Annotated in this window: 51 protein-coding genes and 1 riboswitch (2 of these 52 cut by a window edge); of the genes, 26 read left to right on the top strand and 25 right to left on the bottom strand. The window is 71.9% G+C overall.

What is annotated here, in order from left to right; all coding sequences use genetic code 11:
* A protein-coding gene (locus tag BLV96_RS07635; protein WP_086684030.1) for a hypothetical protein crosses the window boundary here: on the top strand, positions 1–28 show its final stretch. It extends 1640 nt beyond the left edge of the window; the window shows 28 of its 1668 coding nt (coding positions 1641–1668); its start codon lies beyond the left edge, outside the window; its stop codon occupies positions 26–28.
* Positions 28–369 carry a hypothetical protein gene (locus BLV96_RS07630; RefSeq protein ID WP_086684033.1) on the top strand — a complete coding sequence of 114 codons (342 nt, stop codon included), beginning with the start codon at positions 28–30 and terminating at the stop codon, positions 367–369. The genes BLV96_RS07635 and BLV96_RS07630 overlap by 1 nt, the downstream gene beginning before the upstream one ends.
* A 6-nt stretch (positions 370–375) precedes the next feature.
* On the opposite strand, the gene BLV96_RS07625 is transcribed toward BLV96_RS07630, so the two are convergent.
* Positions 376–1209 (bottom strand): alpha/beta fold hydrolase, encoded by an 834-nt coding sequence (locus BLV96_RS07625; protein ID WP_086684036.1) that lies wholly within the window; start codon positions 1207–1209, stop codon positions 376–378.
* A gap of 74 nt (positions 1210–1283) precedes the next feature.
* Here BLV96_RS07625 and BLV96_RS07620 point away from each other — a divergent pair, with 74 nt between their 5' ends.
* Entirely contained in the window at positions 1284–2063 is a 780-nt protein-coding gene (locus tag BLV96_RS07620; protein WP_167379559.1) for an enoyl-CoA hydratase/isomerase family protein, read from the top strand.
* Here BLV96_RS07620 and BLV96_RS07615 read toward each other — a convergent pair.
* The 5 genes from BLV96_RS07615 to BLV96_RS07595 all read right to left on the bottom strand — a co-directional run bounded on the left by BLV96_RS07615 (position 2050) and on the right by BLV96_RS07595 (position 7070).
* The gene (locus tag BLV96_RS07615; RefSeq protein WP_208608171.1) at positions 2050–3843 is read right to left on the bottom strand and encodes a glycoside hydrolase family 97 protein; all 1794 of its coding nucleotides are present in this window, start codon (positions 3841–3843) and stop codon (positions 2050–2052) included. The genes BLV96_RS07620 and BLV96_RS07615 overlap by 14 nt on opposite strands.
* Before the next feature lie 78 nt (positions 3844–3921).
* Entirely contained in the window at positions 3922–4485 is a 564-nt protein-coding gene (locus BLV96_RS07610; protein ID WP_086684042.1) for a P-loop NTPase family protein, read from the bottom strand.
* 65 nt (positions 4486–4550) lie between these two features.
* Positions 4551–5330: a LysM peptidoglycan-binding domain-containing protein gene (locus BLV96_RS07605; RefSeq protein ID WP_091388923.1), complete on the bottom strand. Its 780-nt coding sequence runs from the start codon at positions 5328–5330 to the stop codon at positions 4551–4553.
* Between the two features lie 88 nt (positions 5331–5418).
* Positions 5419–6198 (bottom strand): aminotransferase class IV, encoded by a 780-nt coding sequence (locus BLV96_RS07600; RefSeq protein WP_091388920.1) that lies wholly within the window; start codon positions 6196–6198, stop codon positions 5419–5421.
* Positions 6198–7070 carry a peptidylprolyl isomerase gene (locus BLV96_RS07595; RefSeq protein WP_086678159.1) on the bottom strand — a complete coding sequence of 291 codons (873 nt, stop codon included), beginning with the start codon at positions 7068–7070 and terminating at the stop codon, positions 6198–6200. The genes BLV96_RS07600 and BLV96_RS07595 overlap by 1 nt, the downstream gene beginning before the upstream one ends.
* Before the next feature lie 147 nt (positions 7071–7217).
* On the opposite strand from BLV96_RS07595, the gene BLV96_RS07590 reads away from it, so the two are divergent.
* Both BLV96_RS07590 and BLV96_RS07585 read left to right on the top strand, forming a co-directional pair.
* The gene (locus BLV96_RS07590; protein WP_086678160.1) at positions 7218–7784 is read left to right on the top strand and encodes an MBL fold metallo-hydrolase; all 567 of its coding nucleotides are present in this window, start codon (positions 7218–7220) and stop codon (positions 7782–7784) included.
* A 2-nt stretch (positions 7785–7786) separates the two neighbouring features.
* Positions 7787–8428, top strand: coding sequence for a hypothetical protein (locus BLV96_RS07585; RefSeq protein WP_086678161.1), 642 nt, complete (start codon positions 7787–7789; stop codon positions 8426–8428).
* Here BLV96_RS07585 and BLV96_RS07580 read toward each other — a convergent pair.
* The 3 genes from BLV96_RS07580 to BLV96_RS07570 all read right to left on the bottom strand — a co-directional run bounded on the left by BLV96_RS07580 (position 8400) and on the right by BLV96_RS07570 (position 11295).
* Positions 8400–8645: a hypothetical protein gene (locus tag BLV96_RS07580; protein WP_086678162.1), complete on the bottom strand. Its 246-nt coding sequence runs from the start codon at positions 8643–8645 to the stop codon at positions 8400–8402. The two genes, BLV96_RS07585 and BLV96_RS07580, sit on opposite strands and share 29 nt — an antisense overlap.
* A 74-nt stretch (positions 8646–8719) precedes the next feature.
* On the bottom strand, positions 8720–10270 hold the full coding sequence (locus tag BLV96_RS07575; RefSeq protein WP_086678163.1) for a YibE/F family protein: 1551 nt from the start codon (positions 10268–10270) through the stop codon (positions 8720–8722).
* Between the two features lie 47 nt (positions 10271–10317).
* On the bottom strand, positions 10318–11295 hold the full coding sequence (locus BLV96_RS07570; protein WP_086678164.1) for a GlxA family transcriptional regulator: 978 nt from the start codon (positions 11293–11295) through the stop codon (positions 10318–10320).
* 98 nt (positions 11296–11393) lie between these two features.
* On the opposite strand from BLV96_RS07570, the gene BLV96_RS07565 reads away from it, so the two are divergent.
* From BLV96_RS07565 to BLV96_RS07545, 5 genes are all read left to right on the top strand, one after another.
* Positions 11394–12098, top strand: coding sequence for a DJ-1/PfpI family protein (locus tag BLV96_RS07565; RefSeq protein WP_086678165.1), 705 nt, complete (start codon positions 11394–11396; stop codon positions 12096–12098).
* A gap of 101 nt (positions 12099–12199) precedes the next feature.
* Entirely contained in the window at positions 12200–15196 is a 2997-nt protein-coding gene (locus BLV96_RS07560) for an AfsR/SARP family transcriptional regulator (RefSeq protein ID WP_086678166.1), read from the top strand.
* Between the two features lie 100 nt (positions 15197–15296).
* On the top strand, positions 15297–15806 hold the full coding sequence (locus BLV96_RS07555; protein ID WP_086678167.1) for a hypothetical protein: 510 nt from the start codon (positions 15297–15299) through the stop codon (positions 15804–15806).
* A 98-nt stretch (positions 15807–15904) separates the two neighbouring features.
* Positions 15905–16282: an SPW repeat protein gene (locus BLV96_RS07550; protein ID WP_086678168.1), complete on the top strand. Its 378-nt coding sequence runs from the start codon at positions 15905–15907 to the stop codon at positions 16280–16282.
* A gap of 53 nt (positions 16283–16335) precedes the next feature.
* Positions 16336–17772, top strand: a complete 1437-nt coding sequence (locus BLV96_RS07545; RefSeq protein ID WP_086678169.1) for an MFS transporter — start codon at positions 16336–16338, stop codon at positions 17770–17772.
* A 4-nt stretch (positions 17773–17776) separates the two neighbouring features.
* On the opposite strand, the gene BLV96_RS07540 is transcribed toward BLV96_RS07545, so the two are convergent.
* From BLV96_RS07540 to BLV96_RS07525, 4 genes are read right to left on the bottom strand one after another with little or no spacing between them, the layout of a single operon-like run.
* Complete coding sequence (locus BLV96_RS07540) at positions 17777–18841, bottom strand: DNA polymerase ligase N-terminal domain-containing protein (protein ID WP_086678170.1); 1065 nt, start codon at positions 18839–18841, stop codon at positions 17777–17779.
* A 54-nt stretch (positions 18842–18895) separates the two neighbouring features.
* Positions 18896–20902: an ABC transporter ATP-binding protein gene (locus BLV96_RS07535; RefSeq protein ID WP_086678171.1), complete on the bottom strand. Its 2007-nt coding sequence runs from the start codon at positions 20900–20902 to the stop codon at positions 18896–18898.
* Positions 20899–22632, bottom strand: a complete 1734-nt coding sequence (locus BLV96_RS07530) for an ABC transporter ATP-binding protein (RefSeq protein ID WP_086678172.1) — start codon at positions 22630–22632, stop codon at positions 20899–20901. The genes BLV96_RS07535 and BLV96_RS07530 overlap by 4 nt, the downstream gene beginning before the upstream one ends.
* Complete coding sequence (locus BLV96_RS07525) at positions 22626–23294, bottom strand: TetR/AcrR family transcriptional regulator (RefSeq protein ID WP_086678173.1); 669 nt, start codon at positions 23292–23294, stop codon at positions 22626–22628. Before BLV96_RS07525 ends, BLV96_RS07530 begins: the two co-directional genes overlap by 7 nt.
* A 350-nt stretch (positions 23295–23644) precedes the next feature.
* Here BLV96_RS07525 and BLV96_RS07520 point away from each other — a divergent pair, with 350 nt between their 5' ends.
* From BLV96_RS07520 to cmtR, 7 genes are all read left to right on the top strand, one after another.
* On the top strand, positions 23645–24886 hold the full coding sequence (locus tag BLV96_RS07520; protein ID WP_086678174.1) for a sensor histidine kinase: 1242 nt from the start codon (positions 23645–23647) through the stop codon (positions 24884–24886).
* Positions 24883–25320 carry a roadblock/LC7 domain-containing protein gene (locus tag BLV96_RS07515; RefSeq protein WP_086678175.1) on the top strand — a complete coding sequence of 146 codons (438 nt, stop codon included), beginning with the start codon at positions 24883–24885 and terminating at the stop codon, positions 25318–25320. The genes BLV96_RS07520 and BLV96_RS07515 overlap by 4 nt, the downstream gene beginning before the upstream one ends.
* On the top strand, positions 25320–25718 hold the full coding sequence (locus BLV96_RS07510; RefSeq protein WP_208608170.1) for a DUF742 domain-containing protein: 399 nt from the start codon (positions 25320–25322) through the stop codon (positions 25716–25718). Before BLV96_RS07515 ends, BLV96_RS07510 begins: the two co-directional genes overlap by 1 nt.
* Positions 25693–26319 (top strand): GTP-binding protein, encoded by a 627-nt coding sequence (locus BLV96_RS07505; protein ID WP_086678177.1) that lies wholly within the window; start codon positions 25693–25695, stop codon positions 26317–26319. The genes BLV96_RS07510 and BLV96_RS07505 overlap by 26 nt, the downstream gene beginning before the upstream one ends.
* Positions 26320–26338: 19 nt before the next feature.
* Positions 26339–27565: a styrene monooxygenase/indole monooxygenase family protein gene (locus BLV96_RS07500; RefSeq protein WP_086678178.1), complete on the top strand. Its 1227-nt coding sequence runs from the start codon at positions 26339–26341 to the stop codon at positions 27563–27565.
* Positions 27566–27640: 75 nt separating this feature from the next.
* Positions 27641–28516 (top strand): non-homologous end joining protein Ku, encoded by an 876-nt coding sequence (gene ku, locus BLV96_RS07495; protein ID WP_086678179.1) that lies wholly within the window; start codon positions 27641–27643, stop codon positions 28514–28516.
* Positions 28517–29029: 513 nt separating this feature from the next.
* On the top strand, positions 29030–29347 hold the full coding sequence (gene cmtR / locus BLV96_RS07485) for a Cd(II)/Pb(II)-sensing metalloregulatory transcriptional regulator CmtR (protein WP_086678181.1): 318 nt from the start codon (positions 29030–29032) through the stop codon (positions 29345–29347).
* 282 nt (positions 29348–29629) lie between these two features.
* On the opposite strand, the gene BLV96_RS07480 is transcribed toward cmtR, so the two are convergent.
* The 4 genes from BLV96_RS07480 to BLV96_RS07465 form a co-directional block, all read right to left on the bottom strand.
* Positions 29630–29785, bottom strand: a complete 156-nt coding sequence (locus BLV96_RS07480) for a hypothetical protein (protein WP_086678182.1) — start codon at positions 29783–29785, stop codon at positions 29630–29632.
* Positions 29786–29904: 119 nt separating this feature from the next.
* A complete protein-coding gene (gene ahcY, locus BLV96_RS07475; protein WP_086678183.1) occupies positions 29905–31365 on the bottom strand; it encodes an adenosylhomocysteinase in 1461 nt (486 codons plus the stop codon).
* A gap of 84 nt (positions 31366–31449) precedes the next feature.
* Positions 31450–31526: riboswitch (S-adenosyl-L-homocysteine riboswitch) on the bottom strand.
* 31 nt (positions 31527–31557) lie between these two features.
* On the bottom strand, positions 31558–32043 hold the full coding sequence (locus tag BLV96_RS07470) for a GNAT family N-acetyltransferase (protein ID WP_086678184.1): 486 nt from the start codon (positions 32041–32043) through the stop codon (positions 31558–31560).
* A gap of 48 nt (positions 32044–32091) precedes the next feature.
* Positions 32092–32982 (bottom strand): AurF N-oxygenase family protein, encoded by an 891-nt coding sequence (locus BLV96_RS07465; RefSeq protein ID WP_091388917.1) that lies wholly within the window; start codon positions 32980–32982, stop codon positions 32092–32094.
* Positions 32983–33068: 86 nt separating this feature from the next.
* On the opposite strand from BLV96_RS07465, the gene BLV96_RS07460 reads away from it, so the two are divergent.
* On the top strand, positions 33069–33716 hold the full coding sequence (locus BLV96_RS07460) for a TetR/AcrR family transcriptional regulator (protein WP_086684469.1): 648 nt from the start codon (positions 33069–33071) through the stop codon (positions 33714–33716).
* Positions 33717–33752: 36 nt separating this feature from the next.
* Here BLV96_RS07460 and BLV96_RS07455 read toward each other — a convergent pair whose 3' ends face one another.
* The 3 genes from BLV96_RS07455 to BLV96_RS07445 form a co-directional block, all read right to left on the bottom strand.
* Complete coding sequence (locus tag BLV96_RS07455; protein ID WP_086684466.1) at positions 33753–34961, bottom strand: hypothetical protein; 1209 nt, start codon at positions 34959–34961, stop codon at positions 33753–33755.
* A 72-nt stretch (positions 34962–35033) separates the two neighbouring features.
* Positions 35034–36059: a DNA polymerase IV gene (locus BLV96_RS07450; RefSeq protein ID WP_086684464.1), complete on the bottom strand. Its 1026-nt coding sequence runs from the start codon at positions 36057–36059 to the stop codon at positions 35034–35036.
* Positions 36060–36075: 16 nt separating this feature from the next.
* Positions 36076–36339, bottom strand: a complete 264-nt coding sequence (locus tag BLV96_RS07445; protein WP_086684461.1) for a DUF3040 domain-containing protein — start codon at positions 36337–36339, stop codon at positions 36076–36078.
* 229 nt (positions 36340–36568) lie between these two features.
* Between BLV96_RS07445 and BLV96_RS07440 the strand changes: the two genes are divergently transcribed.
* On the top strand, positions 36569–37627 hold the full coding sequence (locus tag BLV96_RS07440; RefSeq protein ID WP_086684475.1) for a cobalamin-independent methionine synthase II family protein: 1059 nt from the start codon (positions 36569–36571) through the stop codon (positions 37625–37627).
* A 27-nt stretch (positions 37628–37654) separates the two neighbouring features.
* Here BLV96_RS07440 and BLV96_RS07435 read toward each other — a convergent pair whose 3' ends face one another.
* Complete coding sequence (locus BLV96_RS07435) at positions 37655–38287, bottom strand: LysE family translocator (protein WP_086684458.1); 633 nt, start codon at positions 38285–38287, stop codon at positions 37655–37657.
* Between the two features lie 177 nt (positions 38288–38464).
* Here BLV96_RS07435 and BLV96_RS07430 point away from each other — a divergent pair, with 177 nt between their 5' ends.
* The gene (locus BLV96_RS07430; RefSeq protein WP_086684454.1) at positions 38465–39070 is read left to right on the top strand and encodes a GTP cyclohydrolase II; all 606 of its coding nucleotides are present in this window, start codon (positions 38465–38467) and stop codon (positions 39068–39070) included.
* On the opposite strand, the gene BLV96_RS07425 is transcribed toward BLV96_RS07430, so the two are convergent.
* Positions 39067–39600, bottom strand: coding sequence for a MarR family winged helix-turn-helix transcriptional regulator (locus BLV96_RS07425; protein WP_086684451.1), 534 nt, complete (start codon positions 39598–39600; stop codon positions 39067–39069). The genes BLV96_RS07430 and BLV96_RS07425 overlap by 4 nt on opposite strands.
* A 96-nt stretch (positions 39601–39696) precedes the next feature.
* Here BLV96_RS07425 and BLV96_RS07420 point away from each other — a divergent pair, with 96 nt between their 5' ends.
* Both BLV96_RS07420 and BLV96_RS07415 read left to right on the top strand, forming a co-directional pair.
* Positions 39697–40659 carry an MBL fold metallo-hydrolase gene (locus tag BLV96_RS07420; RefSeq protein WP_086684447.1) on the top strand — a complete coding sequence of 321 codons (963 nt, stop codon included), beginning with the start codon at positions 39697–39699 and terminating at the stop codon, positions 40657–40659.
* Positions 40656–42191 carry an FAD-dependent monooxygenase gene (locus BLV96_RS07415; RefSeq protein ID WP_091388914.1) on the top strand — a complete coding sequence of 512 codons (1536 nt, stop codon included), beginning with the start codon at positions 40656–40658 and terminating at the stop codon, positions 42189–42191. The genes BLV96_RS07420 and BLV96_RS07415 overlap by 4 nt, the downstream gene beginning before the upstream one ends.
* Here BLV96_RS07415 and BLV96_RS07410 read toward each other — a convergent pair.
* Positions 42093–44306, bottom strand: a complete 2214-nt coding sequence (locus BLV96_RS07410; protein WP_086683241.1) for a discoidin domain-containing protein — start codon at positions 44304–44306, stop codon at positions 42093–42095. The genes BLV96_RS07415 and BLV96_RS07410 overlap by 99 nt on opposite strands.
* A gap of 473 nt (positions 44307–44779) precedes the next feature.
* Between BLV96_RS07410 and BLV96_RS07405 the strand changes: the two genes are divergently transcribed.
* A complete protein-coding gene (locus BLV96_RS07405) occupies positions 44780–46480 on the top strand; it encodes a discoidin domain-containing protein (RefSeq protein ID WP_086683239.1) in 1701 nt (566 codons plus the stop codon).
* Positions 46477–49398, top strand: coding sequence for a glycoside hydrolase family 3 C-terminal domain-containing protein (locus BLV96_RS07400; protein WP_086683237.1), 2922 nt, complete (start codon positions 46477–46479; stop codon positions 49396–49398). Before BLV96_RS07405 ends, BLV96_RS07400 begins: the two co-directional genes overlap by 4 nt.
* Here BLV96_RS07400 and BLV96_RS07395 read toward each other — a convergent pair.
* Positions 49341–50387: a LacI family DNA-binding transcriptional regulator gene (locus BLV96_RS07395; protein WP_086683235.1), complete on the bottom strand. Its 1047-nt coding sequence runs from the start codon at positions 50385–50387 to the stop codon at positions 49341–49343. The two genes, BLV96_RS07400 and BLV96_RS07395, sit on opposite strands and share 58 nt — an antisense overlap.
* A 70-nt stretch (positions 50388–50457) precedes the next feature.
* The gene (locus tag BLV96_RS07390) at positions 50458–53472 is read right to left on the bottom strand and encodes a discoidin domain-containing protein (protein WP_091388911.1); all 3015 of its coding nucleotides are present in this window, start codon (positions 53470–53472) and stop codon (positions 50458–50460) included.
* 1098 nt (positions 53473–54570) lie between these two features.
* On the opposite strand from BLV96_RS07390, the gene BLV96_RS07380 reads away from it, so the two are divergent.
* Both BLV96_RS07380 and BLV96_RS07375 read left to right on the top strand, forming a co-directional pair.
* Positions 54571–55323 carry a sulfite exporter TauE/SafE family protein gene (locus tag BLV96_RS07380; protein WP_091388906.1) on the top strand — a complete coding sequence of 251 codons (753 nt, stop codon included), beginning with the start codon at positions 54571–54573 and terminating at the stop codon, positions 55321–55323.
* A 43-nt stretch (positions 55324–55366) separates the two neighbouring features.
* Positions 55367–56676: the 5' portion of a xanthine dehydrogenase family protein molybdopterin-binding subunit gene (locus BLV96_RS07375; protein ID WP_086676480.1), read on the top strand. It continues 946 nt past the right edge of the window; 1310 of the gene's 2256 nt are visible here — the first part of the coding sequence; its start codon is at positions 55367–55369; its stop codon lies beyond the right edge, outside the window.

Genomic DNA, 56676 nt, shown 5'->3' with positions numbered 1-56676 from the left:
CGGCCGGAACGCCGGAACGGAGGCCTGATGGGACACCGGATCACGAACAAGGTCAGCATCGGCGGCGACAACTCGGGCCGGATCACCCAGACCGGCATCGAAGGCGGCGGCGCCGACGAGACGGTTTCCTCGCTGCTGCAGCTGGTCGAGCGATTGACGGCCGAGGTGCGCGGGAAGGACCTCGCGAAGCAGGAGGTGCTGGAGGACACGCTCACCGACCTGGCGGATGACCTGCGCGCGGGCGAAGCCGCCGAGCCCGCGGTGGTGCGCAGCCGCTGGAAGAAGATCAAGGGGCTGCTGGGCGGGCTGGCGCAGTTCTCCGAGCTCGTCGCGAAGATCTCCGACCAGGTGCAGAAGATCTTCACCTGAGCGGGATCAGAGGATCTTGCGCAGCAGCGTGTTGACCTCCTCCGGCCGTTCCATGGCCGGGAGGTGGCCGGTGGCGGGGAGTTCGACGAGCTCGGCGTCCGGCAGCGACGCCGCAAGGTGCTGTGACAGCTCGACCAGGCCGGGTGCGTCCGCCGTCCCGATCACCACCAGGGCCGGGGTCGTGATCTCGCCGAGCCGGTGCCGCGTGTCCGGGATCGTCTCCGTCCACTGTGGAGCGGTCCATTCGGTGCGGTAGACCTGCTCGCACATCTCCCGCACCAGCGCGACCATTTCCGGCGGCAGGACCGAAACGTCCCGCTCCGGACCGGCGACCATGTAGCGGAGGTTCGCCTCGGCCATCGCGCGCACATCGGCCTCGTCGACGTCGATCTCGCGGGCGGCGTACCGCTCGAGCCGCCCGGCGGGGAGCAGTTCCGCGGCGAGCCGCGCGATGTCCCGTTGCATGTGGTCCGGCCAGGTGTGCCCGGTCAGGCCCGAGCCCAGCAGCGCGAGCCGGGTGATCCGCTCCGGCGCGGCCAGGGCGGCGTCCAGCGCGCACGCCCCGCCCATCGACGCCCCGACCAGCGCGGCCCGCTCGATCCCCCGGGCGTCGAGCAGGGCCAGCAGGTCCTCGAAGTGGGCGTACTCGCCGGGGCGGGCGGCGGTTTCGCCGAAGCCGCGGCGATCGTAGCGGATCACCCGGTGCGTGGCGGCGAGCGCGGTGAACTGGGCGTCCCACATCCGGCGGTCGCCGACCGCGGCGTGCAGCAGGACGACCGCGGGCCCCTCTCCCGCTTCGTCGTAGCCGAACGCCGTCCCGTTCACTTCGATCGTCGCCATGAGCCACAAGCTAGCCACTCGACCGTGTCACACGCCGCACTTTTCGCTCAGGGCGAGCAGTTAAGGTGCGAACCATGACCGACGGATTCGACCTCACGCGCGACGGCGAAGTCGCCCGGCTCACGCTGACCCGCCCGGAGAAGATGAACGCCATCACCTACGGCATGTGGTCGGCGCTCCCGGACGTCGTGGCCGAGGTCGACGCCGATCCCGCGGTCAAGGTGCTGGTGATCGCGGGGGCTGGGAAGCACTTCTCGGCGGGCGCGGACATCAGCGAGTTCGGCGAGCTGCGCACCACCGCGGACGGCGCGGCGAGCTACGACAAGGCGGTCGAGAGCGCGGTGGCGGCGCTGACCGCGCTGCGCAAGCCGTCGGTGGCGATGATCCAGGGCAACTGCATCGGCGGCGGTTGCCAGGTGTCGGTCGCCTGCGACTTCCGGTTCGCCGCCGAAGGCTCCCGGTTCGGCATCACGCCGGCGAAGCTCGGTATCGTCTACCACTTCGACTCGACGCGCCAGCTCGTGTCCCTGGTCGGCCCGGCGCACGCGAAGTACTTCCTGCTGTCGGGTGAGCTGATCACCGCCGGCCGCGCCCGCGAAATCGGCCTGCTCAACGACGTCTTCCCGGCCGCGTCGTTGGAGGCCTCGACGCAGCAGTTCGTCGCGACGCTCTGCTCGCGCTCGCAGGCGTCGATCCGTGGGATGAACCGGATCATCGAGAAGATCGTCGCCGGCCAGGAGACGTCCGACGCCGAGGTCGAGGACCTCCGCTCCGAGGCCCTGCACGGCGTCGACTACGCCGAGGGCGTCGCCGCTTTCCTGGAGCGCCGCCCGCCGCGGTTCACCTTCCGCTGAGGATCGTCACGAACCCGCCGTTCTCGGCGATCGGCACGTGCAGCCGCTCGCCCGCGGTGACCGTCGAGGTCTCCCGGAGCAACCCCGACGGCCCGTCGCGCAGGGTGTCGGCGACCCAGTGGCCCGGCCCCAGGAAGTCCAGTGGTTCGGTCACCGTCGTGGCCGGGCCGGCGAAGATGCCGCCGACGAACCAGCGGTCGCCCGAGCGGCGCGCGAACACGGCCGCGCGGCCGGGCCGGCCGGACAGCAGCCGGGTTTCGTCCCAGACGGTCGGCAGCTCGTCGAGGGTGCGCAGGGCTTCCGGCCGGGCTTCGTAGTTCTCGGGTTTGTCCGCGCCGTGCTGCCAGCCGGACTCGTAGACGAAGAACGTCGCCACCTCGTGCGCGTCCGTGGTGTCCCGATCGGACACGACGAACGCGGTCGGCGTGTAGTCCATGCTGCCGACGACGTTGCGGGTGAACGGGAACATCGTGTTGGTCGAGGCACGCGTCTTGAGCTGTTCGGCGCCGCGAACGGCCTCGAAGCTCAGCACGTGCGGCCAGGTGCGTTGGAACCCGCGCGGGACGGTCGCGCCGTGGAAGTTGAGCATCAGCTTCTGCCGGGCGGTCGCCCGCGCGATGTCGTCGTAGAAGCCGAGCCGCGCCCGGGTGTCGGAGTCCATGAAGTCGACCTTGATCCCGGCGACGCCCCACGACTTGACCAGCGGCAGCCACCGCGCGCGTTCGGCCGGTGTGTCGAGGTCGTCCCAGCGGAACCACAGGAGCACTTCGACACCGCGGGCGCGCGCGTAGCGGATGACATCCGGCGCCCAGGAAGCGTCCCAGCCCTCGTCGACGAGCAGGTACGGCCAGCCGTGGCGGGCGGCGAAGTCGGCGAACTGCTTCTGCCGCACGGGATCGCGCGGACTGTCGTGTTCGGACAGCCACGACCACGCGACCTTGCCCGGCCGCACCCAGGACGTGTCGTCCAGTTCGGACGGTGACGCGAGGTCGTCGACCAAAGTGGACTCGGTGACCGTCGCCAGGTCGCCGGTGATCGCCACCCGCCACGGCGTGGCGAACGGCCCGCGTCCGGTGACGGCGGCGTCGGCCAGCTTGATTCCGTAGTCCGTCGTGCCGGCCTCGTGAACCAGCCGGGCGCCGGAATAGCGTCCGTCCACATCGGACTCGGTCAGCAGGGTGTAGCCGTCGCGGGTGGCGAACAGCGACGGGAAGCCGTAGTCGCCCGCCGGCGCGCCGCCCGCGGTGGTCTCGACGCGGACCTTCTCGTAGTTGGGGGAGTAGGGCAGCAGCCACGCCGGCGCCGTGGCGGGCAGCGTGAAGGCCGAGGCCTCGCCGGTCACCGTGCCGCCGGCGGGCAGCACGTACCGGTAGGCGGCGCCGTCGGCGGCCGCGCGCACGACGACGTCCAGCCGGGTGCCGAAGGTACCCAGGAAGGACAACGTCGTCTCCGCGGCCCGCGCGTGCCGCCGCAGGCGCTTGCCGGTGGTCATCGTGTAGTGCTCGTCGACGACCCGGTCGACGCGGCGGAGGAACCTCAGGTCCCGGGTCAGATCGGCGGCTCGCGTCCGCAGGCCCACGGGAGCGGGCGCGAGCACGGTCGTGCCGTCGCGGGTGACCGCGAAGGTCAGGCCGCCGGCACCGGTGCGCGCGACGACGGCGGTCACGGCGCCGGTGAGGCTCACGGTCCAGCGGCCGGCGGCGCCGGCGGGCGCGCTCGTCACGACCGTGGCCGCCACGGCCAGGGCGACGGCGAGCGCCGTCCTTCTCCCGAACCCCAAGGAAGCTCCTTCACCACGCGGAATGGCTTGTCGAGCACCGATCTTGGGCGCTCGACGCGGATTCCGCCAACGGGAGCCTCAGGCATCCAGGTAGGCGTGGAAGTGGTCGGCGACGACGTCGGTCACCCCGGCGGGGTCGAGCCGGCCGTCGATTTCGATGACGCGGATACCGAGCTCCCGCGCCGAGCGCACGGCCTGCGCGGCGAGCATCCGGTCGCGCGTCAGCCGGGTCCGCTGCCGCGGGATGGCGGGCTCGTCCGACTGGTGCCGCAGCTGGTGCTGGCGGAACAGCTCGGTCGGCACCAGCACGACCATCCGGCTCGGCGAGTCCACGAGCGGCGCGACCAGTTCCGGGCGCAGGCCCCGGCCTTCGGCGACGATCGGCCGCGGCGAGGTCAGCGCGCGCAGGTCGGCCAGCGCGCATTCGAACCGCTGCCGGAACTCGGCCAGCAGCGCGGCCAGCTGGTCACCGGCCGGGGCGTCCTCGACCGGCCCGGCGCCGGGCCGGGCCCGGTCGTCGTGGTGGTAGGTCGTCAGCCCGTGCCGGGCGGCCAGCAGCCGTGCGACGGTCGACTTGCCCGTCCACGGGGCCCCACCGATCCAGAGCGTCGTGCGCAGCGTCCCGAACGGATCCGAGGTCATCGTTCGACTATTGCGGCACCGGCGCCCCGAAGGCCAGAGTTCGGGCGCCGGTTGATCCGTTCAGCTCAGGGCTCGCTCTCGCCGTCGACGACCAGCACGGTGGAGCCGTCGGCGAAATCGGGCTTCCCGCCGAGCCGGAAGTGGAACCGCGAACCGGGCCGGACGGCGGCGACCACCTGGGTTTCGGCCGTGTCGAGCACGATGATCGCGAGTTCGGTGGTGGGCGGCTCCGGCCGCAGGACTTCGGGCACGATCGGGATCGGCAGGACTCCGCTGACCGAGCCGGAGCCGTCGTCGCTTTCTTCGACGGGTTCGACCGGCGGGACGAGCCGCGGCCGGCGCCGCCACCAGAGCCCGGCGATCAGGCCGGTGAGGAGCCCGCCGGTACCGCTGACGGCGGAAGCGAGCCCGACGCCGAGCCCGGAGGGTTCTTCGGCGGGTGCGGCTTCGGGGGCGGCTTTGGGGGCGGCGACCGGGGGAGCGGTGGGCAGCGGGCCGTACCGCACGGCGGGATCCCGGGCGTCCTCGGGCAACTGCAGCACCTGGCCGGGTTCGATGACGGTCGGGTCGGTGAAGGGCGTCCCGTCGGGTCTCGGGCGGCCCTGGTTGAGCTTGAAGATCTCGGGGAAGCGGTTTCCGTCCCCGAGGGCTCGTTCGGCGATCTTGAACAGCGTGATGTCGTCGGGGTTGTCGGCGTGCGGGACGATGTAGTACTTGACGGCCGGCGGAGGCGGCTGGGTCTGCGCGAGCGCGGGCCCCCCGGCGAGCACGGCGAAGAGGACACCGGCGGCCCCGGCCTGCCCGGCCCGCCCGAGCACGCGGCGCACCGCGGGGTTTGCGACCATGGTCGGCACCTCTCCCCGGTGACCCCGGCGGGTCCCGGTGTTGCCCCTCTACACGGGGGCGGAGCGGGTGCGGTTCAGATCTTGCGGGTCAGATCTCGTCCCACGGCACGGTTTCGTACGCCTTCGCGAGCAGCTCCACCGCACGATCCGCGGCCGGCAGCGCGAGGTCGTCGACGGAAGCGACCGCGCGCCCCGGCGTTTCCGAATTCGTCACGAACATCGCGTCGAAGTCACGCAGGTCCGCGGGCCGGACCTCGCGCGTCTCCTGCGGGACACTCAAGCGGCGCAACGCTTCCTTCTGCACAAGCATCGTGATCCCCGGCAGCACCGCGGCTTCCGGCCACACGACCGTGTCGCCGGCCAGGAAACCGGCGTTCCACACTGACGCTTCGCTGATCCGGCCGGCCGGGTCGATGAACAGCGCGTCGTCGTAGCCGGCCAGCTCGGCCTGGCGGGAGTGGTAGATCAGCCCGAACGTGCCCAGGTGCTTCACCTGCGGCAGATCTCGCTGGTAGCGCACCGTCCCGAGGCGCAACGGCGCCGGCTCGGGCGGGTGCGGCGGGAGCGTCCGGACGAGGATCTCCGGTACGAGCGGCTCCTCGAAAGAACGCGTGACCACCATGACCCGCACCGAAAGCGCCGGTTCGCCGGCGATCGCCTGGCGGACGTACGAGCGCACGCGGTCGACGTCGAGGTCGGTGCCGAACAGCAGCCGGGTGCTCGTCGCGAGCCGCTCCAGGTGGAACGCGAGCCCGCGGACCCGCCCGTCCCGGACCTGCATCGCGGTGAAATGGCCGTAGGAGGTCATTCCCGCGACGAAGGCGCCCGGGCCGAGCGGATCCCCGTTCAGCTCGATGCGCGCCGCCACTACTGGACGGTCACGCCCGTGAACTTCACCTGCTTCGTCGGCGCCCCGGTGCCGTCCTGCGGGTTCGGGTTCGCGATGCCGGCCTTGGCGACGGCGTCGAGGACCTTCAGGCCCTCGTCGCTGATGCTGCCGAACACCGAGTAGTCCGCCGGGAGGCCTTCGGCGTTGCCGTAGACCATGAAGAACTGGCTGCCACCGGAGTTCGGGGCCGACGTCTTCGCCATCGCGAGGATGCCGCGGCCGTACTTGATCTCCGGGAACGCCTCGTCCGGCATCGTGTAGCCGGGGCCGCCCTGACCGTCCTGGGTCGGGTCGCCGGTGGCCGAGGGGTCACCGCACTGCAGCATCTGCAGGCCCTCGGTGCCGAGCCGGTGGCACATGGTGTCGTTGTAGAAGCTCTGCTTCGCCAGGCTGACGAAGCTCTGCACCGCGCACGGCGCGAGCGCCCGGTCGAGCGTCAGCGGGATGTCGCCCGCGGTGCTCTTCAGCGTCACGTTCACCGTGCCGGTCGACGGGACGTTCTTGCCGTCGGGCAGGTTGACCTTCTTCGGCGCCTTGCCCGTCGTGTCGGCCTTGAAGTCGCACGTCGTCGGGTTCGGCAGCGCCGTGGTCCGCTTCGGCAGCGCCGCGCGCTGCGTCGGGATCTGGAGATCGGTCGGCGGCGGAGCGGCCGAAGACGACGCCGCCGTGTCGGTGGCGTCACCGCCGTTGGCGCTCACGATCCACACCACCACGCCCGCCACGACGAGCACAGCCACGCCGACGACACCAGCGCCGATCCTCCTGCGTCGCTTCTGCTGCTCCTGCCGGCGCTCGAGCTGCCTCTCGAGCTTGCGCTTCGCAGCTTCGCGGCGCTGCTGGTTGGTCGCCACCCCGTACCCTCCAGGTTTCCGCTCGTGTCACACGTCTGAGGTAGCGGCAGTGTATGGGCACAGCCTGTGAGGACCATGTACAGGGCCCGCTAGTCTCAACCCGATCGTGATCGGCGCCATCCGGCGCGGATGTCCGGGAGGCGTTCGGTGCTCGTCGTCGGGTTCGGCAGCGGCCCGCTGCAGGCCAACTGCTACCTGCTGGCGGAGGCCGCCGGCGGGCCGTGCGTGGTCGTGGATCCGGGCCAGGAGGTGGCCGGTCCGCTGGCCGCCGCGCTCGCCGGGCACCGGCTGGTCCCGGCGGCGCTGGTGGCCACCCACGGGCACGCGGACCACGTGTCGTCGGCCGCGGAGCTGTCGGCCGAGCACGGCGTCCCGCTGCACCTGCACGCCGCCGACGCCGGCCTGTACGACGGCGACAGCGTCCCGCTCGAGCCGGGCACGTTCGCCGGGCTGGACATCGATGTCCGCCACGTGCCGGGGCACACACCGGGCTCGGTGGTGCTGGGCCTGCGGACGGCCGAGGGCGGTGGGCTCGCGCTCACCGGCGACACGCTGTTCGCCGGCTCGGTCGGCCGCGGTGCCGACGCGGACGTGGTGCGCGACCTGCTGACGAGCCTGCCGGACGACACGGTGGTGCTGCCGGGCCACGGACCGGCGACGACGATCGGCCGGGAACGCGCGGGCAACCCGTTCCTCGCCGGGACGGGGGCCTGAGCATGGCGGAAGAGACGACCGAGCGGCTCGCGCTGTTCGAGGAGGACCCGCGCGGACGCCGCCGCCGCGGCATCTCGGGCCTGATCGGCGTGGTGATCGTCGCGGCCGCGTTCGGCGGGGTCGCGGGCCTCATCGGCGGCACCCTGATCGGGCTGGTCGTGGCGCTGGTGATCGCGCTGCCGCTGCTGTACGTGATGGCCGTCAGCATCCGCCGCCGCGTCTGGCTGGAGGGTTCGACGCTGCTCGTGCGCACCTGGGGCCTGCGCCGCGTCGACCTGGTCACCGCCACGCGGCTGGACCTGGTGATCGGCGACGTCCGCGGCTCCCGCACGGTGAGCCTGCTGGTCAACGCCGGGCAGCGCGGCAAGGTCGGGAAGGTCGACCTCGCGGTGTTCTCCGGCACCGGCGGCCGCGAACTGGGCGTCCTGCAGCTGCGGAAGCTGGCGAACGCGCTGATGAACAACACCGAAGCCAACGGCCTGGTGTTCGGGGAGCTGCTGGTCGCGGAGCTGAAGGCCGAAGCGCGCGGCTCCGGCGTGGCGGACCGCCCGCTCTACCGGCTGGCGTCGGTGGCGCCGTCGGGCAAGTACGTGCAGCGGTTCACGATGGAGGCCGTCAGCCGGTTCGTGGCGACTCTCGACTGAGCTCCTCGTCCGCCTCGCGCAGCTGCTCCAGCTGGTAGACGAGCTCCGGGACCTCTTGGGCGATGTACGCGGCGAGGCGCTCGACCTGGTGCAGGGTGGCCCGGACGTCCTCCAGGGCGGCCGCGATGCGCGGCAGGGACTCGACGGCCTGGACGGTCGCCGTGACCACGCGCAGGGCGCCCCGCACGACCTGCCGCGGGCCGATCAGCACGAACATGGCGTCTCCCCGGGTCGGCTGAGGCCCTTCCTACCGCGTTCTCGCTGGTCCGGCTCGGTCGGGGTGCCCGGGTGTTACGGGTGGGACGGAACGGCCTTCGTGGTGCTGCTGAGGTACGCGGCGGGCTCGCGGGAGGCGATCAGCGCGGCCAGGATCGTCGTCACCGGGACGGCCGCGACGATGCCGACGCTGCCGGCGAGCGTCCGGATGATCTCCTGCGCGATCTCTTCACTGCCGAGCAGCGCGCCCAAGCCGACCCCGGAGATCGACGAGTACAGCAGCACCGGCAGCGCTGCCCCCGCGTAGGCCATCACGAGCGTGTTGACCGCCGAGCCGACGTGGTCGCGGCCGATCCGCAGGCCCGAGCGGTACAGCTCCTGCCAGCTCAGGTCCGGGTTGGCGCGGCGCAGCTCCCAGACCGCGCTGGTCTGGGTCACGGTGACGTCGTCGAGCACGCCGAGCGCGCCGATCACCACGCCGGCCAGCAGGAGCCCTCGCGAGTCGATGCCGTGGCCGAGCGACCCGATCAGCGTCGACGTGCTGTCGTCGAGCCCGGTCAGCGAGGCCGCCGCGGAGAAGATCGCCGAGAGGACGCCGATGAGGGCCAGGCTGACGAGCGTGCCGAGGACGGCCGCGGACGTTCTCGCCGACAGCCCGTGGGTCAGGTAGAGCGCGATGAACATGATCGCGCCCGACCCCGCGATGGCCACGACCAGCGGGTTTTCCCCGGCGAGGATGGCCGGGAGGATGAACAGCGCGATCACGAGGAACGACAGGCCGAGCGCGACGAGCGCGGCCAGGCCCTGCCAGCGGCCGAGCACCAGCACCGCGACCGCGAAGAGCGCGGCCAGCACGAGCAGCGGGGTGCCGCGCTGGAAGTCCACGAGCTGGAAGCTGGCCGGATCGCCGGCGTTGCCGCCGTTGTAGGCGAGCACGACGGCGTCGCCGGCGGCGAACCGCGGCGTGCTCGGCTCGATCGGGACGGTCAGCTTCAGCTGCTTCCCGTTCGCCGGGCCGTCGGTCATGGTGAGGTCGACCGTCAGGCACGGCTTGGCGTTCGGGTCGGTCTGGTCGCCGACCTGGACCTGGCCCTGCGCGAGGCAGGGACCGGTGGCGGTGGTCGTGATGTTCGCTGCGACGGGCGTGCCCTGCGGGACGACGCTCGTCGGGTCCGGTTTGCCCCACGGGTAGAGCACGATCATGGCGACGACGGTCGCCAGCGCGAGCGGGGCCAGCAGCCAGATCAGCAGGAGCTTCACGCGCTTCGACGCCGGGGCGGCCGGTCCGTGGCCGTGCCCGTGGCCGTGGCCGGTTTCGGGCTCGGGTTTCTTCGGGGGCCGCGGCTTCGTCCCTGGCATTGCCTGCGGCCCGGTGTCGCCGCGGCGCGCGGCTCGCTGCGGGCCGGTGTCGGCACGCTTGTCGCCGGGAACCCGCTGCGGCCCGGTGTCGGCGCGCCGGCGACCGGGATCGGCAGCGCGGCGCGCGCCCTCCGGTGGGGTCCTGCGCACCGGTTTCCGGGGCGCACCGGACGTTCCGGATGCACCTCGCGCCGGCGAAGGGGACACCTCGTCCGTGATCCGGCGAATCGGGCCGGTTGCGTCGTCGTCGAGGTCGGGGCGGTCCACGCGCACATCCTGACAGCGGGTTCGCGCGGCCCGGACGAGGGGCCGGTTCAGCCGTAGGCCTGGCGGACGTGGACGCGCCGGTACGCCGACGGCGGGGTGTCGAAGTGGTCGAGGAAGGCCTGGCGCAACGTCTCCGTCGAGCCGAAGCCGCAGCGGCGGGCGATCGTCGCCAGCGGGAGGTCCGTGCCCGACAGCATCCGCGCCGCGTGCTCGGTGCGGACCGTGCGGACGTACTTGCCCGGCGTCGTGCCGAGGTGCGCGTCGAAGAGGCGGGTCAGCTGGCGGGTGCTCAGGCCCGCCCGGGTGGCCAGCGCCGGGGTGCCGAGGTCGGCGTCGAGGTGCTCGGCGATGTACGCGGTCAGGTCGCGGACCTCGCGGTGCTCCGGTGGCGGGCCGGCCAGGAACAGGCTGACCTGGGCCTGGTTGCCGGGCCGCTGCAGGTACGTCACCAGCGACCGGGCCACCTCGCGGGCCAGCGTCGGCCCGTGATCGGCCTCGACGAGCGCCATCGTCAGGTCGAGCCCGCTGGTCACCCCGGCCGCGGTGTAGACGTTGCCGTGCTGGATGTAGAGCGGCACCGGATCGACCGTGACCGCGGGGTAGGCGTCGGCCAGCTTCGCCGCCCAGCGCCAGTGGGTCGTCGCGCGGCGGCCGTTGAGCAGGCCCGCCGCGGCGAGCACCTCCGCGCCGGTGCAGACCGACGCCACCCGCCTGCTGGTCTGGGCCAGCCGCCGGATGTGGGCGAGCACCCGCTCGTCGGACGCCGCCGTCGTGCTGCCCCAGCCGCCCGCGACGACCAGCGTGTCGAGGTCGGGCGCCACCTGGTCGAGCCGCAGGTGCGGCTGCAGGACCAGCCCGGAGCACGTGCGGATGGCCTGGCCGTCGATGGTGGCGAGCCGGATCTCGTACGGCGGGCGGGCGCCGTGGCGGTTGGCGGCGTCGAGGACGTCGGCCGGGCAGGCGACGTCCAGCAGCTCGACGTCGGGGAATCCGACGATCGTGACCCGTCTGGGTGAAGCTGCCATGATCGCACGCTAGCAGCCGGACCGGCGTTCGGACGCGGTTCGCAGGATTTCGGACATCCGCGTCCGGCGCGCCGGCGGACCCCGCCAGGGTGAGGGCCATGACCGCTGAGCAGAAGACCCTCGCCTTCGTCGTCTACCCGGGCCTGACACCGCTGGACCTGGTGGGCCCGCTCCAGGTGCTGAGCGCCCTGGCGCAGCTGGATCCCGGCTACCGGACCGTCGTCGTGGGTGCCACGAAGGACACCGTCGGCACCGACACGCCGCTGAGCGTCGCGCCGAGCCACACGTTCGACGAAGTGCCGTCGCCGTACGCGGTGCTGGTGCCCGGCGGCACGGTGCCGACGCTGCGCGCGATGGCCGACGAGCGCCTGCTCGCCTGGCTGCGCGCCGCGGCCGCCGGTGCCGAGCTGGTGACGTCGGTCTGCACCGGCTCGATGGTCCTCGGCGCGGCCGGGCTCCTGGAAGGCAAGCGGGCGACGACGCACTGGATGTTCCGCGACCTGCTGGCCGGCCTCGGCGCGACGCCGGTCGCGCAGCGCTGGGTCGAAGACGGCCGGGTGATCACCGCGGCCGGCGTCTCGGCCGGCATCGACCTCGCGCTGCACCTCGTGGAACGGCTCGCCGGCCGGCAGGTCGCGACGAACATCCAGTTCGTCATCGAGTACGACCCCGAGCCGCCGCAGGGCCGCCTGGACTGGGCGAACCAGCCCTACGGCGACCTCAAGCCGCTGCGCGAGCACACGCTGCGGGCCGGGCTGGCCGACCACCCGGAGCTGCTGGGCAAACTATTGGCAAACGCCTGAACCAACGGCGTCGGCCATCCGGGTGATCGAGGGAAAAGCCCAGCCCCGGACGGCTAGATTCAGCTCGCTCGATCAGGTGATCTCGCGGGTGGGGTGTAGCCGTGCGGTTCGAGGTCCTCGGTCCGATGACCGCCACCGTCGGGCTGCCGTCGGCGGCCCAGCCGCGGCGGCTGCTCGCCGTGCTGCTCGCGCGCGCCGGCCAGTTCGTCGGCCGCGACACGCTGGTCGACGAGCTGTGGCCGGACGGCGCGCCGCCGAGCGCCGCGGCCATCGTGCAGGTCACCGTGTCGAAGCTGCGCAAGACGCTCTCGCCCGGCCTCGGGGCCGCCGAGGCCGGGCAGCGCCTGCGGTCCGGGCCGCGGGGCTACGCGCTGTCCGTCGAGCCGGGGGAGCTGGACGCCGACGACTTCCTGACGCTGCTCGCCGCGGGCGCCGACGACCGCGCGCAACGCCGCCGCGCACTCGAACGGGCGCTGGCGTGCTGGCGGGGTGACGCGTTCGCCGACGTCGCCGGCGGGCCGCTGCTGGAGGCGCACAAGCTGTGGCTGGAGGACCGGCGGTCGGCGGCGTTGCTGCAGCTGGTCGAGCTGGAGCTCGCCGACGGCGACGGCCGCGCGGTCGTCGAGCGGCTCGACCCGGTGGTCGCGGCCCGGCCCGCCGACGAGCGCTTCGCCGCCCGGCTCGCGTCCGCGCTCGGTGTCGTCGGCCACCGCGAATCGGCGTTGGAGGTGCTCCGCCGGACGCGGCGGGCGCTGTGGGAAGAGGCGGGCGTGTGGCCCGGTGACGACCTCGTCGCGGTGTACCGCCGGATCGCCGGCACCGAGTGGACGACCCCGGGGCCGCCGGCCCAGCTCCCGCCGGCGGTGCCCGACTTCACCGGCCGCGCGACCGGGCTGGCCGACGTCGGCCGGGCGCTGCGCGGCCCCGGACCGGTCGTGCTGCACGGGCCCGCCGGGGCGGGGAAGTCGGCGCTGGCCGTGCAGGCGGCCTGGCGGGCGCGCCGCCGCTTCCCCGACGGCCAGCTGACGGCGTCGCTGCGGGGCGCCGAGCCGGCGACCGTCCTCACCGGGTTCCTGCGCCAGCTCGGCGCGACGCCGGCCGAGCTGGCCGACCGCGCCGGCCTGACCGGGCTGTGGCGCGGCTACACCGCGGACCGCCGGCTGCTGGTGCTGCTGGAGGACGTCACGACGGAGGCGCAGGTGCGGGCGCTGCTGCCGAGCGGGCCAGGCTGCGCGACGCTGGTGACCACGCGCCGCGAGCTGCCCGGCCTGTGCGGGGCGCGGCCGGTCCCGGTCGGCGAACTGTCCACAGAGGACGCCTGGGCGTTGCTGGCGGCGATCGCGGGGGAGGCACGCCTGCGCGCGGAACCTTCGGCGGCGCAACGGGTTCTCGAGTGCTGCGCCGGGCTCGCGCTGGCGGTCCGGATAGCGGGGGCGAAGCTCGCGGCCCGGCCGAGCCGGCGGGTGGCCGAGCTGGCGGCCCGCTTGGCCGACGACCGTCGCCGGCTCGACGAGCTGGCCACGGGCGACCTTTCGGTCCGGGCGGCGGTGACCTCCGCGCTGCGCGAGCGGCCGCCGGCGGACCGGTCGTTGCTGAGGTCGCTGGCGGCGTTCGAGGGCCCGGTGCCGGACTGGTGCGCGGCGGCGATGGTGGCCGGTCCGGCGGACGACGCGCGTGATCGGCTCGAAGCGCTGGCAGCAGCGCATTTGGTGCAGCCGGCCGGACCGGAACCCGTTGCCGAAGAAGAGTCTTACGACCAGCTCGAGCCGGTCTCCCGGAGAGCACCACGCTGGGCCGTCCCGCCGTTCACCAGGCTCGTCCTGACCGAAACCCCGGAAACTGACCCCGCCGCCCTCCGCCGCGCCTGCGAAGTCACCCTCGCCCTCGCCGAACACGCCCGGGGCCGCCCGCCGGTCGAACTCCCGAAACCCGATCCCGCCGCCGTCCGCCGGGTCGCCGCCGATCCCGGGGCTTGGGCCGCCGAAGAAACCGCCCACCTCGCCGCGGCCGCGCGGCTCGCCGGGGCGCACGGCTGGCACGACCTCACCGGACGGCTCGCCGACGCCTGCACCGCCCTGGCCGGCACACCGTGGCTCGGCCGGAACGCCCGGGCCGTGTCGGTGCTCGGCCTCGCCGCCGCCCGCCGGCGGCGAGACCCGCGCGCCGAAGCCGAGAAGCTCTACAACCTCGGCTCCGTGCACTGGCAGCACGGCCACGGCCGGCAGGCCCGCAACTACTTCGCCATGGCCGAGACCCGCTTCCGGGAGCTCGACGACCCGCAGGGCACCGGCGCGGTGCTGGCCGCGCTCGCCGACGTCCACCTCGATGGAGGTGACCCGCGGGCCGCCGAGGCCGAGCTGGTCGAAGCCCTCGGCCTGCTGCGCGCGTGCGGCGACCGCCACGGGCAGGCGGCCGCGGCCGCGCAGCTGGGATCGCTGGCCGAGGACGTCGGGGACGTGCGGCGCGCGGTCGAGAGCTTCGAAGTCAGCATGCTGCTCGCGAGCGAGTGCGACGACGGGCGCGGGCACGACCAGGCCGCCAAGCGCTACGCCGACGTCCTGCGCCGCCACGGTGGCTACGACCGGGCCGCCGACCTGCTCACCGGCGCGCTCGGCGGCGCCGTCCGCACCCGCGAACGGCACTGGGAGGCGCACGTCCTGCGCAGCCTGGGTGACCTGCACACCGAGGCCGGCGAGCCCGGCGACGGCGAACGCTTCCTGACGCGGTCGCTCACCCTGTTCGACCAGATCGGCCACCGGCACGCCGCCGCCTACACCCACCGCTGCCTCGCCGAAGCACGCCGCCGCGCGGGCGATCCGGCGGGCGCGCGGTGGCACCTGCGCGTCGCGATGGGCGTGTTCCGCGAGCTGCGGGACCGCCGCGGCGCCGGCTACACCCTGCTCAGCCTCGGCCGGACCCACGCGGACGAGGGCGCGCCGGCGGAGGCCGCGCGGCTCCTGCACACCTCGGCCGGTCTCTTCCGCGAGCTCGGGTTCCCGCTGTGGGAACTGCGCGCGCTGCGGGAGCTGACCGCCGTCACCAGTGAATCCCCGGCCCGGGACCGGACTCGTGAAGTCTTGACGAAGATCAGCACCTGACGCCGTCGCCGCCGGTCCCGCGGCGCGGGCGTTTGGCGAAGTTATGGGCCTCCCGATTTGGCTGCCGGGCGTTCGGATCGTCGTACCGAGGAGGCAAGGCATGCCGGGACAACGGATGCTGGCGCGCGTGGCCGTGGGACTGACCGCTTCGGCCGCGACGGTGGTCTTCGCGACCATCGGCACCGCGTCGGCGAGCGTCGAGGTCACCAAGCTCACCCAGGCGCAGGCGGCGTTGCAGCTGTCCGCCGCCGGCGTGACGCACTCGTCGAGCGGGGGCTGCACCACGCGGTCGAACTCGACCTGCACGTCCTACGAGCAGATCAACCAGACCACGGTCACCGGCGTCATCACGCTGAAGCGGGCCAGCGGCTGCGCGATCAACATCACCGGCGGGACCGAGGTCGGCCACGCGTCGGGCACCTACAGCCACTACAACGGCTACAAGGTGGACATCTCGCACAACAGCTGCATCGACTCCTACATCAAGAACAGCTTCGGCTACATCGGGCTGCGCGGTGACGGCTACCCGCAGTGGAAGGCCGGCTCCGGCAACCTCTACTGCGACGAAGGCAACCACTGGGACATCACGTACTACACCTGCGGCTGCTGACTTTCCCCGGCCGGGGACCTGCCCGTTTCGAGGGCTGCGGGCAGGCCCCGGTTACCGGCCGCTACCACGGGGTACCTCTCCGGGGTGGAGGTGAGGAGATGACTTCGCACAGCACCCCGGCCGGCAAGCAGCGGACCGCCGTCATCGGCGCCGCCGCGGGCTTCGTCCTGCTCGCCGGTCTCTACCTCGTGCTCGCCCCCTGGGTCACCGGCTTCGGCGGGGCGGGCGTGCTCGCGTTGAGCAACACCGTCGTCGGCCTGGTCCTGGTCGCGTTGGCGATCGCCCGCACCGCGACGCGGCGCCTGCGGTTCCTCGGCTGGGTCGTCCCGGTGCTCGGCGCGTGGGCGGCGCTTTCGCCGTGGCTGCTGCGCTCCACAGCGGAGACACAGCCGTCGACGGCCGCCCTCGTCGGCAACGTGGTCGCCGGCGCGGTGGTCGTCGTGGCGGGCGTGGTCGTGCTGGTCCGCGGCGACTGACCGCGCAGCGGGGGAGATGAGCCCACCGCGCCGGTGTTCGTACGGTCGATCGCATGACCCTCGCGGAATCGGCGCGGCCGGACTCCGTCGCCCGGCAGGCGGACCCCCGCCGCCTGGCGGCGCTCGTCCTGCTCTGCGCGGCCAACTTCATGGTGATCCTGGACGCCCAGAGCGTGATCATGGGCGTGCCGGTGATCGCGGCCGACCTCGGGCTCTCCCCGGTCGAGGCCCAGTGGATCCTTTCGGGCAACCTGCTGACGTTCGGCGGCCTGCTGCTGCTCGGCGGCCGGGCCGCGGACCTGCTCGGCCGCCGCCGGCTCTTCATGGCCGGCACCGCGCTCTTCCTGGTGGTGTCGCTGCTTTCGGCGCTCGCCACCGCCGGTCCGCTGCTGCTCGCCGCCCGGGCGCTGCACGGGGTGTCCGCGGCGCTGATGGCCCCGACGGCGCTGGCGATCCTCACCGACACGTTCCCGGAGGGCCGTGCGCGCAACCGGGCGCTCGCCGTCTGGTCGGGGATTGCCGCGCTGGGCGCCACGATCGGCCTGCTGCTCGGCGGCGCGCTGCTCGACTGGTTCGGCTGGCAGAGCCTCTTCTACGTCAACGTCCCGGTCGCCGTGCTGATGCTGGTGCTGAGCCCGGTGCTGCTGCGGGAGAGCCGGGACGCCTCGGCGCACCGCACCTTCGACGTCGCGGGCGCGGTCCTCAGCACCGTGGCCCTGGGCCTGCTGGTGTACGTGCTGGTCGAGGCACCCGAGCGAGGCTGGACCAGCTTCTCCACCCTCGGCCTCGCCGTCGTCTTCCTCGCGCTGACCGCGGCGACGATCGTCGTCGAGCGGCGGTCGGCGGCCCCGCTGCTGCCCGCCCGGCTGTTCCGTTCGGCGACCGTGCTCGGCGGCAACGTGCTGACGGTGCTGGTCGCGATGCTCGCCTTCGGCATGTCGGTCGTGCTTTCGCAGTACTCGCTGGGCGTCCTCGGCTACACGCCGATCGTGTTCGGGCTGAGCCAGTCCGCGATGCCGATCGCGTCGGTCATCGGCGCGTACGCCGCCCAGGCCGCGCTGGCCCGCCGGGGCGTCCGGCCGGTCGCCGTGACGGCGTTGCTGCTGCTGGCCGTCGGCAGCGTCCTGCTGACCGGCCTCTCGCCGGAAGGCAGCTACCTGACGACCGTGCTGCCCGGGCTGCTCGTGTTCGGGCTGGGCCTGGGCATCGGTCCGGTCGCCCTGGTGGCCGCGGCGCTGACCGGCGTCACCCCGGCCGACGCGGGCATCGCCTCGGGGATCAACGTGGCGGCCTTCCAGGTGGGCGGCGCGCTCGGGGTGGCGGTCGTGTCGACGGTCCTCGCGTCGAACGCGGCAGCCGGCCCGCTCGCCGGGTTCCACGCGGGGATGTACGCCTGCGGCGGGATCGGCGCGGCCGGCGTGCTGGTCGCGTTCTTCCTGCTGCGGGGTGCCCGCCGCGGGCGGCTGACCGCCGTGCCCCGGGTGCACTGAGCTTTCAGTTCCCGACGAACACCCAGTCGCCGGCTCCGGGCCGGTAGGGGCCGGCGGCCCGCTTGGCGACGACACCGGGCAGGCCGTGCTGGCGGCTGGCGCCGAGGACGTCCTCGCCGCCGCCGGCGAAGTAGCGGGGGACCTGCCAGTGGCGATCGGTCACGGGCAGGTCCGCCAGCAGCTCGCGGCGTTCGGTGTAGGGCAGGTCCAGGGTCGGCCGGCCGTCGAGGTGCAGGACGTCGGAGGCGAAGTAGAACACCGGGCAGTGTGCCTTGAGCCGCTTCGCCGCGGCGCCGTCGGCCCGGCGGCGCTCCTCGAGGCCCTGGGCGTGGGGCTTGCCGTCCTTGATCACGACGACTTCGCCGTCCAGCAGCACTTCCGTCGACCCGAGCTCTTCGCCCAGCTTGTGGAGGTCCGGGTAGCGGCCGGTGACGTCGGCGCCGGTGTCGTCGTGCGCGGTGACGCGGCCGCCGGAGACGAGCAGCATCGTGCGCAGGCCACCCCAGGCGAATTCGTAGGCCCAGTCGTCGTCCTCGGCCGGCAGCTCGCCCGGGACGGCGAGCATCGGTTCGAGGAACTCGGGGGCGTCTTCGTGCCCGGGCTCGGCCGGATCGAGCCGCCGCAGCATCCAGTCGCGGTCGTCGTCGGCGTTGTGCCGGTTGAGGAAGAGGTACTTGCCGCGCGCCCGCTCACCGTGGAAGACGACCTCGACCTTGTGGTCGTTCCAGTGCAGGGTTTCGTACTTCCCGGTGTCCCACACGGTCATCCGGCCGCCGCCGTATTCGCCGGCCGGGATCTCGCCTTCGAAGGTGAGGTACTCCATGGGGTGGTCTTCGGTGTGCACCGCGAGCCGGTTCACCCCGGGCGCGAGCGGCAGCCCGCGCGGGACGGCCCAGGACACGAGCACGCCGTCGCGTTCGAGGCGGAAGTCCCAGTGCAGCCGGGAAGCGTGGTGTTCCTGGATGACGAAGAGGTCGTCGCCCCCGGGTTCCGGCGGGCCGTCGGGCCAGGGTTCGGGAGTGCGGTCCTGGCCGCGCTTGCCGCGGTACTCCTCGAGTTTGTCGGCCATCGCCGCCCCGGTATCCCTTCCGCTGGAGAGCGTTCAGGATACCGGGGGACGACGTCAGTCCGTTTCCGCCATGGCTTCCGCGAACTGCGCCGCATACAACCGCGCGTAAGCGCCGCCGCTGCTCAGCAGCGTCTCGTGGTCGCCGTGCTCCACGATCTGCCCGTGTTCCATCACCAGGATCACGTCCGCGTCGCGGATCGTCGAGAGGCGGTGGGCGATCACGAAGCTCGTGCGCCCGCTGCGCAGCGAGTTCATCGCCCGCTGGATGAGCACCTCGGTGCGGGTGTCCACCGAACTGGTCGCCTCGTCCAGGATGAGGATGACCGGCTTGGCCAGGAACGCCCGCGCCACCGTGATCAGCTGCTTCTCGCCCGCGCTGACCGTGCCGCCCTCGTCGTCGAGGACCGTCTCGTAGCCGTCCGGCAACGTCCGGACGAACCGGTCGACGTGCGTCGCCTTCGCCGCTTCGATGATCTCCTCGCGGCTCGGGTCGTCCGCGCCGTAGGCGATGTTCTCCGCGATCGTGCCGCCGAACAGCCACGCGTCCTGCAGCACCATGCCGGTCTGGTCGCGCAGGTCCTCGCGGTTCATCTTCGCGATGTCGACGCCGTCGAGCGTGATCCGCCCGCCGTCCAGCTCGTAGAACCGCATGAGCAGGTTGACCAGCGTCGTCTTGCCCGCGCCGGTCGGGCCGACGATCGCCACCGTCTGGCCGGGCTCGACCGTGAGCGACAGGTCGTCGATCAGCGGCTTGTCCGGCAGGTAGCGGAACGAGACGTCCTGGAACTCGACGCGCCCGCGGATCACGGCGGGCCGCTCCGGGTGCTCGGGCTCCGGCCCCTGCTCCTCGGCGTCGAGCAGCGCGAACACCCGCTCGGCCGAGGCGACGCCGGACTGCAGCAGGTTCGCCATGCTGGCGATCTGCGTGACCGGCTGGCTGAACTGGCGCGAGTACTGGATGAACGCCTGCACCTCGCCGAGGGTCAGGCTGCCCGAGGCGACGCGCAGCGCGCCGATCACGGCCACCAGCACGTAGCTCAGGTTGCCGATGAACATCATCGCCGGCTGGATCATGCCGGAGATGAACTGCGCCCGGAAGCTCGCCTCGTACAGCGTGTCGTTCTGCTTGTCGAAGATCGCCGCGGACTCCTCGCGCCGGCCGAACACCTTGACCAGCGAGTGCCCGGTGTACATCTCCTCGACGTGCGCGTTGAGCTTGCCGGTCGTCGACCACTGCTTGATGAAGTTCGGCTGCGCCCGCTTGCCGATCTTCGCCGCGACGACCGCCGACAGCGGCACCGTCAGCAGCGCGATCAGCGCCAGCAGCGGCGAGATCAGGAACATCATGATCAGCACGCCGATGACCGTCAGCAGCGACGAGACGATCTGCGAGAGCGTCTGCTGCAGCGACATCGCCAGGTTGTCGATGTCGTTGGTGACGCGGGAGAGCACCTCGCCGCGCGGCTGGCGGTCGAAGTACTTCAGCGGCAGCCGCGAGAACTTCGCTTCGACGTCCTCGCGCAGCCGGTACACCGCGTGCTGCACCAGCGTCGTCGTCAGCCGGGCCTGGATCAGCCCGAAGAACGAAGCGATGATGAACAGTGCCAGCACGACCAGCAGGATCTGCCCGACCTTGTCGAAGTCGATGCCCACACCGGGCACGAGGTCGACGCGGCTGTAGATGTCGGCGAGCGTGCCGTCGCCGCGGGCCCGCAGCCCGGCGACGATCTGCTCCTTGGTGACCCCCGGCGGCACCTGCTTGCCGAGCACACCGGCCAGGATCGCGTCGGTGGCCTGGCCGAGGATCTTCGGCCCGATCACGGTCAGCGCGACGCTCGCCGCGCCGAGCACGAGCACGCCGATCAGGTGCAGCCGCTGCGGGGCGAGCATGCGCAGCAGCCGCTTGAGGGACCCCTTGAAGTCGAGGGCCTTCTCCGGCGGCGCGCCGCCGGCCATCCACCGGCCCGGACCGGACGTCGCCGCTCCGGTGTTCTTCTGCCGTTCGGCGGTCGGCCGTTCCCCGGCCTCGGTGACCGCCTTCGGTGATTCCGTGGTGCTCACGCCGCCTCCTGCTCGGTGAGCTGGGACAGCACGATCTCACGGTAGGTTTCGTTGCTGTCGAACAGTTCGTGGTGGGTACCCGTGCCGACGACGCGGCCCTCGTCGAGGACGATGATGCGGTCGGCGCCGCGGATGGTGCTGACGCGCTGGGCGACGATGATCACCGTCGCCTCGGCGGTTTCGGACACGAGCGCGCGGCGCAGGGCCGCGTCGGTCGCGTAGTCCAGTGCCGAGAACGAGTCGTCGAAGAGGTAGATCTCCGGCTTGTGCACCAGCATCCGCGCGATCGCGATCCGCTGGCGCTGGCCGCCCGAGACGTTCGTGCCGCCCTGGGCGATCGGCGCCTCCAGGCCTTCGGGCATCGCTTCGACGAAGTCCTTGCCCTGGGCCACTTCCAGCGCGTGCCACAGCTCTTCGTCGGTGGCGTCCGGGTTGCCGTAGCGCAGGTTGCTCGCCACCGTCCCGGCGAACAGGTACGGCTTCTGCGGCACCAGCCCGACCGCCCGGGCGAGCACCGCCGGGTCGAGGTCGCGCACGTCGACGCCGTCGACCTTGACCGTGCCGCGCGTGGCGTCCATCAGCCGCGGGATCAGGTTCAGCAGCGTGGTCTTGCCGGTACCGGTGGACCCGATCACGGCGGTGGTCTCACCGGGGCGCCCGAGCAGCGAGATGTCCTGCAGCACCGGCTTCTCCGCGCCGGGGTAGCGGAACTCGACCCCCGAGAGCTCCAGGTGCCCGTGCACCGCGCCGGGGCGGATCGGCGACACCGGCGGCCGGACGCTCGACTCGGTGTCGAGGACCTCGCTGATCCGCTCGGCGCTGACCTCCGCGCGCGGCACCATCATGAACATGAACGTGGCCATCATGACGGCCATCAGGATCTGCAGCAGGTAGGACAGGAACGCCGTCATGGCCCCGATCTGCATGCTGCCGGAGTCGATCCGCTGCCCGCCGAACCACAGCACGGCGACGCTGGAGGCGTTCATCACCAGCATGACGATCGGGAACATCAGCGCCATCAGGCGCCCGACCCGCAGCGACACGGTGAGCAGCTGGTCGTTCGCGACGTCGAAGCGCTCCCGCTCGTGCTTGTCGCGGACGAACGCGCGGATCACGCGGATGCCCATGATCTGCTCGCGCAGCACCTGGTTGATCCGGTCGATCCGCTCCTGCATCAGCCGGAACGCCGGGCGCATCTTGGTGATGATCGCGCCGACCGCGATCGCCAGCACCGGCACGATCACCAGCAGCAGCGAGGACAGCGGCACGTCGAGGTTCAGCGCCAGGATGATCCCGCCGACGCACATGATCGGCGCGGACACCATCAGCGTCAGCGTCATGACCACGAGCATCTGGATCTGCTGGACGTCGTTGGTGGTGCGGGTGATCAGCGACGGCGTGCCGAACTGGCCGACCTCGCGGGCGGAGAAGTCCTGCACCCGGTGGAAGACCCCGGACCGGATGTCGCGGCCGACCGCCATCGCGGTGCGGGCACCGTAGTAGACCGCGCCGATGGAGCCCGCGATCTGGGCGAGCGTCACGGCCAGCATCACCGCGCCGACGCGCAGGATGTACTCCATGTCGCCCTTGATCAGCCCGTTGTCGACGATGTCGGCGTTGAGCGTCGGCAGGTAGAGCATGGCGATCGTCTGCACCAGCTGGAGCAGCACGATCACCCACAACGTGGTCTTGTACGGGCGCAGGTGCGCACGCAGGAGCTTGACTAGCACAACGGTTCCCCCAGTGGTGTGGTGGTGGTGTTCGGTCCGGGTGACGGTGCGGTGCCGCCGGTCAGGGTGGGCATCCCGGCGGCCAGCTCGTCCAGCAGCCGTTCCAGGGTCGGGAGGAACGGCTCGCCCTCGGTCATGAACCAGTTGACAAAGGCGACGCGGACGGCGCTTTCCACCGTGGAGGCCATCAGCCGGCACAGGAGGTGGTCCGCCCCGCCCGCCCGCTTCGCGATGGTCTCGGCGAGGACGCGTTCGACCGCCGCGTGGGCGTTGAGGAACTCGCCGCGCAGCATGAGCTGGCCCATCAGCTCCCGGATACGCGCAACATACGCGCGATCCGGCTCGCCCTCACGCGAATATTGGTGGAGCACCGCCTGCTTGACGGACTCCCAGAGCGGCTCGCCCTCCGGCCGCGCGAGCAGGGCTTCGCGCATCCCCTCGTGCCGGTCGACGACCACCGAGCAGACCGCCTGCTCCTTGCTGGAGAAGTAGTTGTTGAATGTGCGGGGCGAGACCCCCACTTCGGTGGCGATGTCCTCGACCCGCACGTTCTCCAGCCCGCGGTCCATCGAAAGCCGCAACGCGGCCTGCGCGAGCGCCCGGCGGGCCTCGCGCTTCTTGCGTTCCCGCAGCGTCAGCTTCGGTGGCTCCTCCGGCGGCATGAACGGAGTGTAGCGAAAAACTTGCGTGCCCCGCAAAAAAGTGCGGGGCACGCAAAAATCCGGGCGAACCGGACACGGGTGGATTCCGTCGTGCGGGGCCGCCCGGCCTGCGGTATCGGACGTCGTGTGCGTTCCGTTGCGGGGCGCAAATTGCAAAAATGGACCGATTGGCCTAACGCACTGCGCTCACCAGGAGCTACGCCCCGAAAATCCGCTCACTGCGCGCGATCGCGCGGGGACCGGCTGTGGACATCTGGCGAGCCTTTCTGCTTGCATGTCGGGCATCGCCGCCCGGGGGTCGGCGTCGCGTACTCGTTTTCCGCACCTGAGCAAGGAAGAAGTGGGACCACATGGCGAGCCGGGCCCGGGAACTCCTGGATCGATCACGCGTCCTGCTGGACCGCTCGCGGGTCGCCGCCGCGCAGTACCTCACGGCGCCGCCGAAGCACCCCGGGCACGCGCCCGCCGCGGGGCCGGCGATCGCGCAGCTGACGCCGCCGGTGGTGGCCGGGCCGGCGCCGGCGGACGACGCCGTGCTGGCCGAGATCTGCGCCAGCGTGGCCCTGCGTGACCTGAACCTGCTCGACCAGCTCCTCGCCCGGCTCGAAGAGCTGGAGGCGGGGGAGGAGGACCACCACCGCCTGGCTGAGCTCTACCAGCTCGACCACCTCGCGACCCGGCTGCGCCGCAACGCCGAGAACCTGCGCGTGCTGGCCGGTCAGGAGACCGCCGACGACGCCGCCCGCGCGACGACGGTGCTCGACGTCATGCGCGCGGCGATGTCCTCGATCGACCACTACGCCCGGATCACCATCGGGCGCGTGGTGAACCTCGGTGTCGTCGGCTTCGCCGCGGAGGACCTGGGGCGGGTGCTCGCGGAGCTGTTCGACAACGCCGCCAACCAGTCTTCGCCCAGCTCGCCGGTGAACGTCAGCGCGCACCTGACCGAGCAGGGCAGCGTGCTCGTCCGGATCGAGGACGAGGGCATCGGCATCCCGGCCGACCGGATCGACGGCCTCAACGCGCGGCTCGCCGCCGGCGGCGACCTCGACGACGCCGCGGCGCGGCACATGGGCCTCGCGGTGGTCTCGCGGCTCGCCGCCCGCCACGAAGTCACCGTGCGGCTGGACCGGCGCAGCCCGCACGGCACGGTGGCCACCGTGCTGCTGCCCACGGGCATCGTCACCGAACTGGCCGAAAACGCCTGGTCGGGCACCCGGACCGTCACGGTCGAACCGGTGCCGGCGCCGGAAGGCGAACCGGCCGCGGTCGGCGGGCTGCCGCGCCGCCGTCCGGGAGCCTTCCCGGCGGCGGAGGAGCCGGTGCGGGCGGTGCCGCGCAAGCCGAGCCCCCGCCCGCGTCCGCTCGAGACCGGCGGCACCACGGCCAACGGCCTGCCGCGGCGCGTGCCCGGCAGCATCCGCGGGGCCGCGCCCGAACCGCCACCACCGCCCCCGGCCGCCGAACCCGCGGCGAACGGGCATGAGCAGCTGCTCGCCGACCTCGGCGCCTTCGCCGACGGCGAGCGGGCCGCCCTCGCCGAGAACCACCGTGCCCAGCAGGACGAGACGCCCGGAGGAACCGCCTCGTGAGCGCCCCCCACCCCGCCCCGGCGGACTTCGCCTGGCTGCTCGACGACTTCGTGCGCAAGGTCCACGGAGTCAGCCACGCGCTGATCATGAGCGTGGACGGCTTCCCCCTCACCGCGTCCGACTCGGTCGGCGAAGCCGAGGCCGAACAGCTCGCGGCGATCGCCAGCGGCCTGCTCTCCCTCGCCGGCAACAGCGCGGCGCTGTTCGGGAAGGGCAGCTGCGAGCAGATCATCATCCGCCTCACCCGCGGCTACTTCCTGTTCATGGGCATCGGTTCCGGTGCCGGGCTCGCGGTGCTGACCTCGGGCGAGGCGGACATGAAGGTGGTCGCCTACGAGATGACCCAGTTCATCACCAACGCCGGCCACGCGCTCACCCCCGAGGTGCGCGCCGAACTGCGCCAGGTGCTCACCGCGCGCCGCCCCCAGGTGTGATGAGAGTGCCCGACGAGGATGTGATCTCAGTGTCCGAGAAGGACACCGCCTTGCCGAGGCGCAGCCGCCGGATCCGCGCGTACGCGCTCACCGGCGGCCGCACCAGCACCCGGCACCAGCTGCTGGTGGAGACCCTGGTCTCGGTCCCGCGGTACGACCCCGCGCTGAGCGGCACGCTGATGCCCGAGTCGCGCTCGCTCTACGAACGCGCCCGCGCGCGGTGCTCGATCGCCGAGCTGTCGGTCGGGCTCGACCTGCCGCTGGGCGTGGTGCGGGTGCTGATCGGCGACCTCGCGTCCCAGGGCGCGGTGTTCGTCCACCCCACCGCGCACGCTTACCACCACGACACCAACGTGCTCGAGAGGATCCTTGATGGGCTCAAGCGGCTCCCCGCCTGAGGGCGATCTGCTGACGATCTCCGCGAAGATCGTCGTCGCCGGGGGCTTCGGTGTCGGCAAGACCACGTTCGTCGGCGCGGTGTCGGAAGTGCCGCCGATGAGCAACGAGGCCTGGATGACCGAGGCCGGCGAAGGCGTCGACGACATCCCGCCCGGTGGCAAGTCGACCACGACGGTGGCGATGGACTTCGGCCGGATCACGCTGCGCCCGGACCTGCTGCTGTACCTGTTCGGCACGCCGGGCCAGGCGCGGTTCTGGTTCCTCTGGGACGACCTGAGCCGGGGCGCGCTCGGCGCGGTCGTGCTGGTCGACACCAGCCGGATCGACGAGTCGTTCGCGGCGATCAACTACTTCGAGAACGACTCGGACCTGCCGTTCGTCGTCGCGGTCAACCAGTTCGAGGGCATGCCGGTGCACGACCTCGACGAGGTCCGCGACGCGCTCGCGCTCGACCCGAGCGTCCCGCTGGTCACCTGCGACGCCCGTGACCGCGCCTCGACGATCGCCACCCTGACCGAGCTGGTCAGCCACACGCTGTCGCTGGCCGTGCTCTCCGGCCCGGCGGGCCGCGAGCTCGCCGGCAGCGCCCCGCACGCCTGAACGAGGAGAGAAGAGCTTCATGCGCAAGGTCCTGATCGTGGGCGCCGGGCAGTCCGGGCTGCAGCTGGCCCTCGGGCTGCTGGCGAAGGGCTACGACGTCACCGTGATGTCCGCGCGGACGCCGGAGGAGATCCGGAACGGGCGTGTGATGTCGACGCAGTGCATGTTCCACGACGCGCTGCAGCACGAGCGGGACCTCGGCATCAACCAGTGGGAGGCCGACACCGTCAACGTCGAGGGCCTCGGTGTGTCGGTGGCCGCGCCGGACGGCGGCCGGGCGCTCGACTGGTTCGCCGAGCTGGACCACATCGCGCAGTCGGTCGACCAGCGGGTCAAGATGGCGGGCTGGCTGGAGCTGTTCGAAGACCGCGGCGGCAAGCTCGTCATCCACGGCGTGATGACGTCCGAACTGGACGCCCTGTCCCGGCTCTACGACCTGGTGATCATCTCGGCCGGCAAGGGGGAGCTGGTCCAGCTGTTCGACCGGGTGCCCGACCGCTCGCCGTACACGAAGCCGATGCGCGCGCTCTCGCTCGCCTACGCCCACGGCGTCCGGCCGCGCCCGGAGCACCCGGACAAGATGGCGGTGCGGTTCAACATCGTTCCCGGCGTCGGCGAGCTGTTCATGATCCCCGCGTACACGCTCAGCGGGAACTGCGACATCCTCTTCTTCGAGGGTGTCCCCGGCGGGCCGCTGGACTGCTTCGACGACCGCCCGGGCCCGGCCGAGCACTTCGGGCGGATCCTCGACCTGATGAAGCGGTTCGTGCCGTGGGAGTACGACCGGTGCCGCGACGCCGAGCTGACCGACGCGAAGGCCACGCTGGCCGGCGGCTACACGCCGGTGGTGCGCCGGCCGGTCGGCACCCTGCCGGGTGGGGCGATCGTGCTGGGCATGGCCGACGTCGTCGTCGCGAACGACCCGATCACCGGCCAGGGCTCGAACAACGCGAGCCACTGCGCGGCCACCTACCTCGACGCGATCGTCGAGCGCGGTGACCGGCCGTTCGACGCCGGGTGGATGGACGCCACGTTCGAGCGCTACTGGGAGTACGCCCGGCACGTCACCGAATGGACCAACGCGCTGCTGCTCCCGCCGCCCCCGCACGTGCTCCAGATCCTCGGGGTGGCCGGCCAGAACCCCGCGGTCGCGCGGCGGTTCGCGAACGGGTTCACCGATCCCACGGACTTCCAGAACTGGTTCCTGGATCCGGTGAAATGGGAGAAGTACCTGGCAGAGGTCTAGATCGGACTGTCGCCGGGGGACGATTCGGGCTACGGTGGTCACGTAGCGTGAAGGGCGACCCCGGAGGTGCGTGGCATGCGGGCGATGTGGAAGGGCTCGGTGTCGTTCGGGCTGGTGAGCATCCCGATCCAGCTCTACGCGGCCACCGAGAACAAGAACGTCTCCCTGCGCCAGGTGCACGAGGCCGACGGCGGCCGCATCCAGTACAAGCGGTTCTGCACCATCGACGGCGCCGAGGTGCCCTACGCCGAGATCGCCAAGGGCTACGAGCTGCCCGACGGCGAGATGGTCGTCATCACCGACACCGAGATGGCCGACCTGCCGCTGCCCACCCAGCGCACGATCGACGTGCTGGAGTTCGTGCCGCTGGAGTCGATCGACCCGATCCAGTACGACCGGACGTACTACCTGGAGCCGCAGAAGAACGCGGTCAAGCCGTACATCGTGCTGCGCGACGCGCTGCACAAGTCCAGCCAGGTGGCCATCGCCAAGGTCGCGGTGCGGCAGCGGGAGAGCATGGCCGTGCTGCGGGTGCACGCCGACGTGCTGGTGATGACGACGATGCTGTGGCCGGACGAGGTCCGCGAGCCCGACTTCCCCTTCCTGCGCGACGACCCGCCGCAGATCCGGCCGCAGGAGCTGACCATGGCCGGCTCGCTGATCGACTCGCTGGCCGAGCCGGTGTTCGAAGCGGAGAAGTACCACGACCACTACCGCGAGGCCCTCGAGGAGATGATCGAGGCGAAGGTGGCGGGGGAGGAGACGACCAAGCCCGCCGCGGTCACCGCGAAGGCCGACGTCGTCGACCTGATGGCCGCGCTGCAGGCCAGTGTGGACGCCGCCAAGAAGTCCCGCGGCGCCAAGTCCTCTTCGGAGGAGTCCGATGAGGACGGCGAGCCGCCCGCGAAGAAGAAGCCGGCCGCGCGGAAGCGGGCGCCGAAGTCGGCCTGATCCCCGGACGGGTGGTCGCGGCGACACGCCGTCGTCCCCGTCCCGCGTCCGCGGGGTTCCCGGTGGTACCAAGGGATTATGGAATGTGCTTCGTGTGACGCGGGCATCGACCACTGCCACGGCACGCTCGTGGTGCACCCGGAAGGCGGGTTCACCGAGTGCACCGATGCGGCCTGTTCGGACGGTGACCGGGTCCGGCACGGCCTGATCGTCGACTGCCAGGCACTCGGCTCCGGCTGCGATTGCGCCGCCACACCCGGGAAACCCCTGCTGCGAAAAGCTTCCTGAGCCTCCCGCCAGGATCCGTGAAGGCCTCTCCGGCGCCCGCCGGGGAGGCCTTCACGGTGTCCACAGGGGTATGGACGTAACACGATCGTGTATGCAGCTGTGTACACGGGCTTGGCGATGTGCTAACACTTACGGGGGTCCTTCGGCTCTCCCTCCCCCTCGGAGCCGGAGGACCCTTTTCGTGTCCGCTCTCGATTGGTCAGCGGCTGATGTACAGTTCAGCTCGTGGTGACCGGTGAGACGCGTGAATCGGCGCTGGCCCGGATCGGGCGCGCCCTCGCCGACCCGACCCGCTGCCGGATCCTGACCGCCCTGCTCGACGGCCCGGCCTACCCGGGGCGGCTGGCCGGCGAACTCGGGCTGAGCCGCTCGAACGTCTCGAACCACCTGTCGTGCCTGCGCGGCTGCGGGCTTGTCGTGGCCGGCTACGAAGGCCGTCAGGTGCGCTACGAAATCGCCGACGCCCACCTGGCCCGCGCCTTGAGCGAGCTCGTCCAGGTCGTGCTGGCGGTCGAGCCGCGGGAAGAGTGCGATCCGGCATGACGGACGCGTGCTCCGACGGCTGCCACACCCCGGTCGCGGTCGCCGCGGACCGCCGGGCGGTACTGGTGCGCCGGGTCCGGCGGGCACGGTGGCCTCGTCCGGCGCGCTGGCCGCCTACGTGACGGCAGAGTCCCTGCGGACGTTCTTCCGCGGATTCGCGGCAGACTTTGCTCTGCGCTTACCTTTCCGCGGTCGCGCCAAAAAAGGCCGAACGGCCTGGCGCGGCGAGCATTGCTGCTGACGCCGTGCCAGGCCGTTGGTCACTAGCGGACTAGTGGTTCATCAGTACCAGTGCGCACGCCCACCGATCCGACGGCCGGTGCCGCCCAGGATGGCCAGTGCCACGCCGGCCACCGCGAGAATGATGCCGATGGTGTAAAGCACCGGGATTCCCACGATGAACCCGATGATCAGGAGAATTACACCGAGAACAATCACTTGACACACACTCCTTCGCATGGGACCCGTCCGGCATGCCGGCCGGGCGGATGCGCTGTCACGGGGAGAATGGCCACTTTCCCGGTGCGGCAAACTGCGTCAAATGGAGCAATCTCGGATCAGTACCGGTAGTGATCGAGCTTGTACGGACCTTCGACGTCGACGCCGATGTATTCCGCCTGGGCCTTCGTCAGCTTGGTGAGTTTCACACCGAGGGCGTCGAGGTGCAGCCGGGCCACCTTCTCGTCGAGGTGCTTGGGCAGCCGGTGGACGTCGGTGGCGTACTCGCCGGGCTTGGCGAACAGCTCGATCTGCGCGATGGCCTGGTTGGTGAACGAGTTCGACATCACGAACGACGGGTGGCCGGTCGCGTTGCCGAGGTTCATCAGGCGGCCCTCGGAGAGCACGATGAGCGCGTGGCCGTCCGGGAACGTCCACTCGTGCACCTGCGGCTTGATCTCCTTCTTCACGATCCCGGGCAGCTTCGCCAGGCCGGCCATGTCGATCTCGTTGTCGAAGTGCCCGACGTTGGCGACGATCGCGTTGTGCTTCATCCGGCCCATCTGGTCCGCCGAGATGATGCCGAAGTTGCCGGTGGTGGTGATGAAGATGTCGGCCGTCCCGACGACGTCGTCCAGCTCGACCACGTCGAGCCCGTCCATCGCCGCCTGCAGCGCGCAGATCGGGTCGATCTCGGTGACCGCGACCCGGGCGCCCTGGCCGCGCAGCGCCTCGACGGCGCCCTTGCCGACGTCGCCGTAGCCGCAGACGACCACGCGCTTGCCGCCGATCATCACGTCCGTGGCGCGGTTGAGTCCGTCCACAAGGGAGTGCCGGATGCCGTACTTGTTGTCGAACTTGGACTTCGTCACGGAGTCGTTGACGTTCATCGCGGGGAAGAGCAGCTCGCCGTCCTTGGCGAGCTTGTAGAGCCGCTTGACGCCGTTGGTCGTCTCCTCGGTGACGCCGCGGATCTCCTTGGCCATGCGGGTGAACCGGTCGCCGTCGGCCGCGACGCTCGCGCGCAGCGTCTCGAGGATGATCCGGTACTCCTCGGGGTCCTCTTCGGACGGTTGCGGCACCGCGCCCGCGGCTTCGAACTCGACGCCCTTGTGGACGAGCAGGGTGGCGTCGCCGCCGTCGTCGAGGATCATGTTGGGGGCCTGGCCGCCGGGGAAGGCGAACAGCTGGTCGGTGCACCACCAGTACTCTTCGAGCGTCTCGCCCTTCCAGGCGAACACCGAGGTGCCGGCCGGTGCGTCGAGCGTGCCGCCGGGGCCGACGACGACCGCGGCGGCGGCCTCGTCCTGGGTGGAGAAGATGTTGCAGGACACCCAGCGCACCTCGGCGCCGAGCGCGACCAGAGTCTCGATGAGCACGGCGGTCTGGACGGTCATGTGCAGCGACCCGGCGATGCGGGCGCCCTTCAGCGGCTGGGTGGCGGCGTATTCGCGGCGGATCGCCATCAGGCCGGGCATCTCGTGTTCGGCGAGCCGCAGCTGGGTGCGGCCGGCGTCGGCGAGGGAAAGGTCGGCGACGGCGAAGTCGAGGCCGTTGCGGTTCTGCAGCTTGTCACTCATTCTTCGGTGCACTCCGGAGTTCGTCGGCGGGACGCTCGGGAGGCAGCACGGAAGTCCATGCGGGACAACGAAAAAGCACCTCCCTCGCGGGAGGCGCCCTTGGAGTCGTGGTGCGGGCCGAGCGTGGCGGAAGGAGTTCCGTCGCAGCGCCTCTCGGCCCGGAACCAGGATGGCAAAGCCGCCGGGAGGCTGTCAAGCGAGGGAGCAGGCCATGAGAACGTCGTCGACGTCGTGGCCGTCGACGCGGAATTCGGCCCGCAGCACGCCTTCCACGACGAACCCGCACGCCTCGTAGACGCGGCGGGCGGCGGTGTTGTGACCCAGCACGCGCAGCGTCACCTTGCGCGCCCCGCGGGCCCGGGCCTCGGCCACCGCGGCGTCGACGAGCCGCTTCGCGATGCCGAGCCGGCGCCGGTCCGGGTCGACGGCGAGCCCGCCGATCACCCGCACGTGGGCGTGGGCGGGGATGCCGAAGCCCACGTTCAGCCGGACGTAGCCGGCGACCGCGCCTTCGTGCTCGGCGACGAGGACGTCTTCGGGCCGGCAGCCCTCGTCGAAGAACGGCGTGCCGGGCGGCGGCGGGGGAGCGGGGGAGACCGTCGTCGTCCAGGTGCGTTCGTCCAGCTTCGCCAGCGCCGCTTCGTCGTCGGCGCGGGCGGGGCGGATGGTGGTCGTCACGCGAGCATCGTGGCGGAACCGCGGCCGGCGCGCGAAGGGATTAAGTGACTAGATCAGGTGCGCGCGCCGCCAAATGCCCTCGGACCGGCCGCCGATCAGTCCCGCCTCGCGCAGGAACGGCACGATCTTCTCGGCCATCCACCGCCGCGTCTCGTGGAAGTGCGGGTTGGCGAGCGCCGCGGCCCGGCCTTCGCGCGGGTCGATCCCGACGCTGCGGTAGACCCGCGCGTCGACCATGCTGTCGATCACGCCGAACGCGACCAGCGCGGTCCGCACCCGGTGCCGCTGCAGCGCCGCCTTCGACAGCTTCGGCGTCTCCCGCAGCACTTCTTCCTTGGCGAACCGGACGTGCCGGGCCTCCTCGACGACGTGGATGCGGTTGACCGAGCGGATCAGCGGCTGGATGCCGTCGTCGTCCATCATCGAGCGCTGCAGCCGGTCGGTGGTCTCCTCGGCGACGAGCACGCTGGCGAACATCGACGGCCCGGCGGCGGTCGCGCCGAACACCTTCGCGGCGCGGTGCACGACCTTCGGGACGCCGTAGCGCGGCACGCCGAGCCGGTCGGCGGTGCGGGCGAACATCACCGAGTGGCGGGTCTCGTCGCCGATCTCGGTCATCGCGTACTGCGCGTGCTCGGTGCGCGCGTCGAGGTCGAAGACGTACCGGGCGAGCAGCTGCATGAGGACGATCTCGAACCACAGGCCGACGCTCATGATGCTGGCGATCTCGTGCTTGGACAGCTCGATCCGCTGCTCGGGCGTCAGCTTCGCCCACAGGTCGGTGCCGTAGAGGGAGACGCGCTCGAGCGGCATGTAGGCCTTGCCTTCGGCGAGCGGCGCGGCCCAGTCGATGTCGACGTACGGGTCGTAGGAGTTCTTCGCGGAGCTTTTGAGCAGCCTCGCCGCGGTGACGTCCCGGTCTTGGGCCTCGACGCCCATGGGGGCCTCCGAAAGTAGGGGGTACACGCTGTACTAGCTACTTCGGGAGCGTACACCGGCTCGCCGGGCTTGAGTAGGCTTCCCGGGTGACCAAGGCCGACGGACGGGCGACCCGCTGGGCGGGCCAGCAGGAGCGACGGCGCGCGGAGTTCGTCGACGCGGCCCTGGCGGCGATCGCGGAGCACGGCCCGGACGTCTCGACCGAGCAGATCGCCGAGCGCGCCGGCGTCGCCCGGACCCGGCTGTACAAGCACTTCGCCGACGCGGCGGACCTCCAGCGGGCGATCGCCCAGCGTGCGGCGGAGCTGGTGACGGCCGAGCTCGAGCCGCTCTGGCACCCCTCGGGCTCGCCGAACGAGATGATCTCGACGGTGATCGCGACGCACCTGCGCTGGCTGACCGAGCACGTCCACCTGCACCACTACCTGGCCCGCGCGGCTCCGGGCCCGACGGACGTCCGCGGCACGATCGCCCGCCACCTGAGCGGGCTGTTCGCGGGGTACCTGACGGCGTTCGGCCGCGACCCGGCCCCGGCGGACACGATCGCGTTCGGCCTGGTCGGCTACGTCGAATCGGCGACGACCCGCTGGCTCGACCACCCGGGCGAGCTCACCCTGGAGCAGCTGACGGCCCAGCTGAGCGGCACGATCTGGGCGATGCTGGACCACACGCTGCGGGCGGTGGGAGTGGAACTGGACCCGGACCGGCCCTTGCCCTTACCGGACGCCTTGTAACCGCGGACTGTGGTGCGGCTCCACCGGTTTCCGGCGTCAGTCCTCGCCGCGGCCGGCCAATCCCAGCTGGGCGCGGAATCGCCAAGCGAGCTCGAGGCAGGCCGCCGCGTCGGGCGAGGTGCCTTCGTCTTCGCCGTAGAGCCGTACGGTGTCGGCGTCGAAGGGCAGACCCTGGCGGTTGCGGCCGGTGAGCAGCAGACCTTCGTCGTTCCGCTCGACCATGGCCGCGAAGACCGAGTCGAAGACATCCGCGTCGATCAGGCACACGGTGAGCAGTTCGGGCTTCCACGGCAGCGGATCGATGCCGAAGCCGAGCACCTTGATCTTGAGCTTGCCGGACCTCTTCGCCTGGTTCAGCTCGGCATAGGGCGACTCGTTCTCGTAGTCGATCCACCGGCCGCCCTGGCCGAACGCCTCTTCGGTGCCGAGGAACTCTTCCGCGTACTCGCGCATGATGTTCTTCCAGAGGTCGCGATCGTTCGCCAGCGCTTCCCGCGTCCGGTCGGACGGCGTGAACTCGCCGGACGGGAGGGCGCTGAGCATCCTGGAGTTGTTCACCACCTTCCGGGCGTCACGATCAAGCAGGAAGAACCCGGCCCGATCACCCTCGACCCGCAAGGTCAAGGTGTTGATGCCGAGGGGGACCACCCGGTTCGCGAACGAGAACGGGTCGGCGAGCCGCCGCCGGTAGGTTCGGCGGCCGTCGGCGCGGCGACGGGATCGTTTCCGGCTGACCGCTTCGAAGGCCAGCACCTCGCTCGTGTCCAAGTACTCGAAGTAGGACGACTCGGTGAAGGTCATGCGCTTGCCGCCGGCGTCGAGCCGGGCGTCCAGCAGCCGGTAGACCGTGCCGTCGAAGAGGTCACGCAGTCCGGCCACCTCGCGCAGCGCCGAGCTGTACGTGCCTTGCCGGCCGAGCTTGGCGGCGGGTAGGGCCTTCGAGGGAGCGGCCGGCCCTGGCCGGTCGGCCCAGGCCAGCTCGATCTCGTCCAGGTCGTAGGGCGCTTCCGGAACCCAGCCCGGCTGGGCCAGCAGTGACGTTCCCGGCAGCCGCCAGTGTCCGGGGCAGTCGTCCAGCACCCGTTGCCGCAGGTCCGGCGCTTCCCGGCGGATGGACTCGTGCAGATCGCGGAACTTCTGCTCGTGGCCGGCCTTCCGCGCGTTCCGGATGCTGATCGCCGCGGTGGTGACGCCGAGCGCGCCGAGGATCGGTCCGCCGGTCACCACCCATTCCGCCAGGCTCATGCGCCGTCTCCTCGTGAGGTCCCGTCGGACAAGTCGTCCGCCCGGTGGACCGCCGTTACGGCGAGCCGAGCGTCAGTCCTCCCGCGGGAACTCCGCGCGCACCCCCAGCAGCCGCACCGGGCGGGTCAGCTCGAACATCGCCAGCACCTCCTGGGCCGCGCGGTCGAGCTCTGCCGCGTCCGATGTCGGCTCGGGCAGGGTGATGCTGTGCGTGTGGGTCAGGAACGGCACGAACCGGACCTTCACCGCGACCCGCGCTGCCGGGCGGCCTTCGTCCAGGACGTCCTGCGCCACGCGCTTGGCCAGCGTCGACACCTCCGCCGCCATCTCCGCGGGGTCGGTGAGGTCGCGCTGGAACGTCGTCTCGCGGCTGCGGGAGCGGGCCACGTACGGCGTCGCGCTCACCTCGGCGTCGCTGATCCCGCCGCCGAGCAGGCGCAGCCACGGACCGGTCTTCGGGCCGAACCGCGCCGCCAGCTCGGCCGGGTCGGCGCCGGCCAGGTCCAGGACCGTGGTGATGCCCAGCTCGGCGAGCTTCTTCGCCGTCTTGCCGCCGATGCCCCACAGCGCGTCGGTCGGGCGCGCGGCCATGACGTCCCACCAGTTCGCCCGCGTCAGCCGGTAGATCCCGCCCGGCTTGCCGAACCCGGTGGCGAGCTTGGCCCGCAGCTTGTTGTCGCCGATCCCGACCGCGCACGACAGCCCGGTCTCACGCGCCACGGCGTCCTTGATCGCCGCCGCCAGCGCCTCCGGGTCGTCGGTCTCCGCCCCGACGAACGCCTCGTCCCAGCCCAGCACCTCCACCGCGACCGGGAACTCCCGCACGGCGGCGAAGACGTGTTCGGACACCTCGAGGTAGGCCGGCGGGTCGCTGGGCAGGAAGACGGCGCCGGGGCAGCGTTTGGCGGCGATCCGCAGCGGCATGCCGGACTGGATCCCGAACTCGCGGGCCTCGTACGACGCCGTCGCGACGACGGCGCGTTCGGTGGGGTCGCCGTTGCCGCCGACGACCACGGGCTTCCCGCGCAGCTCCGGCCGGCGGGCGATCTCGACCGCGGCGATGAACTGGTCGAGGTCGACGTGCAGGACCCACTTCACGCCGCCCAGTGTTGCCTCAGAGGCGGTGGCGCGCCACGTGGGTCCAGACGGTGCCGCTCAGGGCGAGGATCCCGCAGAGCGTCACGCCGGGGTCGGGCAGGATCAGCCCGAGCACCAGCAGCGTGACGGCGATGACGTCGACGGCGATCAGGAGGGCGCTGCGCAGCGCGCGCGACTTCGGGCGCCTGCCCTCGCGCAAGGCGGTGGCCAGGTCGGGGTCGCTGAGCTCGAGGGTGCGCTCGATCTTCTCGAGCTCGGTGCGATCGTGGTGACTGAGCATCGGGGTACTCCTTCGGCGCCGAACCCGCCGTGTCGCCGTAGCGAATACCCAATCGTCCTCCCGGCGAACCGCCAATCGCCTTCTCATTTTGTGCTTTTTGCTGCTCCGACCGGGTGATCCGCTCTCTGTGACCGCCTCGGAACACGTTAAGTTCGCCTGGCACGAGGCCGGTCAGGCCGGCTTCGCGCCGGTCGTGGCCGGTCCGGACCTTCAAGCAGCGGAGGACTCCATGACCCTGCCCACCGAACCGATCGGCAGCATCCCGCGTCCCGAGTACCTGATCGACGGGCTCGGTGCCTTCGCGGCCGGACGGATCGACGCCGCCGCGCTCGCCGAGCTGGAGAGCCGGGCGCTGACCGACACGATCCGCCGGTTCGAGGAGACCGGCTCACCGGTCGTGTCCGACGGCGAGCAGGGCAAGCCGAGCTTCGCGACCTACCCGCTGGCCGGACTGGCCGCGCTGGCGCCGGACGGCGTCGTCATCCCGTTCGCCGACGGCCACACCCGCCGGTTGCCGCGGCTGACCGCGGGCCCGTTCCGCTACGCGACGCACGCGGACGCGTACCTGACGCGCGCGAAGGCCCTCACCGGCACGCCGGTCAAGCAGGCCGTGATCGCCGCTTCGGCGCTCTCGCTCGTCTACCCGGCCGACGGCATCGACGGGTACTCGCGGGAGCAGTTCGTCGCGGATCTGGTCGACGAGGCCGAAGCGGACATCCGGCGCAGCCTCGACGCCGGCGCCCACAGCGTCCAGATCGACTTCACCGAGGGGCGGCTGTCGCTGAAGCTCGACCCGTCCGGCGGGCTGCTGCGGCAGTTCGTCGACCTGAACAACGCCGTGCTGGACCGCTTCACCGCGGAAGAGCGCGCGAAGATCGGCGTCCACACCTGCCCGGGCGGCGACCAGGACTCGGTGCACAGCCTCGACGTCGACTACGCGGGCCTGCTGCCGACCCTCTTCGAGCTGAAGGCGGGCAGCTTCTACGTGCAGCTGGCGAGCGAGGCCGAGCCGGAGCGCGCGCTGCAGGTGATCGCCGACCACCTGGGGGCGGACCAGCGGGTGTTCGTCGGCGTGATCGACCCGATCGACCCGCGGGTGGAGACGCCGGAGGAGGTCCGCGACCGCGTGCTCGCGGCGGCGAAGTACCTGCCCGCCGAGCGGCTCGGCACGTGCGACGACTGCGGGTTCTCGCCGTTCGCGGACGACACGTCGACGTCCCGCGACATCGCGTTCGCCAAGATCAAGGCGCGGGTCGAAGGCACGGCGCTGGCGGCCGGGCAGCTGTGACGGGCCGGGCCCGCTTCGGCGGGCCCCTCAGGCCGTCTCGGCGGCGACCTTGAGCCCGAGCGCGACGAGCACGCTGCCGAGCACGGCGTCGAGGCCCCGGCGGACCCGCCCGTCGCTGAAGAACCGCTTGAGCGCGCCGACGACGAGCGCGAGGGCGGCGAACCAGGCGACGGTGCCGGCGGTGGCGATGGCGGCGAGTTCGAGGGTCTGCAGGGTGGAGCCGTCGGCGGGCAGGAACTGGGGGAGCAGGGCGAGGAAGTAGACGGCGACCTTGGGGTTGAGCAGGTTGGTGAAGAGGCCCTGCCGGAAGGCGGCACCGGCCTCGAGGCTGCCGGCGGCCTTGGCGTCGCCGAGGTCCCCGTAGTCCCCGCGCCGCACGGCGAGCCAGGCTTTGACGCCGAGGAAGACGAGATAGCCGGCGCCGACGAGCTTCACCACGCTGAAGGCGACGGCGGAGGCGGTCAGGACGGCGGCCACACCGAAGGCGATGGCGACGACCCAGGCGAAGACACCGAGGGCGACCCCGGCCCCGGCGGCAACCCCGGCGCGCCGGCCACCGGCGAGGGAGGACCGGGTGACGACGACGAAGTCCGGCCCGGGCGACATCGCGCCGAGGATCACGACCAGCAGGAACGAAGCGGCGGTGGCACCGGGGATCATGGCCCGAGGATACGACTCGGGCACCAGCGGTTTTCCGCCGTGAGGCACCGGACACGCGCGTCCGGGAAGAACCCGCGAGCCGTCCGTGTTCGATCAAGTGACGTGCGACCCGACCGGCGGTGTCCGATGTGCACCTTGGGTAGGGTCGGCCGAGTGGGTGATTCCAGGGGAGAGAGCATGACGGCTGAGGTGCGGACGCGGGTGCGGATCCCGCTGCGGCTGCACGGCGGCATCGAGGTCGACGCCGAAGCCGTCACCTTCCGGAACCTCGCCGATGGTGGTGAGCACCTCGCCTTCGTGCTCGGTACGCCCGGTGACGTGCCGCTCGTGCGGCCGCACTCGGAATGCCTCACCGGGGACGTTTTCGGGTCCGCTCGGTGCGACTGCGGTCCGCAGCTGGCCGAGGCCGTCGGCCGGATCTCCGCCGCCGGGGGTTACCTGCTCTACCTGCGCCAGGAAGGCCGGGGGATCGGCCTCTACAACAAGCTCGACGCCTACGCCCTGCAGGACGAAGGCCTCGACACCTACGCCGCCAACGCCGCGCTCGGCCTGCCCGAAGACGCCCGCGACTACACCGTCGCCGCGCAGATGCTCGAAGCGCTCGGGGTCGCCGAAGTGAACCTGCTGTCGAACAACCCGGACAAGGCCGCGCAGCTCGAAGCCGCCGGGATCGCCGTGCGCGAACGCGTGCCCACCGGGGTCTTCGCCACCGACAACAACGTCCGCTACCTGCGCGCGAAGGCCGAACTGACCGGGCACACCCTGCCCGGGCTGGCCAGCTAACTGAGCCGTTGGGCCGCCGCGGCCGCCGGGCTCGTGGTCAGCTTCTCCAGCAGTCCGATGAGGACCGTCTGCTCCGACGGCGTCAGCGACGCCGCCCACGCCCGCTCGCGCGCGTTGTGCGCCTGGTAGGCGTCGGTCACCGTGCCACGCCCCGCCTCGGTCAGCGCCAGCTGGACGGCCCGGCGATCGCGCGGAACCTGGGTGCGCGTCACGAGCCCGTCCCGCTCCAGGGTCTTGACCAGCGCCGACACCGCCGCGCGGCTCATCCCGGCCAGGCGCGCCGCGTGGCGGGACTCGAGCGGGCCGGCCAGCCACAGCACGAACAGCACCCGGAACCCGCCCCAGCTCAGGCCGCGCGGGCGGTGCACCGTCGACTCCCAGTCGTAGACCAGCGCGCCCGCCAGCCGGTGCAGCGTCAGGCCGAGGCGCATCGCGACGGGGTCGGTGTCCGGCAGCTCCGCCTTCGTCTTCCCGATCGCGTAGTCGACGAACGAAAGGTAGTCGAGGTCTTCGGCCGGTCGGTCGGTCATGCGGCCAGGTTAGGCGACGAGGGGTTCCGCGCGGCGGCCCGGCGGGTTAGCCTGGCGCGGCCGGTAGTCAAACCTTTGATCAAAGGAGCGCTCGCCGTGACGAAGAAAGCGTTCGCCTCTTCGGCCGACCTGGCGGAGAAAGCGCAGACCCTCGAAGTCCTGGACGACGGCGTCTACGCGCTGACCGCGGAGGGCGACCCCAACATCGGTGCCATCGAAGGCGAGGACTTCCTCGTCTGCTTCGAAGCGCTCGCCACGCCGGTCGCGGCGGGCGAGTGGCTCGCGAAACTCCGCGAGCACACCGACAAACCCGTGCGCTACCTGGTGCTGAGCCACTACCACGCGGTGCGCGTGCTCGGCGCCTCGGCGTTCGACGCCGAAGTGATCGTCGCGCACGAGAACACCCGCGCCCTCGTCGCCGAGCGCGGCAAGGAGGACTGGGAAAGCGAGTTCGGCCGGATGCCGCGACTGGCCAAGGGCGCGGACTCGGTGCCCGGCCTGACCTGGCCGACGCTGACCTTCTCCGACCGGCTGACGATCGACCTCGGCGGCGACCGCGGCGACCTCGTCCTGCAGTACTGCGGCCGCGGCCACACCGAAGGCGACATCGTGGCCTGGCTGCCGCGGCAGCGGATCCTCTACGCCGGCGACCTCGTCGAAGCCGAAGCCGCGCTCTACACCGGCGACGCGTTCCACCGCGACTGGGCGTCGTCCACTTTGGACCGGGTGGCCGCGTTCGACGCCGAGTCGCTGATCGGCGGCCGCGGCGGGGTGAGCCGCGGCCGCGAAGCCGTCGACGCCGCCATCGCGCAGACCCGGCACTTCCTGGACACGATGATCCGCGAGGTCGGCGCGGTCCGCGAGGCCGGCGGCACGCTCAAGGAAGCCTTCGAGCGCACGCACGCGGCCCTGAACGACCAGTACGGCCACTGGCCGATCTTCGAGCACTGCCTGCCCTTCGACGTCTCCCGGCTGTGGGACGAGCTCGGCGGCGTCGAACGGCCGGTGGTGTGGACGGCCGAACGCGACCGCGAAGTCTGGGACCAGCTCCAAGGATGAGGGTCGCCGTCCTGGGCAGCGGCCCGGTCGGCCAGACGGCCGCGCTGCTGCTGGCGCGCTGGGGTGTACCGGTCGTGCTCGTCGACGAGCACGAGGTGCGCGATCCCGTGGGGTCCAAGGCCATCTGCCAGCAACGGGACACTTTGGATGTCTGGGCGTCGCTCGGCGCGGGCTGCCTCGCCGAGGAGGGCCTGACGTGGACGACCGCGCGGACGTTCCACCGCGCCGCCGAGCTGTTCTCGCTGAAGCTGCCCGACGGCGGGTCGGCGCTGCCGCCGTTCGTGAACCTGTCGCAGTCCCGCGTCGAGGAGGCCCTGGACGAGCTGATCGAGCGGCAGCCGCTGATCGACGTCCGCCGCGGCCACCGCGTCCGCGGCCTGACCCAGCCCGGCCGGGTGGTCGTCGAGTGCGAGACGGCGGACGGACCGCGCCGGATCGAGGCCGACTACGCGATCGCCTGCGCGGGCGCGCGCGGCGACACCGTGCGCCGGGCGCTCGGGCAGCACCTCGACGGCGTGTCGTTCCGGGACCTGTTCCTGATCTGCGACATCCGCGCCGACCTCCCGGGCTGGGCGGCCGAGCGCCGGTTCTACTTCGACCCGCCGTGGAACCCGGGCCGCCAGGTGCTCATCCACCCGTGCCCGGGCTCGCGGTTCCGCATCGACTGGCAGGTGCCCGAGGACTACGACCTCGCGGCGGAGGAGTCGGGCGGGGCGATGGAGGCGCGGATCCGCGCGATCATCGGCTCGGCGCCGTACGAGGTGCTCTGGCGCTCGGTGTACCGCTTCCACACGCGGCTGGTGCCGCGGATGCGGGTCGGCCGGGTGCTGCTGGCCGGGGACTGCGCGCACCTCGTCGCGCCGTTCGGGGCGCGGGGCCTCAACTCCGGCGTCGCCGACGCGGAGAACGCGGCCTGGAAGCTGGCCGCCGTGCTGCGCGGCGACGCGGGGGAGGAGCTGCTGGAGAGCTACCACACCGAGCGGCACGCGGCGGCGGTGGAGAACGCGGCCGTCACGACGGCCACGATGGACTTCCTGGTGCCCCAGGACGAAGAGCAGCACCGCCGCCGGCTGGACGTCCTCACGCGCGCGGCGCACGACCCGGCCGCGTGCGAGCAGGTCGACTCGGGCCGGCTGGCGGAACCGTTCTGGTACGTCGATTCGCCGTTGACCACGCCCGATCCGACGCGGCCGTTCGCCGGACGGCCGCCGCGCGGGGCGGTCCCGCCGCCGGGACCCGGTGTGCTGCTGCCGGACGTCACCGTCCCGAGTGGACGGTTGCGCGATCTGGCCCGGCAGGGGTTCCTGCTCCTGACCACCCCGGGCGTGCGGGCCGAGGGGCTGCGGTCGGCGCGGATCCCGGTGGGCGGAGCGCTCGGTGCGCGTCCGGGCGAAGCCTGGCTGGTCCGCCCGGACGCGTACGTCGCCGAGGTGTTACGGGTAGGCGACCAGCGGGCTCACCTGGTGCGCGGTGTTCGCGGCGTCACCCGAGTCGTTGATGACGTGCGCGATCGTGCCGACGCCACCGAGTGACACCGAAACGAGGTTGTGGAACCGGACCCCGCCGTTGTTCGGCACCTCGAACGAATGACTGGCCACAATGGACGGGTTGGTGTTGAAGAAGCAGTAGCTGCCCAGGCCCCAGCCTTCGTGGCTGGTCACCGAGTCGGCCACCTTGTACGCCGCCCAGCCCTGCCGGCCGCCGCCGCTGGACCAGGACCCCTGGTCCGGCGGGTCGTACGGCATCTCGTTCTGGAAGAAGTACGTCCGCCCGCCGTTGCCGTTCCAGAGCACTTCGTACTGCTGGTAGTGCTCGACGAACAGGCCGTACATCGTCACGTTGGCGCCGTTGACGACCAGGCCGTTGGCCGCGGTGTTGACGTTCCAGCCGACGCCGTTCGAATGGTCGCCGCGCCACAGCCACATGTGGTCGCCGATGACGTTGTTCGAGTTGACCACCAGCGTCTGCGTGGCCTTCCCGACGGCCGCGCCGCCGATCCGGAAGAACACGTCGTGCAGCGACGTCGGGTCGGCCGCGTGGTTCGCGTTCGACCCCGGCTGGCCGACCTGCACGAGCACCGGTGAGTTGACCGCGCCCGCGTCGATCAGCAGCCCGGCGATCTTCACGCCGTCCACATCGGACGTCGTGATCGCCGCGGTGCCGTTGGTCGGCTGCAGCGTCGCCAGGCCGAGGCCGAGCACCACGGTGTCCGGCCGCGTGACGTTCAGCGCTTGGTCGAGATGGTACACACCCGGCGTCACCAGCAGGTTCTTGCCCGCCGCCAGGGCGGCGTTGAGCGTCGCGGCCGAGTCGGACGGGTGCGCCACGTAGAACTCGCTCAGCGAGATCGACTGCCCGGCCGGGGCGCCGTGGCCCCAGCTGGTGCCCGAGGAGTTCTGCCGCAGCGCCGGCACGAACACGTTGTAGCTGCCCGAACCGTCGACGTAGAGGAACGGCTTCTCGCGGATCACCGGCGTCTGGCCGACGACCGTCTCCGGCGGGTTCGGGAACGACGCCGGCGGGGTGCCGGTCGACCCGACGAACACCATGTTCCAGACGCCGCCCTGCCAGCCGCCCAGCTCACTGTTGCGGGTCAGGAACTGCTGCTGCGACCCGGAAACGGCGACGCCGTCGATCTTGCTGTCGGCGATCAGGCCGCCGCTGGCCCAGCCGTCGCCGCCGTTCCACAGCTGGATCTGGCTGCCCTTGAGGTGCATCCGGCGGTAGGGCGCGGCCTGCGCGACGGCCCAGCGCTCGACCTGGCCGGCCGGCAGCGTCACCGACAGGTTCTCGGCCGATCGCCAGAAGTTCTGCGTCGCGTTGCCCTTGTTGTTCGGGTTGTCACCCTGCTGCAGCCAGTCCGCTTCGACGCGGACGTGGCCGTTGAGGTTGACGTCGTCCGGGGAGAGGCCCAGCCCCGCGACCTGCTCGTAGAACCCGAGGTTGACGTCGGCGTTGTAATTGCCCGGCTTGAACAGCACGGCGTAGCGCTCGTTGCCGAACTGGTTGGTGTGCTGCTGGTTCGCGATCTGCGTCAGCCGGTTCTGGATGGTCGCGGCCGGGGTCGACGGGTCGAAGACCGACACGTTCGGCCCGAGGTCCGGGTTGCGCGGGTCGGTCGGCGGGATGGTCGTCCCGCCGCCGGTGCCGTGCACGGCGACTTCCCAGAGGGAGTAGCCGTAGCCGGTCGCCCGCTGGGTGCCGTAGACCCGCAGGTAGCGCGCGGTCCCGGTGAGCGGCACGGTCTGCGTGCCGCCGGCCCCGGTGGTCGTCGAGTACGCGGTCGTCCAGGTGTTCGCGTCCGAGGACAGCTGCACGGAGAACGCTTTCGCGTACGCGGCTTCCCAGGTGAGCGCCACGTCGCAGAGCTGCTGCGCGGAACCCAGGTCGACCTGCAGCCACTGCGGGTCGCTGAACGCGCTGGACCAGCGCGTCCCGGTGTTGCCGTCGACCGCGGCGGACGCGGGCGTCCCGCCGTTCTCGGTCGAGGACGCGGTCGCGGGGTGGCCCTGCGCGAGGTTCGCCGTGCCGCACGCGGCGGCCTGCGCCGGCGCGGAGCCGACCACCGCCGCGGTGGTGACCGCGGTGACGAAGGTGGTCGCGATGACGAGGAGACGGTGAACGGGGGAGAACGTCGTTGATCTCATCGGCCTGCCTGCTGATCGGGGGAGTACGTGCGAAACGAGCCGGGCGAGCCCCACAGCTCGCGCCGGCGTCGGGTGGTGCGGCGGGTCCGCGTCCGGGCACCCGCCCGGCGCCGTGAGCCGGAGGAGCGGTACCGGGTGGTGCGAGGAGCGCGAACCAGTCAGCCCGAAGGGTGCGTGTCGCGGCGGAACTGCCCCGGTGGCGGTCACGGAACCGGTTCCGTCGGTGAGATCGCAGTTAACAGCGCCGGGTTCGGCGGAGTCAAGGCTCCGGCGCGGATTCTCCTCGCCCGGACCAGTGCCCGGCGTGGTCCACGACCATCCGGCGCAGGGAAGTTGACATTTTACGGCTCTTTATTTATATCCTGAAGTAAGAGCGTGCCGACGGCCGGGACCCACACCCGCGCCGGCGACCACGTGAGCCGATCCGCGCCGGGGCAAGGCCGCTCCGGCGCCGGTTCGCCGTGGAGGTGCCCATGCAACGCCGCACGCCGAGGATTCTCGCCGTCCTCGCCCTGACCTTGGCCGCCCTGCTCACCGCACCGGTGGCGCAAGCCGCGCCCGTCCTGCTCTCCCAAGGCCGCCCGGTGACGGCGTCCTCGACCGAGTCCGCCGCCTTCCCGGCGTCCGCCGCCGTCGACGGCGACCCCGGCACCCGCTGGTCCAGCGGGTTCAGCGACCCGCAGTACCTGCAGGTCGACCTCGGCTCCACCCAGCAGCTCTCGCAGGTCGTGCTGAACTGGGAAGCCGCCTACGCCAAGGCGTTCACGGTCCAGGCCTCCGCCGACGGCGCCACCTGGAGCACCCTCTACTCGACCACCACCGCGACCGGCGGCACCCAGACCCTGAACGTCACCGGAAGCGGCCGGTACGTCCGGCTGACCGGTACCCAGCGGGCCACGCAGTACGGCTATTCGCTGTGGGAGTTCCAGGTCTACGGCGGGGGCGGCACGACCCAGCCCGGTGACGTCCTGCTCTCCTACGGCAAGTCCGGCCAGGCGTCCTCCTACCAGGACGACGGCGCGTGCCCCGGCTGCCTCCCGGCCAAGGCGTTCGACCACGACCCGGCCACGCGCTGGGCGACCAGCGCGACCACCGGCTGGGTCGACCCGGGCTGGATCACCGTCGACCTCGGCGCGCCCGCGGCGATCCACCAGGTCGTCCTGCAGTGGGACCCGGCCTACGCCGTCGCCTACCAGCTGCAGGTGTCGAACGACAACGCGAACTGGACGACGCTCTACTCGACCACCACGGGCAAGGGCTTCAAGGAGACGCTGACCGTCAACGGTTCCGGCCGGTACGTCCGGATGTACGGCACCGCCCGCTCCAACGGCTACGGCTACTCGCTGTGGGGCTTCGACGTCTACGGCACCGGCGGCAACCCGACGCAGCCGCCGCCCGCCCCGCCGGCCCCGCACTTCCCGGGCACGCTGGTCTGGAGCGACGAGTTCAACGGCGCCGCGGGGGCCGGCCCGGACGCGAGCAAGTGGACCGCCGAGACCGGTCCGGGTGTCAACAACGAGCTCGAGTACTACACGAACAACAACAACGCGAAGCAGGACGGCCGCGGCAACCTCGTCATCCAGGTCCGCCGTGAAGCCACCCCGGGCAGCGCGTGCCCGGTCGACCCGATCAGCGGCAGCGGCACCTGCCAGTACACCTCCGGCCGGATCAACACCGCGGGCAAGTTCAGCTTCACCTACGGCCACGTCGAGGCGAACATCAAGGTGTCCGGCACGCAGGGGCTGTGGCCCGCCTTCTGGTTGCTGGGCGCCAACTTCTTCAGCGGCACGCCGTGGCCGAACTGCGGCGAGATCGACATCATGGAGCACGTCGGCAAGTCGCCGAACCTCGCCTACTCGACCATCCACGCGCCCGCGTACAACGGCGCCGGCGGCATCGGTGCGCCCCTCGACCTCGGCCAGGACGTCTCGGCCGGCTTCCACAAGTTCGGTCTCGACTGGGACGCGAACCACATGACATTTTACGTCGACGGGAACGCGTTCGAGACGATCAACCGCGCGACGGTCGAGAGCACGCGCGGGCCGTGGGTCTACGACCACCCGTTCTTCCTGATCCTCAACAACGCCATCGGCGGCGACTTCCCCGGCCCGCCGGGAGCGGGGACCGTGCTCCCGCAGGACATGGTGATCGACTACGTGCGGGTCTACCAGTGAGGCGGCTCGCCCTCGGCGCGGTGGTCGCGGTGGGCCTGCTCACCGTGCCGCTGTTCACCGCCCAGGCGGCCCCGGCGCTGCTCTCGCAGGGGCACGCCGTGACCGCGTCGTCCACCGAGAACGCCGCCTTCCCGGCGTCGGCCGCGGTGGACGGCGACCCGGGCACCCGGTGGTCGAGCCTGGCGGCCGACCCGCAGACGCTGCAGGTCGACCTCGGCGCGTCGCACACGATCGACCAGGTCGTGCTGCAGTGGGAAGCGGCCTACGCCAAGGCGTTCACGCTCCAGGCGTCGGCCGACGGCAGCCAATGGTCCACCGTGTACTCGACGACGACGGGCACCGGCGGCACGCAGACGCTGCCGGTGTCCGGCACCGGCCGGTACGTCCGCCTGACGACGACCCAGCGCGCGACCCAGTGGGGCGTGTCGCTCTGGGAGTTCCAGGTCTTCGGCGACGGCACCGCGCAGGCGTGCGGCAGCGCGAACGCGGCACTGCGGCAACCGTCTTCGGCTTCCAGTGTCCAGTCCGACGCCTTCCCGGCTTCGGCGGCGTTCGACGGCGACGGCGGCACGCGCTGGTCGAGCTTGGCCGCGGATCCGCAGTGGATCCAAGTCGATCTGGGCAGTTCGCGTCCGGTGTGCGGCGTCGATCTGACGTGGGAAGCCGCGTATGCCAGCGCGTACACGATCCAGCTGTCCACCAACGGCTCGTCGTGGACGACGGCGGCCACGGCCACCGGCGCGGGCGGCACCGAGCACCCGGCGGTGTCCGGCACGGCTCGTTATGTCCGGCTGAACGCCACGGCCCGGGCGACGCAGTGGGGTGTCTCGCTGTGGGAGTTCGCGGTGCACACGAGTGACAGCGCCCCGCCGACGACCACGCCCACCAACCCGGGTGGCTGCCCGTGGGTGGGGTCCACCGCGCCGGTCGCCGACCGCGTCAACCAGCTCATGGCGGCGATGACCGCGCAGCAGAAGATCAAGGTGCTGCACGGCAACGGCGCGACCGGGCCGTACATCGGCAACACCGACGCCGTGCCGGAGCTGTGCATCCCGGCGCTCGGCCTGCAGGACGGCCCGGCCGGGGTCGGCGACGGCCTCGACGGCGTCACGCAGTTCCCGGCGCCGGTGTCGGCGGCGGCGACCTGGGACACCGGGCTGCTGAACCGGTACGGCAGTGCGATGGGTGCGGAGTTCGCGGGCAAGGGCGCCGACGTCGTCCTCGGCCCGACGATCAACCTGGTCCGCGACCCGCGCTGGGGTCGCAACTTCGAGACCTACGCCGAGGACCCGTACCTCGCCGGGGCGGCCGGGACCGCGACGATCCAGGGCATCCAGAGCCAGGGCGTGATGGCGCAGGCCAAGCACGCGGCCGCGTACAACGTCGAGGCCGGGGCGTCGCGCGGGACGCCGTCGGACAACGTCATCATCGACGACCGGACCCTGCACGAGCTGTACCTGCCGGCGTTCCAGCAGGTCGCGAGCCAGGGTCAGGTCGCGTCGATGATGTGCGCCTACAACCAGATCAACGGCGTCCCGGCGTGCCAGAACAGCGGCGTGCTCACCACGGCGATCAAGCAGGACGCCAACTGGGGCGGGTTCGTCGGCTCCGACTGGGGTTCGGCGACCGGCGGTCCGCGCCAGCTGGCCAACGGCGGGCTCGACATGGAGATGCCCGGCGGCGCGTTCTTCGGCCAAGGCCTGCTCGACGCCGTCTCGCGCGGCGAGGTCACGCAGGCCCGCGTCGACGACATGGTCCGGCGGGTGCTGACGCAGATGTTCAAGTTCGGCGTGTTCGACCGGGCCCGGCGGGGAAATCCGCAGTCGGTCGTGACGAACGCGGCGAACGTCGCCACGGCTCGGGACGTCGCCGCGGCCGGGTCGGTGCTGCTCAAGAACACCGGCGTCCTGCCGCTCACCGCGTCGACGAAGTCGATCGCGTTGTCCGGCGGCGACGGCATCGACCCGCAGAACATCGGCGGCGGCAGCGCCAAGGTCAACCCGTCGCCGGCGTCGGTGAACCCGATCAACGGCATCAAGGCGCGGGCCGGGACCGGCGTCACCGTGTCCTATGTGGACGGCGCCGGGGAGCACGTCCAGACGCCGAACATCGCGGGGGCGGTCGCGCAGGCGCGCACGGCCGACGTCGCGATCGTGTTCGCCAGCTACGGCGAGTCCGAAACCCAGGACCTCGACACGATCGACCTGCAGCACCAGCAGAACGACCTCATCGATGCCGTCGCCTCGGCCAACCCGCGCACGATCGTCGTGCTCAACACCGGGTCGGCCGTGACCATGCCGTGGCTGGGCAAGGTCGCCGGGGTGATCGAGGGCTGGTACCCGGGCCAGGAGAACGGCAACGCGCTCGCGTCGCTGCTCTACGGGGACGTCAACCCGTCGGGCAAGCTGCCGGTCAGCTTCCCGAAGCAGATCGCCGACCTGCCCACGGCGAACGTCCAGCAGTTCCCGGGCGCCAACGACCGGATCGAGTACTCCGAGGGCCTCAACGTCGGGTACCGGTGGTACGACAGCCGGAACATCGAGCCGCTGTTCCCGTTCGGCTTCGGCCTGTCGTACACGACGTTCGGGTTCTCGAACCTGGTCGTCACGCCTTCCGGCACGAACGGCACGGCCACCGTGACGGCGACGGTGACCAACACCGGCACCCGCGCGGGCGCCGACGTCGTCCAGCTCTACGTCGGTCAGCCCGGCGGGAACGGCGAGCCGCCCAAACAACTGAAGGGGTTCAAGAAGGTGCAGCTCAACCCGGGACAGAGCCAGCAGGTGTCGTTCCCGCTCACGCCGCGGGACCTCGCGCACTGGACCGGGTCGTGGACGACCAACGCGGGCCAGTACCGCGTCTACCTCGGGGATTCCTCGCGCAACGTCCCGTTGTCGGCGGCGTTGACCGTCACCTGAGTCGATTCGCGGATCACCAGGGACGTCGGGACGATCAGCGGCTCGTCCGGCCGGGGTGCCCCACCCAGCCGGGCGAGCAGCTGCCGAGCCGCCGTCTCGCCCATCTCCCGCAGGGGCTGGCGGATCGTCGTCAGCGCGGGCTGCGTGTGCGCGGCCAGGGGGATGTCGTCGAAGCCCACCACGGCGACGTCCGCCGGCACCACGCGCCCGGACTTCCGGAGTCCGGCCAGCACCCCGGCCGCCGTGAGGTCGTTGTGCGCGAAGACCGCGTCGAACTCCGGGCCGGTGGCGAGGAGCTGGAGGATCGCGGCCTCGCCGCTTTCGCTCGTGAAATCGCCTTCGATGATCAGGCGCGAATCGAGCGTCAACCCGGCTTCGCGCACGATGTCGTTGAACCCGTTGAGGCGATCGGTGGTGCAGCCGAAGTCTCGCGGCCCGGTCACGGTCGCGAACCGCGTGCGGCCGGTGTCGAGCAGGTGCCGGGCCGCGGCCGCGCCGCCCTGCCGGTTGTCCGTGCCCACCGACGGGAACGCGGGCCGCCGCCCGCGGTCGTCGATCACCACCACCGGCAGCCCGGAGTCGTGCAGCACGCGCAGGTGCCGCACCGCGTCCGGCGGTTCGACGAGCAGCAGCCCGTCGAACGCCTTCGCCGACACCTGCCGGGAGAACTCTTCGAGGGATTCGGTGCCGCGGTTGGCCGTGGACAGCAGCAGGCCGTAGCCCTTGGCCTCCACGACGTCGGCGACGCCCTGCAGCACCTCGCCCATCCACGGCCAGGTCAGCCCGGGCACCAGCATCCCGACCGTGCGGGTCACGCCGCGCGCCAGCCCGACCGCGCCGGCGCTCGGGATGTACCCGGTCGCCGCGATCACCTCGCGCACCCGGATCGCGGTCGCCGCGTCCACATCGGCCTTGTTGTTGAGCACCCTCGACACGGTCGTCTTGCTCACCCGCGCCCGGCGGGCGACCTCGGCGATCGTGACGCGCATCCGTCCTCCCGGGGGCCCTGTGCTGCCAAGGTACTCGCCCTCGGGGCCACCGCGAGCGGTGCGAGATCGATCAAGTCCGGACGGAAATCCGCGAAAGGCTCGCGTCGCCGGCCCGCCAGTGCGTCCGGACGGCCACATACCGGGCCTGGCCCGACTTCGCGGTCGCGTAGGTGACGCCGTCGACGCTGAGTTCGACGGTCGCCGCGGGCGCGCGACCGTGGGTCCAGGCCAGTTCGACCGCGGAAACCGCCGTCACGGCCCCGAGATCGACCACCATCCGGCCGTCCGGACCCGGCCGCCACGCCGTCGCCGGGTCGTCGTCGACGGCCGCGGCGGGACTGGACATGCCCGGCGGCAGGGGCTCGGCGGGGAAGGTGGTCCGGCCGAGCGCGCGGTCGGCGAGCGGGTACGGGCGGACGTCGCCGAAGACGACCGGCACGGTCCGGCGCGGCGGCAGCAGCACCGTCCGCGCGCGACCGCCGGCCGGGGTCACCGTGACGAGCAGGGGCAGCAGCCCGGCCGGCGCGGTGAGGTCGACGCGGCTCGCGTCGCGGACGACCGCTTTCACCCCGGCCGGGGCCTTCAGCGTGAACCGCGGGGGTTCGATGCGGCCCTCCGCCGCGGCCAGCGCGAAGGAAAACTGCGTGCCGGTCCGGGTGACGGTCTGCTCGCCGCGGTAGAGCCGGTTTCCCGGGAGGGGCACGGTGCCGCTCGCTGCCGCGCCGGCGAGGTTGAGCAGGACCAGGAAGCCGTCGGTCACGGTGGCCTCGACCGCGGCGGCGCTCGTGGTGACCCGGCCGCTCGCCTGCGCGGGCCCGGGGCGCAGCTCGGCGACGAAGGGGGCGGGCGGCCCGTCGGAGAGCGTGACGTGGTCGCCGGTGACGGTGAGCGGATTCGGGCCGGTGACGGTGATCCCGGCACGGCCGTCGATGTCGAGGCGGCCCTTCGTGCTGCTGAGCGCGGGTGTCGGGTAGCCGGCGACCGGCGTCCAGGTCACGCCGTCCGGTGAGGTTTCGACGCGGTACTTGCGCCCGGCGGCGGCCTCCCAGCTCAGCCGGACGCGGTCGATCGCCTGCGGCGCGCCGAGGTCGACGGCGAGCCAGCTGTCCGCGCGCGGCCGGTCCGATGTGGACACTGCCCAGCGCGTGGTGGCGTCGCCGTCGTTGGCGTACTTGGCCTCCTTGCCCGCGCTCGCCGAGGACGCCGACGCGGTGCCGGTGCGCGCGAGGTCCGGGCCGTCGCCGTCGCGGATCTCGAAGGCCCAGAGCGAATAGCCGTACTGCGGATCCGGCTGGATGCCGAGCATCCGGACGTGCCGGGCGGTGACCGGGGCGAACGTCAGGTCGTCGGTCCGGGCGCCGGCGGTCGGCGCTTTGCTGGTCACGGTGCCTTCGGCGACGGTGTAGGTGCGATCGCCGTCGAGACCCGGGACGCCCGGCATGGCGAGGTTGTGGACGTTCAGGACGCCTTCGCCTTCGGCGACGCCGGTGCTGGCGTACACGGCGGCGCCGGTCGGCAGGGTGGCGAAAGCGGCGTACCCGGTGTCGAAGCGGAGGACGCCGACGGTGCCGTCGAAGCCGTCGCGGACTCGTGCGTAGGTGGTGGCGTGGCGTTCCTTGACGGCGATGTTCGTGGCCGGCAGGAGCATCGGGTTCGCGCCGCCGAGGACGAAGAGCCAGTCGTCGTGGTGCGGCTGCCAGGCGAACTTGACGAAGCCGGGCTTGGTGACGGTCGCCGCCCAGGCGGTGGGGGAGCGGTGGGCGAGCAGCCCCGGCCCGGCCCCGAAGTCGGCGGCCCCGGCGGCGTGGGCGTCGAACTCCTGCTTGTTCACGGGGTTGACCGGACCTCGCTGGGCCCGCCATTCGTGGAGCAGGTAGCTGATGGCGAGTTCGGCGCGGGCTTCGGGCTCGTACTTGGGTTCGCCGGAGAACTTGGTGATCCGGTCGGCGGGCGCGTAGGCCTGGTAGGGCTCGAGCCGCGCGGCCAGCTGGGCTTCGGCGTAGGCGGCGTGGCGGTCGCCGAGGACCTGGGCGCGGAAGGCGAGCGGGATGACGTCCCGGCCGTAGAGGTGTTCGCGGTCGGCGATCATCGGCATCAGCGGCTCGCCGGCGTCGCTGGTCATGAGGAGCATGGTGCGCCAGAGGAGTTCGCCGTTCGGCTGCGCGGTGAGGACCTCGGGCAGCGGCGTGCCGGCGGCGAGGAAGTGCATCGCGTTGCGGCCGGAGGTGCGCCAGAGCTCTTCCTGGTAGTGCGGGCCGAAGGAGCCGTGGTTTTCGACGAGGAAGGTGTCGTAGAGGTTGGTGGCGGTGTTGGCGTTGACGGGGTGGCCGTCGACGAGCCGCGGGTTGGCGAGGTCGGCGGCGGGGAGGCCACCTTCGTTGCGGCTCCAGGTGCCGAAGGCTTCCCGCCAGTCTTTCGCCCGGGCGTCTCCCGGCGCCCAGGCGAGCGCGGGGGCGAGTGATTGGGCGTAGACGCCCATCTCTTCCAGTTTGGTGTCGCCTTGGAAGCCGCCCTTGAGCCCGTTGGGCGTCCAGCTGCCGGAGGTCGGATCGTCGTTCGTGCCGAGGGCGGTGGTGTAGGCGGCTTGCTCGGTGGTGATGCGTTCGACGTTCTGTTTCGTGGCGTCGTCGAGGTCTGTCCACAACAGACGGGCGGCGAGCACGAAGTAGGACTGGAAGGTGGTGTCGAAGAACAGCTTCCGGCCCCATTCAGTGCCGCCGGTGAGCAGGTTCGACGCGGCGAAGTGCTTGATGGTGGCGAGGGTGTGGGCTTTGAGCTGGTCTTTTTCGACGCCGGCGACGGCGGCGTCGTAGCCGTCCCGGGTCAGGAGGAGGGCGTTTCCGAGGACGACGGCGAAGGTGAAGTCCTTGGCGGGGTAGATCCCGGCTTTCGCGTCGAATTGCTGTTCGGCCCAGCGGGTGTGCCGGAGCAGGACGCGCAGGTAGGTGGCGGCGACGGGATCGGGTGGGCCACTGAGGGTCTTCTCGGCGGCGGCGGCCGCCGTGCCGGGCAGCAGCCCCGAGGCGAGGAGGGCCGCGACGCCGCCCGCGCTCAGGAGGGCGGTACGTCGGTTCAACTCAGCCATGGTCCGGTTCTCCGCTCGATGACAACCTTGTCAACGCGGATTCTGTGCCGCGTCGCGGCGGCGGGGCAAGCCCGGCGACGGATCCCGTCCGGTTTCGGACAAGGCCGGGGTAATTCGTATAACGACCTATACCGGGGCGCTGCGGGGCGCTTGCCGGACACCGGCTGAGCGGGGCTGCGCTTCGAACCGGCCTGGTCTGCTCCGACGCACCTCGGCCGGCTCGACCCGGCCCCGCTCGTGCCAACCGGTCTTGCTCGATCCGGCCCGGTCCCGCTCGTGCCAACCGGTCTTGCTCGATCCGGCCCGGTCCCGCTCGTGCCAACCGGTCTTGCTCGATCCGGCCCGGTCCCGCTCGTGCCAACCGGTCTTGCTCGAGCCGGCCCGGTCCCGCTCGTGCCAACCGGTCTTGCTCGATCCGGCCCGGTCCCGCTCGTGCCAACCGGTCTTGCTCGATCCGGCCCGGTCCCGCTCGTGCCAACCGGTCTTGCTCGATCCGGCCCGGTCCCGCCCGAGCCAACCGGTCTTGCTCGATCCGGCCCGGCCCCGCCCGAGCCAACCGGTCTTGCTCGAGCCGGCCCGGCCCCGCCCGAGCCAACCGGTCTTGCTCGAGCCGGCCCGGCCCCGCCCGAGCCAACCGGTCTTGCTCGAGCCGGCCCGGTCCCGCCCGAGCCAACCGGTCTTGCCCGAGCCGGCCCGGCCCGGCTCCACCACAGCCGAGCTGACCCGGCTGGTTCACCCGAGCCGGCCCAGCCGCCCCAGCGCAGCCCGCCCCCACTCGGCCCGACCGCGCTCGCCGCCCGGCGTCTTGAATGACTCATTCCGGACCTCCGCCGCCGGCCGCGGCCGCCACCCGCGTGCCGTGCGAGCAAGTTCACCGCGGCCGAGCTGACCCCACTAGCTCAACCGAGCCGACCCAGCCCGCCCCCAGCGCAGCCCGACCTCACTCGGCCCCATCGCGCTCGCCGCCCGGCGTCTTGAATGAGTCATTCAGGACCTCCGAAGACCTGAATGACTCATTCCGGACCTCCCACCGCCACCCGCGCCCCCTGGGAGCAAGCTCACCACGGCCCACCCTCCCCGCCGTGTTGAGATGACAACGTGATCACCAACCCCGGCACCTTCCTCCTGCTCGTCCTGGCCGGCGTCGGCGCCGGCCTCACCGGGGCCACCGCCGGGCTCGCCTCGCTCGTCTCCTACCCCGCCCTGCTCGCCGCCGGGCTGCCGCCCGTCACTGCGAACGTCACCAACACCGTCGCCATGCTCGGCACCACCGCCGGGGCCGCCGCCGGCGCCCGGCCCGAGCTCGCCGGCCAGCGGCGGCAGATCGTTCCCCTCTGCGTCATCACCACCGTCGGCGGTGCGGGCGGCGGGCTCGTCCTGCTCCTGACCCCGTCCGACGCCTTCACCGCCATCGTCCCGTGGCTGATCGGCGGCGCCTCGATCGTCCTGATCGCCGGTCCGCGGCTGCGCCGGCTGGCCGAAGGCGCCGAGCACCACGGCCTGAGCCCGGCCACCGCCGTCGCCGCGTTCTTCATCGGCGTCTACGGCGGCTACTTCGGCGCCGCCGCCGGCGTGCTCATGCTCGCGCTGCTCGTCTCGGTCTGGAGCCAGCCGCTGGCCCGGACGAACGCCGCGAAGAACCTGGTCACCGGCTCGGCCAACCTGCTCGCCGCGATCGTCTTCGCCTTTACCGGCAAGGTCGTCTGGGTCGCCGCGCTCGCCGTCTGCCTCGGCTCCCTCGCCGGCTCGTGGCTCGGCTCGAACCTGGTCCGCCGGCTCCCGGCGACGCCGTTGCGCATCGGGATCGGCATCGCCGGCCTGGGGCTCGCCGCGGTGCTGGCGTTCTCCTGAAAACAAGGCATGATCGGCGGGGTATCGGCGAGCAGGAGACCAGATGAGCATTGTCGGGACCAGGGTGGTCCGCCAGGAGGATCGGAACCTGATCACCGCGGGCGGCACCTACGTGGACGATCTGCGGGAGGAAGCGCTTTCCGGCGCCGCGCATGCGGTGTTCGTGCGCAGCCCGGTCGCGCACGCGCGAATCGAAAACATCGACGTCAGCGAGGCGAAGGCGGCACCGGGGGTGCTGGGCGTGTTCACCGCCGCCGACCTCGGCCTCGACCCGCACGCCGCGGGACCGGTGAAGGAACCGTGGCTGGCCGACGGCGTGGTGCGCTACGTCGGCGAGCCCGTCGCGCTCGTCCTCACCGAGGAGCGCTACCAGCTGGCCGACGCGGCCGAGCTGGTCGACATCGACTACGACCCCCTCGACGCCGTCGCGAGCATCGACGCGGCACTGGCCGGCGAGACGCTGCTGTACCCCGACACGGGCAGCAACGTCATGCAGGTCAACGGGGCCGAGGAGTTCGACGAGTCGATCTTCGACGGCTGCGACGTCGTCGTCACGCAGGCGATCGTGAACCAGCGCGTCGCCCCCGCGCCCCTCGAAGTCCGCGGCGCGTCGTGCGCGTGGGGCGAAGACGGCCGCCTGACGGCCTGGCTTTCCACGCAGAACGCCCAGATCGCCCGCACGCAGCTGGCCATGAGCCTCGGCGTCGGCGAAGAAAAGGTGCGCGTGATCGCCCCGGACGTCGGCGGCGGCTTCGGCGCGAAGATCGGCGCGGACCCCGAGACGACCGTCCTCGGCTGGGCCGCCAAGGAGATCGGCCGGCCCGTCCGCTGGGTCGAGTCGCGCAGCGAGAACCTCACCTCGATGACGCACGGCCGCGCGCAGCAGAACACCGTGACGATCGGCGGCCGGCGCGACGGGACCGTCCTCGCGTACCGCCTCGACGTCGTCCAGGACGCCGGCGCCTACCCGCGGACGCTGTTCCTCCCGACGCTGACCGAGCTGATGGCCGTCGGCGTCTACCGGTTCCCGAAGGTGGAGACGCGCAGCCGCGCGGTCGTCACGAACACGACGCCGATCGCGGCCTACCGCGGCGCCGGCCGGCCGGAGGCGACGGCCGCGCTCGAGCGCGCCATGGACGTGTTCGCAGCCGAAATCGGGCTGGACCCGGCCGAAGTCCGCCGCGTCAACTTCATCCGACCCGAGGAGTTCCCGTACCAGACGCCGACCGGCGCGTCCTACGACACGGGCGAGTACGCGGCGGCGCTGGACAAGGTCCTCGAGGCGGCCGGGTACGCGGAGCTGCGCGCCGAGCAGAAGCGGCGCCGCGAGGCGGGCGACGTCGTCGAGCTCGG

It is taken from the genome of Amycolatopsis pretoriensis (genome assembly GCF_900107925.1).
GTDB lineage: Bacteria > Actinomycetota > Actinomycetes > Mycobacteriales > Pseudonocardiaceae > Amycolatopsis > Amycolatopsis pretoriensis.
Note: the sequence above shows the minus strand (reverse complement) of the source record. Positions and strands in the feature narration are given on the sequence as shown.

Bases quoted from the DNA above. Each gene is read 5' to 3' on its own strand.
- BLV96_RS07395 (WP_086683235.1), bottom strand. From the start codon at position 50,387: ATGCGCGTCACGATCGCCGAGGTCGCCCGCCGGGCGCGGGTGAGCAAG.
- BLV96_RS07550 (WP_086678168.1), top strand. From the start codon at position 15,905: ATGACTTCGCACAGCACCCCGGCCGGCAAGCAGCGGACCGCCGTCATC.
- BLV96_RS07505 (WP_086678177.1), top strand. From the start codon at position 25,693: ATGGGCTCAAGCGGCTCCCCGCCTGAGGGCGATCTGCTGACGATCTCC.
- BLV96_RS07510 (WP_208608170.1), top strand. From the start codon at position 25,320: ATGAGAGTGCCCGACGAGGATGTGATCTCAGTGTCCGAGAAGGACACC.
- BLV96_RS07540 (WP_086678170.1), bottom strand. From the start codon at position 18,841: ATGGCCGACAAACTCGAGGAGTACCGCGGCAAGCGCGGCCAGGACCGC.
- BLV96_RS07415 (WP_091388914.1), top strand. From the start codon at position 40,656: ATGAGGGTCGCCGTCCTGGGCAGCGGCCCGGTCGGCCAGACGGCCGCG.
- BLV96_RS07440 (WP_086684475.1), top strand. From the start codon at position 36,569: ATGACCCTGCCCACCGAACCGATCGGCAGCATCCCGCGTCCCGAGTAC.
- BLV96_RS07405 (WP_086683239.1), top strand. From the start codon at position 44,780: ATGCAACGCCGCACGCCGAGGATTCTCGCCGTCCTCGCCCTGACCTTG.
- BLV96_RS07520 (WP_086678174.1), top strand. From the start codon at position 23,645: ATGGCGAGCCGGGCCCGGGAACTCCTGGATCGATCACGCGTCCTGCTG.
- BLV96_RS07500 (WP_086678178.1), top strand. From the start codon at position 26,339: ATGCGCAAGGTCCTGATCGTGGGCGCCGGGCAGTCCGGGCTGCAGCTG.
- BLV96_RS07585 (WP_086678161.1), top strand. From the start codon at position 7,787: ATGGCGGAAGAGACGACCGAGCGGCTCGCGCTGTTCGAGGAGGACCCG.
- BLV96_RS07580 (WP_086678162.1), bottom strand. From the start codon at position 8,645: ATGTTCGTGCTGATCGGCCCGCGGCAGGTCGTGCGGGGCGCCCTGCGC.
- BLV96_RS07570 (WP_086678164.1), bottom strand. From the start codon at position 11,295: ATGGCAGCTTCACCCAGACGGGTCACGATCGTCGGATTCCCCGACGTC.
- BLV96_RS07565 (WP_086678165.1), top strand. From the start codon at position 11,394: ATGACCGCTGAGCAGAAGACCCTCGCCTTCGTCGTCTACCCGGGCCTG.
- BLV96_RS07610 (WP_086684042.1), bottom strand. From the start codon at position 4,485: ATGACCTCGGATCCGTTCGGGACGCTGCGCACGACGCTCTGGATCGGT.
- BLV96_RS07630 (WP_086684033.1), top strand. From the start codon at position 28: ATGGGACACCGGATCACGAACAAGGTCAGCATCGGCGGCGACAACTCG.
- BLV96_RS07545 (WP_086678169.1), top strand. From the start codon at position 16,336: ATGACCCTCGCGGAATCGGCGCGGCCGGACTCCGTCGCCCGGCAGGCG.
- BLV96_RS07425 (WP_086684451.1), bottom strand. From the start codon at position 39,600: ATGACCGACCGACCGGCCGAAGACCTCGACTACCTTTCGTTCGTCGAC.
- BLV96_RS07430 (WP_086684454.1), top strand. From the start codon at position 38,465: ATGACGGCTGAGGTGCGGACGCGGGTGCGGATCCCGCTGCGGCTGCAC.
- BLV96_RS07390 (WP_091388911.1), bottom strand. From the start codon at position 53,472: ATGGCTGAGTTGAACCGACGTACCGCCCTCCTGAGCGCGGGCGGCGTC.
- BLV96_RS07525 (WP_086678173.1), bottom strand. From the start codon at position 23,294: ATGCCGCCGGAGGAGCCACCGAAGCTGACGCTGCGGGAACGCAAGAAG.
- BLV96_RS07455 (WP_086684466.1), bottom strand. From the start codon at position 34,961: ATGAGCCTGGCGGAATGGGTGGTGACCGGCGGACCGATCCTCGGCGCG.
- BLV96_RS07410 (WP_086683241.1), bottom strand. From the start codon at position 44,306: ATGAGATCAACGACGTTCTCCCCCGTTCACCGTCTCCTCGTCATCGCG.
- BLV96_RS07625 (WP_086684036.1), bottom strand. From the start codon at position 1,209: ATGGCGACGATCGAAGTGAACGGGACGGCGTTCGGCTACGACGAAGCG.
- BLV96_RS07445 (WP_086684461.1), bottom strand. From the start codon at position 36,339: ATGCTCAGTCACCACGATCGCACCGAGCTCGAGAAGATCGAGCGCACC.
- BLV96_RS07555 (WP_086678167.1), top strand. From the start codon at position 15,297: ATGCCGGGACAACGGATGCTGGCGCGCGTGGCCGTGGGACTGACCGCT.
- BLV96_RS07465 (WP_091388917.1), bottom strand. From the start codon at position 32,982: ATGGGCGTCGAGGCCCAAGACCGGGACGTCACCGCGGCGAGGCTGCTC.
- BLV96_RS07620 (WP_167379559.1), top strand. From the start codon at position 1,284: ATGACCGACGGATTCGACCTCACGCGCGACGGCGAAGTCGCCCGGCTC.
- BLV96_RS07605 (WP_091388923.1), bottom strand. From the start codon at position 5,330: ATGGTCGCAAACCCCGCGGTGCGCCGCGTGCTCGGGCGGGCCGGGCAG.
- ku (WP_086678179.1), top strand. From the start codon at position 27,641: ATGCGGGCGATGTGGAAGGGCTCGGTGTCGTTCGGGCTGGTGAGCATC.
- BLV96_RS07435 (WP_086684458.1), bottom strand. From the start codon at position 38,287: ATGATCCCCGGTGCCACCGCCGCTTCGTTCCTGCTGGTCGTGATCCTC.
- ahcY (WP_086678183.1), bottom strand. From the start codon at position 31,365: ATGAGTGACAAGCTGCAGAACCGCAACGGCCTCGACTTCGCCGTCGCC.